Source organism: Hymenobacter psychrophilus (genome assembly GCF_900107135.1).
GTDB lineage: Bacteria > Bacteroidota > Bacteroidia > Cytophagales > Hymenobacteraceae > Hymenobacter > Hymenobacter psychrophilus.
Genome location: NZ_FNOV01000011.1, coordinates 114,355 through 172,025, shown reverse-complemented (window position 1 = coordinate 172,025; position 57,671 = coordinate 114,355). Strand labels below are relative to the sequence as shown.

The 57,671-nt window shown below is 61.3% G+C and carries 47 protein-coding genes and 1 pseudogene (1 of these 48 running past the window's edge); 23 read left to right on the top strand and 25 right to left on the bottom strand.

Features of this window, described 5'->3' with window-relative positions:
* Positions 1 to 99: 99 nt before the first annotated feature.
* The 5 genes from BLW21_RS16695 to BLW21_RS16675 all read left to right on the top strand — a co-directional run bounded on the left by BLW21_RS16695 (position 100) and on the right by BLW21_RS16675 (position 9,560).
* On the top strand, positions 100 to 2,895 hold the full coding sequence (locus BLW21_RS16695; protein WP_092742114.1) for a type I restriction endonuclease subunit R: 2,796 nt from the start codon (positions 100 to 102) through the stop codon (positions 2,893 to 2,895).
* Positions 2,896 to 2,969: 74 nt separating this feature from the next.
* The gene (locus BLW21_RS16690) at positions 2,970 to 4,499 is read left to right on the top strand and encodes an AAA family ATPase (protein ID WP_092742112.1); all 1,530 of its coding nucleotides are present in this window, start codon (positions 2,970 to 2,972) and stop codon (positions 4,497 to 4,499) included.
* Positions 4,500 to 4,599: 100 nt separating this feature from the next.
* Positions 4,600 to 6,192, top strand: coding sequence for a restriction endonuclease subunit S (locus BLW21_RS16685; RefSeq protein ID WP_217633882.1), 1,593 nt, complete (start codon positions 4,600 to 4,602; stop codon positions 6,190 to 6,192).
* Positions 6,193 to 6,204: 12 nt separating this feature from the next.
* Complete coding sequence (locus BLW21_RS16680) at positions 6,205 to 7,857, top strand: ATP-binding protein (RefSeq protein ID WP_092742108.1); 1,653 nt, start codon at positions 6,205 to 6,207, stop codon at positions 7,855 to 7,857.
* 239 nt (positions 7,858 to 8,096) lie between these two features.
* Complete coding sequence (locus BLW21_RS16675; RefSeq protein ID WP_092742106.1) at positions 8,097 to 9,560, top strand: type I restriction-modification system subunit M; 1,464 nt, start codon at positions 8,097 to 8,099, stop codon at positions 9,558 to 9,560.
* Between the two features lie 36 nt (positions 9,561 to 9,596).
* On the opposite strand, the gene BLW21_RS16670 is transcribed toward BLW21_RS16675, so the two are convergent.
* The 13 genes from BLW21_RS16670 to BLW21_RS16615 all read right to left on the bottom strand — a co-directional run bounded on the left by BLW21_RS16670 (position 9,597) and on the right by BLW21_RS16615 (position 19,203).
* A complete protein-coding gene (locus tag BLW21_RS16670; protein ID WP_139255265.1) occupies positions 9,597 to 11,402 on the bottom strand; it encodes a DUF5723 family protein in 1,806 nt (601 codons plus the stop codon).
* Positions 11,403 to 11,519: 117 nt separating this feature from the next.
* Positions 11,520 to 11,951, bottom strand: coding sequence for a hypothetical protein (locus BLW21_RS16665; protein ID WP_092742102.1), 432 nt, complete (start codon positions 11,949 to 11,951; stop codon positions 11,520 to 11,522).
* Between the two features lie 421 nt (positions 11,952 to 12,372).
* Positions 12,373 to 13,338, bottom strand: a complete 966-nt coding sequence (locus tag BLW21_RS16660; protein WP_092742100.1) for an Lcl C-terminal domain-containing protein — start codon at positions 13,336 to 13,338, stop codon at positions 12,373 to 12,375.
* A gap of 5 nt (positions 13,339 to 13,343) precedes the next feature.
* A complete protein-coding gene (locus tag BLW21_RS16655; protein ID WP_175471016.1) occupies positions 13,344 to 13,529 on the bottom strand; it encodes a T9SS type A sorting domain-containing protein in 186 nt (61 codons plus the stop codon).
* A 137-nt stretch (positions 13,530 to 13,666) separates the two neighbouring features.
* The gene (locus BLW21_RS16650) at positions 13,667 to 14,674 is read right to left on the bottom strand and encodes a hypothetical protein (RefSeq protein ID WP_092742096.1); all 1,008 of its coding nucleotides are present in this window, start codon (positions 14,672 to 14,674) and stop codon (positions 13,667 to 13,669) included.
* A 5-nt stretch (positions 14,675 to 14,679) separates the two neighbouring features.
* Positions 14,680 to 15,165, bottom strand: coding sequence for a T9SS type A sorting domain-containing protein (locus tag BLW21_RS16645; RefSeq protein WP_092742094.1), 486 nt, complete (start codon positions 15,163 to 15,165; stop codon positions 14,680 to 14,682).
* Positions 15,166 to 15,706: 541 nt separating this feature from the next.
* On the bottom strand, positions 15,707 to 16,264 hold the full coding sequence (locus BLW21_RS16640; RefSeq protein WP_245711937.1) for a hypothetical protein: 558 nt from the start codon (positions 16,262 to 16,264) through the stop codon (positions 15,707 to 15,709).
* Positions 16,261 to 16,455, bottom strand: coding sequence for a hypothetical protein (locus tag BLW21_RS21885; RefSeq protein ID WP_245711936.1), 195 nt, complete (start codon positions 16,453 to 16,455; stop codon positions 16,261 to 16,263). Before BLW21_RS21885 ends, BLW21_RS16640 begins: the two co-directional genes overlap by 4 nt.
* On the bottom strand, positions 16,448 to 17,599 hold the full coding sequence (locus BLW21_RS16635; RefSeq protein WP_092742092.1) for a hypothetical protein: 1,152 nt from the start codon (positions 17,597 to 17,599) through the stop codon (positions 16,448 to 16,450). The genes BLW21_RS21885 and BLW21_RS16635 overlap by 8 nt, the downstream gene beginning before the upstream one ends.
* On the bottom strand, positions 17,596 to 18,210 hold the full coding sequence (locus BLW21_RS16630) for a hypothetical protein (RefSeq protein ID WP_092742090.1): 615 nt from the start codon (positions 18,208 to 18,210) through the stop codon (positions 17,596 to 17,598). Before BLW21_RS16630 ends, BLW21_RS16635 begins: the two co-directional genes overlap by 4 nt.
* Positions 18,211 to 18,239: 29 nt before the next feature.
* A complete protein-coding gene (locus BLW21_RS16625; protein ID WP_092742088.1) occupies positions 18,240 to 18,542 on the bottom strand; it encodes a DNA-binding protein in 303 nt (100 codons plus the stop codon).
* 65 nt (positions 18,543 to 18,607) lie between these two features.
* On the bottom strand, positions 18,608 to 18,829 hold the full coding sequence (locus tag BLW21_RS16620) for a helix-turn-helix domain-containing protein (protein WP_245711935.1): 222 nt from the start codon (positions 18,827 to 18,829) through the stop codon (positions 18,608 to 18,610).
* A gap of 116 nt (positions 18,830 to 18,945) precedes the next feature.
* Positions 18,946 to 19,203, bottom strand: coding sequence for a hypothetical protein (locus tag BLW21_RS16615; RefSeq protein WP_139255264.1), 258 nt, complete (start codon positions 19,201 to 19,203; stop codon positions 18,946 to 18,948).
* 108 nt (positions 19,204 to 19,311) lie between these two features.
* Here BLW21_RS16615 and BLW21_RS16610 point away from each other — a divergent pair, with 108 nt between their 5' ends.
* The gene (locus BLW21_RS16610) at positions 19,312 to 20,178 is read left to right on the top strand and encodes a S24 family peptidase (protein WP_092742082.1); all 867 of its coding nucleotides are present in this window, start codon (positions 19,312 to 19,314) and stop codon (positions 20,176 to 20,178) included.
* A 226-nt stretch (positions 20,179 to 20,404) separates the two neighbouring features.
* Complete coding sequence (locus BLW21_RS16605) at positions 20,405 to 20,920, top strand: hypothetical protein (RefSeq protein WP_175471015.1); 516 nt, start codon at positions 20,405 to 20,407, stop codon at positions 20,918 to 20,920.
* Positions 20,921 to 21,348: 428 nt separating this feature from the next.
* On the opposite strand, the gene BLW21_RS16600 is transcribed toward BLW21_RS16605, so the two are convergent.
* The 4 genes and pseudogenes from BLW21_RS16600 to katG form a co-directional block, all read right to left on the bottom strand.
* Positions 21,349 to 21,708, bottom strand: coding sequence for a hypothetical protein (locus BLW21_RS16600; protein ID WP_092742080.1), 360 nt, complete (start codon positions 21,706 to 21,708; stop codon positions 21,349 to 21,351).
* 82 nt (positions 21,709 to 21,790) lie between these two features.
* Positions 21,791 to 22,080: pseudogene (locus BLW21_RS16595) on the bottom strand (pyridoxamine 5'-phosphate oxidase family protein).
* 198 nt (positions 22,081 to 22,278) lie between these two features.
* Complete coding sequence (locus BLW21_RS16590) at positions 22,279 to 24,849, bottom strand: TonB-dependent receptor domain-containing protein (protein ID WP_245711934.1); 2,571 nt, start codon at positions 24,847 to 24,849, stop codon at positions 22,279 to 22,281.
* Between the two features lie 799 nt (positions 24,850 to 25,648).
* Positions 25,649 to 27,955 carry a catalase/peroxidase HPI gene (gene katG / locus BLW21_RS16585; protein WP_245711933.1) on the bottom strand — a complete coding sequence of 769 codons (2,307 nt, stop codon included), beginning with the start codon at positions 27,953 to 27,955 and terminating at the stop codon, positions 25,649 to 25,651.
* A 526-nt stretch (positions 27,956 to 28,481) separates the two neighbouring features.
* On the opposite strand from katG, the gene BLW21_RS16580 reads away from it, so the two are divergent.
* On the top strand, positions 28,482 to 31,079 hold the full coding sequence (locus tag BLW21_RS16580; RefSeq protein WP_092742076.1) for an AsmA family protein: 2,598 nt from the start codon (positions 28,482 to 28,484) through the stop codon (positions 31,077 to 31,079).
* 322 nt (positions 31,080 to 31,401) lie between these two features.
* Positions 31,402 to 31,680, top strand: coding sequence for a hypothetical protein (locus tag BLW21_RS16575; protein ID WP_092742074.1), 279 nt, complete (start codon positions 31,402 to 31,404; stop codon positions 31,678 to 31,680).
* 151 nt (positions 31,681 to 31,831) lie between these two features.
* Here BLW21_RS16575 and BLW21_RS16570 read toward each other — a convergent pair whose 3' ends face one another.
* The 3 genes from BLW21_RS16570 to BLW21_RS16560 form a co-directional block, all read right to left on the bottom strand.
* The gene (locus BLW21_RS16570; protein ID WP_092742072.1) at positions 31,832 to 34,261 is read right to left on the bottom strand and encodes a multicopper oxidase domain-containing protein; all 2,430 of its coding nucleotides are present in this window, start codon (positions 34,259 to 34,261) and stop codon (positions 31,832 to 31,834) included.
* A gap of 140 nt (positions 34,262 to 34,401) precedes the next feature.
* Complete coding sequence (locus BLW21_RS16565; RefSeq protein ID WP_092742070.1) at positions 34,402 to 34,872, bottom strand: DUF305 domain-containing protein; 471 nt, start codon at positions 34,870 to 34,872, stop codon at positions 34,402 to 34,404.
* Positions 34,873 to 35,219: 347 nt separating this feature from the next.
* On the bottom strand, positions 35,220 to 35,429 hold the full coding sequence (locus tag BLW21_RS16560; protein ID WP_092742068.1) for a heavy-metal-associated domain-containing protein: 210 nt from the start codon (positions 35,427 to 35,429) through the stop codon (positions 35,220 to 35,222).
* Between the two features lie 481 nt (positions 35,430 to 35,910).
* Here BLW21_RS16560 and BLW21_RS16555 point away from each other — a divergent pair, with 481 nt between their 5' ends.
* The 11 genes from BLW21_RS16555 to BLW21_RS21590 all read left to right on the top strand — a co-directional run bounded on the left by BLW21_RS16555 (position 35,911) and on the right by BLW21_RS21590 (position 46,780).
* Positions 35,911 to 38,175 carry a heavy metal translocating P-type ATPase gene (locus tag BLW21_RS16555; protein WP_092742066.1) on the top strand — a complete coding sequence of 755 codons (2,265 nt, stop codon included), beginning with the start codon at positions 35,911 to 35,913 and terminating at the stop codon, positions 38,173 to 38,175.
* A 12-nt stretch (positions 38,176 to 38,187) separates the two neighbouring features.
* On the top strand, positions 38,188 to 38,565 hold the full coding sequence (locus BLW21_RS16550) for a cupredoxin domain-containing protein (protein ID WP_092742064.1): 378 nt from the start codon (positions 38,188 to 38,190) through the stop codon (positions 38,563 to 38,565).
* Positions 38,566 to 38,576: 11 nt separating this feature from the next.
* Positions 38,577 to 39,200 carry a helix-turn-helix domain-containing protein gene (locus BLW21_RS16545; RefSeq protein ID WP_175471014.1) on the top strand — a complete coding sequence of 208 codons (624 nt, stop codon included), beginning with the start codon at positions 38,577 to 38,579 and terminating at the stop codon, positions 39,198 to 39,200.
* Positions 39,201 to 39,354: 154 nt separating this feature from the next.
* Positions 39,355 to 41,424, top strand: a complete 2,070-nt coding sequence (locus tag BLW21_RS16540) for a HelD family protein (RefSeq protein WP_092742145.1) — start codon at positions 39,355 to 39,357, stop codon at positions 41,422 to 41,424.
* A 371-nt stretch (positions 41,425 to 41,795) separates the two neighbouring features.
* Complete coding sequence (locus BLW21_RS16535) at positions 41,796 to 42,164, top strand: hypothetical protein (protein ID WP_139255263.1); 369 nt, start codon at positions 41,796 to 41,798, stop codon at positions 42,162 to 42,164.
* Positions 42,165 to 42,595: 431 nt separating this feature from the next.
* Entirely contained in the window at positions 42,596 to 43,198 is a 603-nt protein-coding gene (locus BLW21_RS16530) for a TlpA family protein disulfide reductase (protein ID WP_245711932.1), read from the top strand.
* 338 nt (positions 43,199 to 43,536) lie between these two features.
* Entirely contained in the window at positions 43,537 to 43,962 is a 426-nt protein-coding gene (locus BLW21_RS16525; RefSeq protein WP_092742060.1) for a hypothetical protein, read from the top strand.
* Positions 43,963 to 44,172: 210 nt separating this feature from the next.
* Positions 44,173 to 44,961, top strand: a complete 789-nt coding sequence (locus tag BLW21_RS16520; RefSeq protein ID WP_092742059.1) for an MBL fold metallo-hydrolase — start codon at positions 44,173 to 44,175, stop codon at positions 44,959 to 44,961.
* A gap of 297 nt (positions 44,962 to 45,258) precedes the next feature.
* A complete protein-coding gene (locus BLW21_RS16515; RefSeq protein WP_092742058.1) occupies positions 45,259 to 46,002 on the top strand; it encodes a hypothetical protein in 744 nt (247 codons plus the stop codon).
* Between the two features lie 40 nt (positions 46,003 to 46,042).
* Entirely contained in the window at positions 46,043 to 46,459 is a 417-nt protein-coding gene (locus tag BLW21_RS16510) for a SpoIIAA family protein (protein ID WP_092742056.1), read from the top strand.
* Between the two features lie 162 nt (positions 46,460 to 46,621).
* A complete protein-coding gene (locus BLW21_RS21590; protein ID WP_175471013.1) occupies positions 46,622 to 46,780 on the top strand; it encodes a hypothetical protein in 159 nt (52 codons plus the stop codon).
* Here BLW21_RS21590 and BLW21_RS16505 read toward each other — a convergent pair.
* The 4 genes from BLW21_RS16505 to BLW21_RS16490 all read right to left on the bottom strand — a co-directional run bounded on the left by BLW21_RS16505 (position 46,777) and on the right by BLW21_RS16490 (position 52,349).
* The gene (locus BLW21_RS16505) at positions 46,777 to 47,637 is read right to left on the bottom strand and encodes a ZIP family metal transporter (protein ID WP_245711931.1); all 861 of its coding nucleotides are present in this window, start codon (positions 47,635 to 47,637) and stop codon (positions 46,777 to 46,779) included. The two genes, BLW21_RS21590 and BLW21_RS16505, sit on opposite strands and share 4 nt — an antisense overlap.
* Entirely contained in the window at positions 47,630 to 49,738 is a 2,109-nt protein-coding gene (locus tag BLW21_RS16500) for a heavy metal translocating P-type ATPase (protein WP_092742054.1), read from the bottom strand. The genes BLW21_RS16505 and BLW21_RS16500 overlap by 8 nt, the downstream gene beginning before the upstream one ends.
* 99 nt (positions 49,739 to 49,837) lie before the next feature.
* Positions 49,838 to 50,044, bottom strand: a complete 207-nt coding sequence (locus BLW21_RS16495; RefSeq protein ID WP_092742052.1) for a heavy-metal-associated domain-containing protein — start codon at positions 50,042 to 50,044, stop codon at positions 49,838 to 49,840.
* 166 nt (positions 50,045 to 50,210) lie between these two features.
* The gene (locus BLW21_RS16490) at positions 50,211 to 52,349 is read right to left on the bottom strand and encodes a molybdopterin-dependent oxidoreductase (RefSeq protein WP_092742050.1); all 2,139 of its coding nucleotides are present in this window, start codon (positions 52,347 to 52,349) and stop codon (positions 50,211 to 50,213) included.
* 172 nt (positions 52,350 to 52,521) lie between these two features.
* Here BLW21_RS16490 and BLW21_RS16485 point away from each other — a divergent pair, with 172 nt between their 5' ends.
* Together BLW21_RS16485 and BLW21_RS16480 are read left to right on the top strand one after the other, a co-directional pair.
* Positions 52,522 to 53,070 (top strand): TlpA family protein disulfide reductase, encoded by a 549-nt coding sequence (locus tag BLW21_RS16485; RefSeq protein WP_092742048.1) that lies wholly within the window; start codon positions 52,522 to 52,524, stop codon positions 53,068 to 53,070.
* Positions 53,071 to 53,232: 162 nt separating this feature from the next.
* A complete protein-coding gene (locus tag BLW21_RS16480; RefSeq protein WP_092742046.1) occupies positions 53,233 to 55,287 on the top strand; it encodes a tetratricopeptide repeat-containing sensor histidine kinase in 2,055 nt (684 codons plus the stop codon).
* A gap of 31 nt (positions 55,288 to 55,318) precedes the next feature.
* Here BLW21_RS16480 and BLW21_RS16475 read toward each other — a convergent pair whose 3' ends face one another.
* On the bottom strand, positions 55,319 to 56,314 hold the full coding sequence (locus tag BLW21_RS16475; RefSeq protein ID WP_175471012.1) for a chemotaxis protein CheB: 996 nt from the start codon (positions 56,312 to 56,314) through the stop codon (positions 55,319 to 55,321).
* Between the two features lie 223 nt (positions 56,315 to 56,537).
* Between BLW21_RS16475 and BLW21_RS16470 the strand changes: the two genes are divergently transcribed.
* Positions 56,538 to 57,671: the beginning of a CheR family methyltransferase gene (locus BLW21_RS16470; RefSeq protein WP_092742042.1), read on the top strand. It continues 1,893 nt past the right edge of the window; only the first 1,134 of its 3,027 coding nucleotides appear in the window; its start codon is at positions 56,538 to 56,540; its stop codon lies off the right edge, out of view.

Genomic DNA, 57,671 nt, shown 5'->3' with positions numbered 1-57,671 from the left:
TTCGGTAAATTTGCTCTTCTGGCCTTTAGCCAAGGCAGCCTGTTACGGGGCGGCCTGCTTATTCTGCCCTATCCTTTATCCCCCTATCCTACCCCGCCTATGCTGACGCCCGAACAGAAAGCCCGTGAACTGATTGATGCGCAGCTGATGGCGGCGGGCTGGGTGCTGCAGGACCGGGACCAGCTGAACCGCACGGCCGCGCTGGGGGTGGCGGTGCGGGAGTTTCCGACGGCTTCGGGGCCGGCCGACTATGCGCTGCTGGTGGAGGGGCGGCTGGTGGGCGTGGTGGAAGCCAAGAAGGAAGGCACCTCGCTGACGGCCGTGGCCGAGCAGACGGCCCGTTACCTGACCAGCGCCACCAAGCACGTGCCGCGCACGGCCGAGGAGCTGCCCTTTGGCTACGAGGCCAACGGCCACGAAATCCGGTTTCTGGACCGGCGCGACCCGGAGCCCCGCTCCCGGCCCGAGTTCTGGTTTCACCGGCCCGAGACGCTGCGCGACTGGGCGCGGCAGACGGCCACGCTGCGGGCCCGGCTGCAGGAGCTGCCCGCCGTGGAACCCGCGGGCCTGCGGGCCTGCCAGGTGGAGGCTATCCGCAACCTGGACGTGAGTTTGAAGCACGACCGGCCGCGGGCGTTGATTCAGATGGCCACGGGCTCGGGCAAGACGTTTACGGCCGTGACGGCGGCCTACCGGCTGATAAAGTTTGCCGGGGCCAAGCGCATTCTGTTTCTGGTGGACCGGGGCAACCTGGGCCGGCAGACGCTGCAGGAGTTTCAGGCTTACACTACCCCCGACGACGGGCGCAAGTTCACGGAGCTCTACAACGTGCAGCACCTGACCAGCAACCACCTCGACGACGTGAACAAGGTGACCATTACCACCATTCAGCGGCTGTACTCGATGCTGCGGGGGGAGGCCGAGTTTGAGGAGGGCAACGAGGAACGCTCGGGCTTCGAGCTGCCGGCCGACGCGGTGAGCAAGCGGCCCCGGGAGGTGGCCTACAACGCGGCGCTGCCGCCGGAGACCTACGACTTCATCATTATTGACGAGTGCCACCGCTCCATTTACAACGTGTGGCAGCAGGTGCTGGAGTACTTCGATGCCCATTTGATTGGGCTGACGGCCACGCCTTCGAAGCAGACGTTCGGCTTTTTCAACCAGAACCTGGTGATGGAGTACAGCCACGAGCGGGCCGTGGTGGACGGGGTGAACGTGGGCTTCGACGTGTACCGGATTGAGACGGAAATAACGGCCGCCGGGGCGCGGGTGGAGAAGGGCAGCTCGGTGAAGCTGATGGAGCGCCAGACCCGCCGCCGCCGCTGGGAAACGCTCGACGATGATTTGGTGTACACGGGCAACCAGCTGGACCGCTCGGTGACGACGCCCGACCAGATCCGGACGGTGCTGACCAAGTTCCGCGACGAGCTGCCCCAGCTGTTTCCCGGGCGCACCCACGTTCCCAAGACGCTGATTTTCGCCAAGACCGACCACCACGCCGACGAGATTGTGGACTTGGTGCGGGAGGTGTTCGGTAAGAGCAACGACTTCTGCAAGAAGATAACCTACGGCACGACCGAGGGCAAGCCCGACGAGCTGATTAAGCGCTTCCGCAACGAGTTTAACCCCCGGGTGGCCGTGACGGTGGACATGATTTCGACGGGCACCGACATTCGGCCCCTGGAGTGTTTGATATTCCTGCGGGACGTGCGCAGCCGGGTGTACTACGACCAGATGAAGGGCCGGGGCACGCGCACGATTAGCCTGGACGATTTGCGGCTGGTGGCCGACCAGGACGTGGAGGCTAAAACCCGCTTCGTAATCGTGGACGCGGTGGGCGTGACGGAAAGCGAGAAAACCGAAACCACCCGCACGGAGCGCACCGGGGGCATCAGCTTTGAGAAGCTGCTGGAAGCGGTGGCGCTGGGCAGCGAGGAGCCCGCGCACCTGCGCGGGCTGGCCACCCGCCTGGCCCGGCTGGACCGGCAGCTGACCGACGAGGACCGCGCCACCGTGGCCGCCCACGGTGGCAGCGGCGGCCCCAGCGTGCAGCAGCTGGCCGGCCGCCTGTTTGATGCCGTGGACCCCGTACGCCAGGAAACGGCCGCCCTGGCCCTGGCCGGGCAGGCGGGCGCAGCCGAGCCCACCGAGGCGCACTGGCAGCAGGCCCAGCAGCAGCTCACGGCCACGGCCACGGTGGCCCTCAACGACCCGGCGTTGCGCACGCTGCTCACCAAGCTGCACGCCCAGAAGGATATGGTGATTGATTTGGTGAGCAAGGACCGGGTGATTAACGGCGGGTTCACGACCCGGCACTCGGCGGAGGAAGCGGCGCGGCGGCTGGCCCAGACGCAGGTGGATAGCTTCACGGCTTTTATTGCCGAGCACCGCGACGAGATAACGGCCCTGCAGGTGCTGCACAACCAGCCCTACCAGCGCCGGGCCCTCACGTACCGCGAGATAAAGCAGCTGGCCGAGGCCCTGAAGCTGGAGAGCCCGCCGCTGCTGCCCGAGCACCTGTGGGCGGCCTACGAGCAGCTGGAGCAGAGCAGGGTGCGCGGGGCGGGCCCCAAAACCCTGCTCACCAACCTCATTAGCCTGGTGCGCTTTGCGACCCAGCAAACGGAAGTGTTGGAGGCCTACCCGCTCACGGTGGAGCAGCGCTACCAGCACTGGCTGGGCCGGCAGCAACTGGCCGGGCGGCTGTTTACGGAGGACCAGCTGGGCTGGCTGCACATGATGAAGGACCGCATTGCCACCTCCCTGAGCGTGAGTGCCGACTCGTTCACGCTGCCGCCCTTCATCGACCAGGGCGGCTACGGCCGGGCCCGGGCGCTGTTCGGCGACGCGCTGCCGGCGGTTATCGAGGAATTAAACGACGAATTGGCTGCATAGCCTATATGCTATCCTTGCAAGCAATGAGCTATTAAGCCACCAATTTTGACAATCTTAAACTGTAGTACGCTCTCATGAAAATTACTAATCTCTACATTGAACACTTCCGACACATACGCAAAATAAATATTCCTATAGGTAAAGTGCTAACAGTAATTGCGGGAAGTAATGGAACGGGAAAAACGTCACTTCTGGGAATGATTGGACACATATTTAAATACGATCCAAGTTCACTCACTCTATTTCGGGGACCATTTGAAACCAAATATTCTAATGTATTCCAACTATCTGAAAAGCACGATATTTCTGGAGGATATGAGTATCGGATAGATTTCGAAAAGGATAGCAGAAAAGCCGAACTTAGGGTAACTAATGAAGCTAAGAAAGTTAGACATCGGATCGACGTAGGTGGACGGCAACGTGGAGCTGGAAAAATAAAGCTTCCAGTTATTTTTTTAAGTTTAAGACGTCTTATCCCATTAGCGGGAGAAAGTCAACGCACTATTTCAATTAGTGACAATCCGTTATCGCCAGCCCTAACATCCGAATACAACTCTATTTATAACACTGTTTTTGCTACAAATACAGCCCTTACGCCAACAGCAACCGAATCAGGGAATAAGCGTTCAATTGTGCCCACTACCGCGCAATTCGACGCCTACGGCATCTCGGCTGGGCAAGACAATATTGGGTACATTATTCTGTCTCTACTTTCTTTCCAACAACTGAAAGAACAAGACCCTAGTAGCTATAAGGGCGGCCTGCTATTGATTGACGAGTTAGATGCGACTCTATATCCGGCCGCTCAAAAAAACCTACTAGGAGTCTTGCTAAAAAAAGGGCAGGAACTAGGATTGCAAATTGTTTTCACTACACACTCGTCTGACCTACTGAATCACTTAGCTTCCCACCATGCAGGTACATTCAAAAACTCAACATCTTTTGTCGGCTTGTCGGGCGCCCAAGGGGCATTGAAGGTAGTTGAGGGGTTTACTTCCCTAAAAGCAGTACTTGCTGAACTCAACCATGACGTATTGCAGGCCAGTAAGCCCACTAAAATCAACGTGTATTCCGAAGATGCGGAGGCAGTTGTTTTTTATAAAGGGATTCTCAAAGACCAGAGTATTTACGGTAACGTAGATTTTGCTTACAAGCCTACTAGCGTTGGTTGCTCTATTTATATTTCCCTTATAAAGGATGGATTTGAAGAGTTTGACCGAAGCATTATGCTGCTTGATGGGGACTCTAGAAAAGATGTGGAAGCAACAGGAGAAAATGCAATTGTTTTTCTACCCGGTAGAGTCAGACCAGAAGACGTCATCAATAATTTCTTAAAAGACCTACCCGCTGACGATGAGTTCTGGACTAACCCAATCAACTACACAAAACCCGTTTACATTCAAGGTGCTCAGGACTTAAGAGACAACCGTGAAGTAATGAAAAAGTGGTGGAAGGCGGAACTTAATAAATGGGGCCCCGATGGGGAGCATGTGTTTAAACGCTGGCGAGAGTTGAATCCACAAGAAGCCCAGCAAGTTGTTGATCGGACCAGAGCTGTGGTACGCAGGATATTAGACAACTATTTTAAACCAAAGTCAAGTTAAGACTTGTACAGGCTGAACGCGATATTTATTTGAATTTGAAATAATGATTTTGCTAGCCTTCCACTAACATGAGTAAGCCAATGCCTGCCAGATGAATCGAATGAACGAAGAACAGGAATTGCCGAAGGGCTGGGAGTGGACGACTTTACCCGTATTATCGGATAATTTGGATAGCCGGCGGGTGCCGATAAATAATAGTGAACGGAACGAGCGTATTGCTGGCAAAGTAGAAAAGGAGCTAGTGCCTTATTATGGTGCTACTGGCCAAGTTGGCTACATAGACAAGCCTCTTTTCGACGAAGAATTATTACTTCTAGGTGAGGATGCAGCCCCATTTTATGATCCTGCGAAACCTGTTGCCTATTTGATTCAGGGAAAATCCTGGGTTAATAACCATGCCCACATACTGCGAGCAAAGCCAGCAACAACTAACAGGTTTCTTCTTCACTATCTGAATAGTTTTGACTACCACGGTTACGTAACGGGTACTACTCGGCTGAAACTCACTCAGCAGAGTATGAATACAATACCGCTCCCTCTCCCTCCCCTAGCCGAGCAGGGGCGGATTGTGGCGAAGCTGGAGGAGCTGTTTAGCCGGCTGGATGCGGGCGTGGCGGCGGTGCGCCAGAGCCAGCAGCTGCTCAAGCGCTACCGGCAGTCGGTGCTGCACGCGGCCGTGACGGGGGCGCTGACCAGCGCCTGGCGCACGGCCCACCCCGCGCCCGCCGAAACCGGGGCGGCGCTGCTGGCCCGCATCCGGGCCGAAAAAGAGCACCTAGTTAAAGCAGGGAAACTTCGCAAAGAGAAACAACTTCCTGACGTTGACGATAATGAAAAGCCTTTCCCACTTCCTGACGGATGGTCTTGGTTTAGAATGGGAAATATACTCCTGAAATTAACAGATGGCACACATCATTCTCCCATTAATACAGAGAAAGGTGATTTCAAATATATTACCGCAAAAAATATCAAACAAAGCGGGATAAAATTATCGAAACTTACTTTTGTTAATAAGGAAACTCATGATGAGATTTATAGCCGATGCAATCCTGAATTAGGTGATGTACTTTATATTAAAGACGGAGCTACAACTGGAATTGCTGCAATAAATATGCTTGCCGAACCATTTAGCATGTTATCAAGTGTGGCATTATTGAAATGTTCAAAAGAGATTATCAACAAATATTTACACTCTGTTTTAAGCTCGTCTTACTTTTACAATGTGATGCGTGACGATATGTCTGGCGTAGCAATCACACGTGTAACATTAAAGAAATTAGCTAATGCATTGGTACAACTCCCACCCTTGGCCGAGCAAGCCGAAATCGTAGCGGAAGTAGAGCGGCGGCTCTCCACCATTGACGCGCTTGAGCAGACGCTGGCGGCGGAGTTGAAGCGGGCCGAGCGACTGCGCCAGAGCCTGCTGCACCGGGCCTTTACCGGGCGGCTGGTGCCCCAGGATGCGACGGATGAGCCGGCCGGGGAGCTGCTGGCGCGGTTGCGGGAGGCGGCGGCCCCCGGTCCGGCCAAAGCCAAGGCCAGTCGGGCTAAAGCCGCTGCCGCCCCGGTGGCCGGGGATGCCGGGGAGGGCAAGCGGCGCGGGCGGCCCCGGAAGGGGGTGGCGGATGGGGCCGTAGCGGAAGTAGCGGAAACACCGCTGCCGGTGGGCACGCAAACTACTTTGGGCTTCTAAACCGACTGCCCCATGAGCGAAACGCACGTATTCGAGAAGAAGAGCTACCGCAAGGCATTCGGCCCGAGCCCCGACCTCAACGACCTGGCCAAAACCTGCGTGTGCCTGGCCAACGCCCAGGGCGGCAGCCTGCTGGTGGGCATCGAGGACCAGGAAGAGGACCCGCCGGCCGGGCAGCAGATACCGCAGCGCGAGGTGAACGAGCTGGTGAAAAAGCTCAGCAGCCGGGCCGTGAACGTGAGCATAGCGGCTCCCGAGCTGCTGACGGCCGCCAACGGCGGGCAGTACCTGCGCCTGACGGTGCAGCCCTCCCTGCACGTAGTGGCCACTACTTCCGACGGCAAAACCTACGCCCGCCTCAGCGACCAGTGCCAGCCCGTGACGGGGGAAGACCTGCACCGGCTGGTGTACGAGAAAACGGGGCTGCAATGGGAAATCAGGGTGGTGCCCGACGTGACGCTGGCCGATTTGCCGGCGGAGGAAATCCGCTTCTTCGCGGAACGGGTGCGGGCGGCCGGAACGGTCAGTGCCTTTGTGCTGGGCAAGTCGGACCAGGAGCTGCTGGAATACTTCAACCTGCTAACGGCCACCGGGCAGGCCACCCACCTGGGGGTGCTGTGGCTGGGCACGCCCGCGCAGCGCGCCCGGCTCAGCTACGGCCTGCAGGTGCAGTACGTGGTGTATGACGAGTTGGAGCGGAAGGTGCGCAAGGAAATCTGGCTGGACCACCACCTGAACCCGGCGCGCCTGCTCGACGACCTGCTGGCGCGGGCCGTGGAGCTGCGCTACGCCCACGAAATTCCGATGGGCAGCACCCGCCGCCAGGTGCGCAACTACCCCGAGGCCGTGCTGCGCGAGCTGCTGGTGAATGCCTTTGCCCACCGCCTCTACACCACCGCCGCCGACGTGTTTGTGGGCGCGTACACTGACCGGCTGGAGATTACCAGCCCGGGCGGCCTGCCGCTGGGCGTGACGCCCACCACCATTCTGCACGCGCAGAAGCGGCGCAACCCCCACCTGATGGCTACCTTCCAGGCCACCGGCATGATGGAAGGCGAAGGCTCGGGCTACGACCTGATTTATGAGCAGCTGAGCCGGGAAGCCAAGCCGCTGCCGGAAGTGGATGACAGCGGCCAGTCCCTGCGCGTAACGGTGCAGTCGCAGCTGCCGGATGCGGCCACCCTGCGCCTGCTCGATTACCTGGCCGGACAATACACGTTCAGCCAGAAGGAAATGATTGCGCTGGGCCAGCTGGCGCAACACCGGCGCCTGAGCGCCCTGGCCCTGGCCGCTCGGCTGCAGCTGCCCCAGACGGAGCGGCTGCGGCCCTGGCTGGCCCGGCTGGTAGAGCAGAAGCTGGTGCTGACGCAGGGCGCTACCAAGGGCACCTACTACGCCCTAAGCCCCACGCTGTACCAGGCGGCCCGGCTGGATGAGCGCCCCACGCTCCGCCCCCTGGACCCGGTACTGCTACGCGCCCGGATTCTGGAAGACGTGCGCAGCCACCCGCAGTCGGCCCTGGCCGACATTGTGGGGCGGGTTGGCTCAGACACGGCAACCAGTACCGTACAGCGGGCCGTGTACGCGCTGGTAAAAAGCGGGGAGCTGTTGGCCAGCGGCGGGCGCCAGCAGCGGCGCTATTCTATTAGCCAAATAAACGAATGAATTCATTCGCATGACGAATGAATAGCTGGCCGGCTTCCCGCTTTTTCCGGCCTTTCCGGGTAATTTTGGCGGTTTTTATCCATTACGAACGATTACGAACGATTACGAATGAAGCCGGATGCAGTGAAGCAGCAGAGATGCTTCGACAAGCTCAGCATGACAGGTTCTTTTTCAGCATGACCCGGTTTTTACCTTCTTCCTCTTCCATCTCCCCATCAACCAACATGGCTCAACCTACTTTGAATACCACTGCTCAGGCCCTCGTCCAGCGCGTCTGGAACTATGCTACCGTGCTGCGCGACGACGGCGTAGGCTATGGCGACTACGTGGAGCAGATTACCTATCTGCTGTTTCTAAAGATGGCCGACGAGCAGGCCGGCGCCCCCAACGCGCCCACCGTGCCGGAAGCCCTGAGCTGGGCCAGCCTGCGGGAGTTGGAAGGCGACGCGCTGGAAACCCAGTACCGTCACATCCTCACCGACCTGGCCAAGGAGCCGGGGATGCTGGGCGTGATCTTCAAGAAAGCCCAGAACAAGATCCAGAACCCGGCCCGGCTCAAGCACCTGCTGGTGCTGATTGACCGGGAGAACTGGTCGGGCATGGGCTTCGATGTAAAGGGCGAGATTTACGAGGGCCTGCTGCAGCGCAACGCCGAAGACGTGAAGGGCGGCGCCGGCCAGTACTTCACGCCCCGCCCCCTGATTCAGGCCATTGTGGATGCCGTGGCGCCAAAGCCCGGCCAGACCATCTGCGACCCGGCCTGCGGCACGGCCGGCTTCCTGCTGGTAGCCCGCGACTACCTGGTGGAGCGCTACAGCGCGGAGCTGGACGAGGACGAGCTGCGTTTCCTGCGCGACGGCACCTTCCACGGCTTCGACATCGTGGACTCGGTGGTGCGGCTGGCGGCCATGAACCTGTACCTGCACGGCATTGGCGGGCTGGAAAGCCCGGTGCGCAACCAGGATTCGCTGATCGGCGACCCGGGCACGCGCTACGACCTGATTCTGGCCAACCCGCCCTTCGGCAAGAAAAGCAGCATCACGGTGATGAGCGAGGAAGGCCAGGCCGGCAAGGACACGCTCAGCTACGAGCGGCCCGATTTCGTGGCCACGACCAGCAACAAGCAGCTCAACTTTTTGCAGCACATCTACACCATTCTGAAGGTGAACGGCACGGCGGCCGTGGTGCTGCCCGACAACGTGCTGTTTGAGGGCGGGGCGGGCGAAACCATCCGCCGCAAGCTGCTCCAGGACTGCGACGTGCACACGCTGCTACGCCTGCCCACGGGCATTTTCTACGCCCAGGGCGTGAAGGCCAACGTGCTGTTCTTCGACAAGAAAACCAGCGGCGAAACCGCCCGCACCAGCAAGCTGTGGGTGTACGATTTGCGCACCAACCAGCACTTCACGCTGAAGACCCGCCCCCTGAGCGACGCGCACCTGCAGGACTTTGTGCAGTGCTACGGCCAGCCCGGCGAGCGGGGCCAGCGGCAGGAAACGGAGCAGTTCCGCCCCTTCGGGCTGGAGGAGCTGCTGGCCCGCGACAAGGTGAATCTGGATATCTTCTGGCTGAAGGATGACACGTTGGAGGACAGCGCCTCGCTGCCTGCCCCCGACGTGCTGGCCCAGGAAATAGCCGAGAACCTGCGGGCCGCGCTGGCCGAGTTCGGCAGTATTGCCGAGGAGCTGGAGGAGGTGGAGTAACTGAGGGCTGATACTGCAAACGCCAGTGGGTGAGTCTTACTTAACAGGCTCGGGCGATGCCGTTGGCGCGGAAGTAGGTTCAGGCGTCGGCGTCGGTACGGACGTGGGCTTGGGTGTGGGTTCGGGAGTGGGTATGGGCTCGGACGTGGGTATGGGCGCGGACGTCGGCGCGGGTTCAGGCGTGGGCTCAGGCGTCGGTATAGGTTCAGGCGTCGGTACAGGCTCGGACGTGGGCGTGGGCTCGGGCGTCGGTACAGGCTCGGACGTGGACGTGGGCGTGGGCTCGGGCGTAGGCACAGGCGCGGGCGTGGGTTCGGGGGAAAGTGTGGGGTCGGGGGAAAGTGTGGGGTCGGAAGTGGGTACAGTAGTAGGCGCCGACGTCTTCTTTCCCTTCGCGGCTTTGTTTTTGCGTTTTGAATGGGCCCAGGCCAAGAGCGAGAGTTCGGCGTATACATTGGCCCCGTAAGGCTCACTGGATTCAAACAGGGCGGCTATGTTATTTGAGCCGACCACCAGGGGGCCAAAGCGCACCATGGCTCCGTAGGCCAGCGTCTGGTAGTTATTGCTCAACGATATGGGGGTAGCCAGCTCCAGCCAGCGGGTTTCCATCCGGGGGGTGAATGCCGCGTATGAAAAGTGCCGCATGCCCGGCGCAAAGCGGGTGCGCAGCCCGTGGCTTACGGCTACGTTTGCGTACAATACGCCCTTTAGCTTATAGTCAACATCTATATTCAGAGCCGTAGGTAGTCCTGCTCTAAACCGATTTTCGCGGTCGAACTTTTGCGTGCGCAGAATATGATTGATTTTAGTGTCTAGGTTATCTGCATCAAGGCCGCTGAGGTCAGATTCGCTCACCCCTACGTTACGTAGGTTTATGTTCTGGAAGGCCACGGCCTGTTCGCGGTAGAGAATCGAGCCGATGTCGGTTACGGCGACCGAAAGCCGGTACTTATACTTATTTCGTCCCCGATCAGCGCCCCCACTGCCCTGCATACCCAGGCCGCCCGACTGCCCGGCGTCGGGGCGGTATTCGTAGACCACCCCTAGGTCGGCACCCCAGCCGGAACCGGGGGAACCACCCGAAGTGAGCCACTTGGCGGCCTTCTGCACATCTATATCGGTGAAAGCGTTGGGATTGGAGTAGGCAAACGAGCCCGTGTACGAGTTGAGCCGAACGATGGTATCACCGATCTGGGCCGCTTCCGGCACCACTTCGATATCCGCGTTCCTTGCCTGCAGGTGGGCAGAACCGATGCCTCTTAGCAGTTTAACCGTTACGCCGCCTTTAAGAAAGTGCTGCTCCTTATCAAGGAGCACCCGGCCGTAGGTGGCATCCCACTCGGCAAATCCATTCAGGTTCAGGTTGAAGGAATTATCCTTCAATCGGTTGGGCAGTTCGAATTCATCCACTGCCGCCTGCAGAAAATCACCGGCGATGTTATTGCCCTGCAGGGCCGTTCTCACCCGGGTGCTCAGCGCTAGCCCCTGCTTTGGCCCCAGGCTAAGCAGCATGCCCGGTCCCCGCACGGCAATTCCCGTGCTGAAGAGCTTCGGCCGGCTGCTATCCGAATTGCCTTGCAGATTGGCACTGGAAAAATCGATGGAGCCGGGCGAAAGTACACTGCCGGGCCCGGAGTAGCGGTAAGCGGTGTTGGTACCATGGAAATCGACGGCCAGCAACTGCACCTGGAACCGGTAGCGGTTATCGGCCACGGTAGCCGGATTCCAGGCCGTGCCGGTCAGGCCGGAAAAATTGCCGTGGCCAGGGTTAAATAACTGCTGGGCCATTGTTTGGCCAGCTGTAGCAGCCAGTAGCAAACTGCAGAGGTAGCGTGATTTCATGCGGCAGGGGTTTAGAGATGGCATAAGTGCTCGTGATCTGGCATTATATGGTCCCTATCAAAAGCTCGTTAGCGGGCGCGGCCGGACCAGCCGGCCGCCGCGTAGTTCCGCCGCAGCTTAGCGCCTGGTGAAGGATAGGACATACAGCTTACCAGCACTGGTATAGCTGAGGGAGAGCCTGCTTTCGGTTAGCTCCGTTATCTGCCGCTCTCCCCGCAGGCCACTGCCGATATCAATGTTCAGCAACCGGCCTTCTTCTGCCAGAAACCAGGTTCCCTCTAAAGTCTGGGGCGTGGCCGGATTGCAGCGCGAGAGCCCTTCGTCATAAAGCAGCCGGTCGGCTTCCTCAAAACGCAGAAAATCATCCTGGTCACAGGGGCTCAGATCAGCATACACATCCTTCACGGTACCGTTGCTGGTTATCGTGCCGCCGCTGCGCATCCAATCCTTGCCAATAAGCAAGTTGCGGTCGTCTGGTGGGGTATCCTGCTTGGTACAGGCTCCCAGCAGGGCAATAGCCGCCAGACGGAGTAGTAGCGTTGGTTTCATGTTGGGAGAGAAAAGGGGATGTGAAATCAACTACACCGGGCATGACAATGGCCCTGGCGTAGTCGCGCCAGCCTGGCCTCAGCATGGCTCCTAAGTTGATTGAAGCTATTCCAGTGGTCGTCTGGCAAGCGCCCTTTCAGAAGGGAAAGCGCGGTTTCATAGCAGAGGCATGCGGGTAAGAATCGCCCGGCATTACCGGCCAAAGGCATGCGGGAGCTGAATTGCAGCAAGGCGCCGGAGCTTCTGGTTTCAGAGGAGCCCGCGAAGCCTGAACATCTCTACTCGGCACCAGTGGCCTACAAGAGAGGCGGTATTCTACTGATTTGCCGGCCGGCTTTATTTGTTGGGAGCATTGGTAGGTTGAGGAAGCTGGTATCTGGCCTCCTTTGCCCGTGTTGCCTCACGATTTCCTGATGCACGGCTAGAAACGGCGGATGGCCCGTACTTTAATTACAAATGAATGCCCCTTATCCGCAAATTCTGGAGGGCCACTGTCAGCAGTATAGAACAGAACCAATGCGCGACCATCTCTCTTTTCCAGGTTGGTAGAGCTCCAATATGCTGGACCGGTAAAACCGTACGAATCAGGGTTATTGTCATTTTTCAGTACCAGGTCAATTAGTGGTGCTTGACTGTAGAGCATATTTAGCTCCGCTACTGAAGGCAGGTACCAGTCACTATAGGGTGGCTGATTTCCATTCAGCACTACATAAGAATCGCATAGTCCCGCTGCGTTGCCAAGTCCCCTAAGCCCTACGATAGCAGCCGTGTTAGCTTGCCCATCAGTGACGCTTATAGCGGTGCCAGCATCCAAGTCAGGCGTTGCCCACTCGGCGGAACCCACGTCCTTTAGCGAAGCTATCAGGCCATGTTGCACGCCTTTCTGGTCGCGCCACAGCGAAAAGATGATGCCCCCGCCATATAAATCGCCCATCTGGTGCCCTCCGGCCGATTCGGCGTAGGTCGCGATTCGGGTGGAGTCAGAACGCCGGGCGTAATTGGCATAAGGTACCGACAGCAGACGGCTGGTGGCCGTGATAATCGTATTGACGTTGTCGTTAGCATCCGGGTCAATCTCCGTTTTCAGGAAGAAACGCCCCACCGGCCACTCAATCTTGGCGAACACACCACTTACTACCGTGCCCCCACCGATTATCAGCGTAATCAGGCCGTTATCGTTGGTAGTGGGCCTGTGCGTTTCCTCGTACACGGGCGTGCCCGTCTCGGAGCCTTGCAGGATGCTGACCTTGATGGCCACGTCCTTCCTGGCAACTACGCTGTTCAGCTTATCGCGGATAACGGCCTGATAGCTGAACTGTGACGGCGCCTGCGCCAGCGACTGCAGCGCCACTAGCAGCAGGGTCAAAAGAGTGAAAAAGTGTTTCATACCGCTCAGTGTTTGATGAGTTTGAACGTCTTGACTTGCTGGTCTTTCCCCCGCACGCTGAGCAGGTACATGCCAGCCGACAAGCCCTGCAGGGAAATGTTGGTCTGGGCCGCCTGCACCCGCTTGCTTTGCAGCGGCCGGCCACTCGCATCCTGCAGATACCAGCTCAGCCCCGCGTACTTGCCTTCCAAAAGCAGCGTTAGGCCATGCTGCACCCTTTGAATCTTTACTTCTGGTATCCAACGCTCCTCATCACGTGGCACAACGTCCGGACCCAACCGACCAGAGTCACGGCTAAACGCACCGTGCCGAGACCTTCCACGCGGGGTTAAAAACGCCTAATGGCTCGAACGGCGACGTCGTTGTCGTCTTGGCCGGCGGGCTTGACAGCAGGAAATTCTTCGTTGTCGATTGTGCGTAACCGAAACGCGTTCGTTTCGATGCGGCCGCCGCTGGTTATCTCGTCTTCTGCTATGGTCGAACTCCAGTACGCTTCGTACATCAACCCCGTGGTGAGCGGGTCGTTGTCCCTCTCCAGGATGGCGTTAATAGCTACCGATTGGTCGTAGAGCAGCCGCAATTCGAGACTGGAGGGCAAGTACCAATCCCTGACCATGCCCCCAGCGTAGGCTGCCGCAACGCCCGCCGCAGAATTGGCGCCCGCCTGGGCGATGATGGCCTTTGTGTTGGCCGCGCCGTCTACGTGGCTCTCGGCAGCGCGTAAGGTTTGAATCTGCGGAGTGGCCCATGTTCGGATGCCCACGTCCTTTAGCGAAGCTATCAGGCCATGTTGCACGCCTTTCTGGTCGCGCCACAGCGAAAAGATGATGCCGCCGCCATACAAATCGCCAATCTGGTGCCCTCTTACCGCGTCGGCATAGGTCGCGAATCGGGTGGAGTCGGAACGCTGGGCGTAACGGCTGGAGTCGGAACGCTGGGCGTAAATGGCGTAGGGCACCGTAAGCAGTCGGCTGGTGGCCCTGATGACATTGCTGCTGGGGTTGCCGTTGCCATTCGGGTCAATCTCCGTTTTCAGAAAGAAAGAATCCTCCGGCCACTCAATTTTGGTGAAGACGCCGCTCACCACCGTGCCCCCGCCAATGGCTAGCGTAACCAAGCCGTTTTCGTTGGTGGTGGGCCTGTGCGTTTCCTCGTACACGGGCATGCCCGTCTCGGAGCCTTGCAGGATGCTGACCTTGATGGCCACCTCCCGCCGGTCTACAACCCGGTTCCGATCATCGCGAATGACCGCCTGATAGCTGAACTGCGACGGCGCCTGTGCCCGGGACTGCAGTGCTAATAGCAGCAGGGTCAAAAGAGCGAAAAAGTGTTTCATACCGCTCAGTGTTTGATGAGTTTGAACGTCTTGACTTGCTGGTCTTTCCCCCGCACGCTGAGCAGGTACATGCCAGCCGACAAGCCCTGCAGGGAAATGTTGGTCTGGGCCGCCTGCACCCGCTTGCTTTGCAGCGGCCGGCCACTCGCATCCTGCAGATACCAGCTCAGCCCCGCGTACTTGCCGTCCAGAAGCAGCGTTAGGCCGTCAGTCGTGGGGTTAGGATATACCAGGGCCGCAACCTTCAGTTGGGCTCCGTGGGTAGCCGTGACAACATAAATTTCCAGCGGCTGCTGATTGCCGGGGCTGCTGGTACCGGCCGGACTCCGGCCCTCTGCGGTAGTGAGTTGCCCCACCGAGTAGCTGACCGACCCTGCCGGACTGCTAGCGGAGCCTCCCGCACTGATAATCCCCGATTGGGCGCAGGCCGGCGTCGCGCCGGCGCTTACAACCACCAGCCCACCGATGAGTAACAAGTAGTGGAAAATCATGAGCAGCAGTCTTTGAAGTGGAAGTATGCGTAGGCCACGGTGGCTATTACTGTTCTTGGCTCCCTGCGGGCATTGCCGAGGATGATTCAGCCATTAATTGAAATGCACAAAATGAAGGGCCAACTCCAGTGAATAAATCCTATTATTTATTGCAAAGGTTATTCTTTGCCAACTACTCCGCAATACCTGGAAGTAGGTATTTTTGGCCAATGGTCCTTCCTTACTCTTTCCTTGGCACAGTACTCCGGCAGCTTCTGAGTAAGGAGCAGAAACTAATGGATTAGCACGGGCACGGCATTTTGGCCGATACAAGTGACCTTGCGGCGGCTACGGTGAGTTCTTTAGCATAGAATGGTTAGCACGTGCCGGCTAGCAAAACCTGAGATTTGCTGCGACAGGGCGTATGGGAAGGCCCACACTTGCTGACGCGTAGTAGAGTCCGCTGATATTTTGACTCTATCCTAATCCTACTGCTGATTCAATCATATTCTCACAAATACAATATTCTTATAATAAGCAACTTAAGGCATGAATATAACGGTCAGGCGGCGGAGTCAGGGCGGTAGCGGTCGGCAAGGTGGCTGTCTTCGGCGCGGTGGCGGCGGTCAATCTCCTTTTGGGCCTCGGGGCTGGGTTGCCAGTCGGGACGGGGGTTGCGCTGGGTGAGCAGTTGCAGCTGGTGGCGCTGCTGCTCAGCTTCGGCGGCGGGGAGCAGGCCGTGCTTTTGGCGCTGGTTGATGAGGGTGAGGCGCTGGCGCAGGTGCTCGGCGTTGGGGTGGTCGGGCGGGATGCGGCGGCCGATGGAGGCCACCAGCTGGGGGGCGGCTTGCTGGAGCTGGGTGAGCGTGGCGGTGGCCTCGCCGGCAGACTGGGCTTTGCGGTCGAGGTGCTGGGTCTCGAGGTAGGTGGCTTTGCGCTGGAAGTACTCGGCTAACAGGGCGTAGATGCGCGAGACGTCGAGCGAGGCGAAGAACTTGTGGCCGCGGGTGCGGGCTTCTTTCAGGGCCAGGATGATGTCTTTGACGCTCTCGTGGGTGTAGGTGTGGGTGAGCGTGTCGGCCAGTTCGAGGACGTCGGCCGCGTCGGGCTTGTCTGTCACGCGCAGCGAGTCGAGGAAGGCGCGCAGGATAGGATGATGATGAGCAGCTTGACGAGCACGGTTTCGCCGAGCTGGCGGCGCAGCTGGAACAGCTTGGGCGCGGCGGCGGCCTGGGCCATCGTGAGGCCCACCAACAGCTCGGCCAGCAGGGCGCGGGCCTCGGGGTTGGGCGTGGCGGCCAGCTCACGCATCGTACTTGGAGCGGAAGCCAGTGCGAGCAAAGAGTGTTCCGGGGCCAGCGGTATTGTTGGCGTGCGGGTTGGGGGCGAGCTTGAGACGGTTATCGTGCGCATCGTTGAGCATGAATTGGGTGGCGGTTGCTTTCCAGTCGCGGCGGCGGGGCGGCTCGCCGTTCTTGCGCCAGTTGGCAACCTGGGCGTGGTAGAAGCGCAGGTCGGCCAGTTCGTAATCGGTGCCTGCGAAGGCGGCGGCAAAGTTCTCGTAGCTGGCCAGCGCGGACTCGGCGAAGGGGACTTCGGGGCGGTGGGGCTGGCCGCGTTTGGGGGGCGGGTTGGCGGCGGCTGTCTGGGCTTGGGCGGCGTCCCGGGTGGTGGCCCCTCCTACCCCCTTTTTCTTTCGCGCGCCCCGCTCTATTCGCGGCGTCTTTTTGGGGGCTGCCGTCTGGGCCTGGTCTGCGCCGTTTGGTGGGTTGGGCTCGTCGAGCAATTCCGCACTTGAAAGCCCTTCGCCTTCGAGCACTTCTAATTTTTTTTTTGCGCCACCACCACTCCCGTTTACTACTACACTGTTTAAACCTTTTGTTTTACTATATAAGGTGTCTTCGGGCACAAGTGCCCCCGATGAAGGCAGCATCGGGGGCACTTGTGCCTGAAGTGCTTGGGGCAGAACTGCCCCCGATGCGCCTTTTTCATGGCGGGCACTTGTGCCCCCGGTGGACGGGTTTATGGGGGGCAATTCTGCCTCCGATGGCAGGGCTTCATCGGGGGCACTTGTGCCCGTGGTGCCGGGGGGCATCGGGGGCACAAGTGCCGCTGGTGCGACAGGTTCATCGGGGGCAGAAGTGCCGGCGATGGCGGGCAACGACTGGGATAGGTCGGTGAGGAAGCAGCGGCTGCGGCCGTAGCGCGACTGGCTGGGCTGGTAGGCCAGCAGCTTCCAGGTGTCGAGGTCGTAAAGGGCAGCGCGGTAGGTGCGCTCGTTGCCGATGCGCGCAGCGCGCATGGTGGCGGGGTGGTACAGGTCGAGGCTGGCCGGGAAGCGGGCGGCATTCCAATCGAAGAACAGGGCCCAATACAGACTGACATGGTGGGGCCGGGCCTGAGCCTGGCGGCTCAGGTGCTCGTGGGCGGCGCGGGTGTGGGCCACGTAGTTCATGCATGCGCCGGCATAGGAATCAGCGGAACAAAGGGCTCGTCGATGGCCGTGAAGCCGGCGGCGGGCTCGAACAGGTCGAGTTGGCTGTCGGCAGTGCACTTGCCGCGCAGGGCCTCCTCCACTTCGGCCACAGCGGCCTGGACGGCCGTTTCGAGCAGGCCGGCGTAGGCGTAGGGCTCGAGCTCCTGGTCGAAGGCCACGTAGGGGCTGGTCAGGTTGAGCAGCTTGCCGCCGGCGAGCTGGCGCTGGCCGAGGAGCGTAACCCCGCTCCCACCGCCACCGAGGGTGAAGCCGGTGACAGTGAAGGGCGCGAGGTGGTCGGGCAGTGGGCTGGTGTCGTCGTCGGGCCAGAAGTCGGGCGTTTCGCGCAGCTGCTCGCAGAGCAAACACAGGTGGGGCACGAGCTGGGCCAAGCGGGCGAGCAGGTCGGGGTGCACGAGCTCCTGGCAGGTCAGGGCGAAGATGCGGGTCGGGGCTTGGTCGGTACGCTGTTCGGTGAATTCGCACTGCAGCTGCTGGTGCTTGACGCGTGCTTTTTGGATGCGTAGAATGGAGCGCGGGGCGGGCTCGTAGGCGGCCGGGCCGACCAGCGCGTGGTGGGGAGTGGGCATGGGATAAGGGAATTGAGGGCCGGGGTGGACTAAATGGAATAGTTGAAAGGGGACGGACGGTGGTAGCGCAGCGGATAGGCGTCGAGTACGGAGCGGCGGTAACCCCAATCCTTCTCGTTAAGGCGCACGCCCTGAATGCGGCCCACGCGCCGGGCGCGCCGGAGCGATTCGGCGCACAACCCGATATAGGCGGCGGCCTGCTCGGTGGGCAGGATTCGGTCGGGCGCGGCCGGAGCCGGCTGCAGGAGTTGGGTAACCTGTTGGGCCAGCTGCGCTACTTCGGCACGCAGTGCCAGCCACTCGGATTCGGAGATGAGCAGAACCGTTTGCATGGAGATGGGGATGAAAGGTGAAACCATCTCCGGCTAACGTTCAGGGGGCAGGCAAGCGCCTGGGCTCAGGCCGCCTCGCGGCTGGCCACGGGGGGCGGGTGGCGGGCAGGGCCGGCCGGTACCATCAGGCGGTGGTAGCGGCGCGGGTAGGCATCGAGCACGGAGCGGCGGAAGCCCCAATCCTTCTCGTTGAGGCGCACGCCCTGCAGGCGGCCGGCGCGGCGGGCCCGCAGCAGGGCATCAACCGACAGGCCGATGTAGACGGAGGCCTGGGCGGTGGTCAGCACTTCGTCGGGCGGCGACGGTGGGGCCTGGCGGGCGGCTTCGGCCTTTTCGAGCTTGTCGAGGCGGGCCAGGTGCTGCCGCCACTCCGTTTCGGGAATGATGATGACGGCTTGTATGGCTATTCGCTTAAAGCCTGACGGCGGGCATCAAGGTCGGCCCGCTGTTTTTTCTCGGCCGCCACGGCATCCAGCAGCGCGGCCTCGATGACGGCGTTATTGGCGCCGTTGCGCTGAATGGTGCTGTAGATGGTGCTGCGGGCAAAGGTGTGGCCCTGATCGACCAGAATCTGCTGGGCCTTGCCGACGATATCGGTCTTGTTGCCCAGCGACCTTATCAGGCCCTGGAGGGTGGGCGTTTCTGAAAAAGAATTCGGCATGTTTTCCATTATCTTACGCGTTTAGTACATTTGTATACATTACTATCGTAATTATCACATAAAGCGGTAATTATTCCGCGAAATGTGTAGCAATAAAGGCGCACAATAATGGAAACGACTGAGAATCAGAAGAAAAAACTTCCGGCCGGCGTGGATGGAGACACGGGTGCGCGCATCAAGCAACTCTTTGAGCATCACGGTATCACTACCTATGAGGCCAACCAGCGCATGGGCTACACGCGCACCAGCAAGCTCTACAAGGTGCTTTCCGGCGACGTGCGTCCCTCCTACGAAACGCTGGTCGATATCCTGTCTGAGTTTCCGGAAGTGTCGCCCGACTGGCTGCTAATGGGCAAGGGAGAAATGCAGCGGGCCCAGGTTGCCAAGCCGGCGGTCGGGCCAACGGGCGACAATACCCAGGTGCTGACGCTGACCATGGGCCTGGACGGAAAGCCTAATATTGAGCTGGTGCCTATTCTGGCCCAGGCGGGCTACTCGCTCCAGCACAACGAGGCAGTGTACTTGGAGGACCTGCCCAAGTACCGGATTCCGGGCTTTGAGCACGGCACGTTCCGGGCCTTCGAGGTGGCGGGCGATTCCATGGAGCCCACCATTCGCCACGCCGACGTGGTGCTGGTGTCGTGGGTGGAAAACCCGCGGCTGCTGGAACTGGGTGAGGTGTACGTGGTCGTGACGGATGAGAGCGTGATGCTCAAACGCATCAAGCAGCGCATCACCAGCGGGACGAAGGAAGTGATGCTGTTCTCAGACAATCCGCACCGCACGGCCTACGATATGGACGTGGCCGATATCCGCCAGTTGTGGCGGGTGCGCGGGTATGTGTCGCGCTATATCCCGAGCGCGCCGGACCTGACGGTTGAGCGGCTATGGAATATTATCGACGCGCTGGGCATTGACCGCAGCAAGGTGCAGCGGCATCTGGACGAAGATGCTACCTCTGACGCTACCCTATAAAATGAACAGCCGGCTACATAGCTGTAACCGGCTGTAAAGCAGATACTTGCCTGGCGTTCCGCGCCGTGCAATGAGCCCCGACAGGAGGCTCATGCTTGCACACCCGGAACGCCCGGAAACTTGCTTCTCGCACCGCGAAGGCATGTTTCCGGGTTTTTTGCGTTCGGTCTAATCCCGCTATAAGTCGCTGTAATCCCTGCTGCACGTCCCAGTAAATTCACTTCTTATGACCATTCAATTCCAGCACCAAACCGAGAACACCAATGAGGAAGGGAGTGCCGTCATCTACCCGGTGGCTCACTTTAACCAGAAACGCCTGCGCCTGAGTACGGGCGAAAAATGTCTGCCGGCGCAGTGGGGCGACCGGCGCCAGCAGTTCCGCCGCTCCTACCCTGGCTACCAGGAAGCCAATGAGCTGCTGGCGGCGCTGGCGCCCCGGTTGACGGAAGCCCACCGCCGGCAGCGGGCGGATGGCCTTACGCCCACCCCGGCCAGTCTGAAGGCGGCGCTAGCCCCGGCGGCGGCGCCTGTGGTGCGCGAGCACAACCTGATGGTGCTGATGAATGACTTTCGGGAGGTGCTGCGCGGGCGCGGGTACATGCGCGACACGCTGCGCCACTACCTGGTGGTAGGCAACTGGCTGCGCGACTTCGAGCAGCACCGGCGCCGGCCGCTGCTGCTCGAATCGTACTCGCTGGTGGAACACGACGCGCTGCTGCACTACCTGACGCTGACGCGGTGAACCACTGCCACGTTTAAGAGCCGGATTGGCATTATTTACGGATTTAACCTGGCGGGCACGGCCTATACATCCGACAAGCCCACGAGCCAGTTTAACAGCCTCTCGATGCTACAGCAGGATACGTCCTATATTCTCGACGCCCGGCTTTAAGCTACCGGGGGCTACGCTTGGTGGCCGCGGCCTTGTCTGCCCTTACCAATCCTCAGAGCCAATCAGTGGGTTTACGGTAACCGGAACAGCCCGGGCAGACGTACCTGCAGCTGCACGTGGTGCGCAACGAGGTGCCGGTTGCGGATGCCTGGCCGGACGGTTGGTATAGCTTGAAACCCATGATTCTGAGAGAGCCCGACCTTCTTGTGAGGGGTCGGGCTCTCTGCGTTCTTGGCGTAGGCGTATTACGACTGGCGGTATTAGGGGGCAGGTAGGCGTTAGTATCGGGCCGGCGTCCAATGGATGAGCTGCCCTTCAAATAGCGGACCGTAGTGGTAGTGAAACCAGTTCAGCAGCGCTTCCGAGTTGGGAAAGCCGTCGTGCTGGGCCAGCTGCTCTAACTCGGCCCCGAGGATGGGACGCTCGTCGATGAACAGGTGCTGGCCGTGGAGGATGCGCAGGTGCTGGATGCTGCTCACCGTATTGTCGGGATGAAATGTTTGTCCGGTGGCTTGGTCCGCGTTGAGGCAGAAGCTGATGAGTTGACCCGCCTGCCAGCGGTAGCCCCGGCGGATGGTGTGAATCTTGGTGCCGGCCTGAATCGGGGCCGCAAATGCGGGGTCGAAACCTAGTATCATTTGAGTGGCGGATTTTTGGCAAAACGCCTACCTACGGATGTTGGGCAGGCGTTGGCAAGGTACCACACCTGAAAATAGCAGCCTATACGCTCGGAGTATCTTCAATAGAATCATCCAGTGTCTGGCCAATGGCCGCGCCAAACGCCGTTTTTACGAAGGCAATGGCGTTGCCATGCTTGTTGTTCCAGCAGTAGCCGTCCTGGGGTGTTACCTCCACTACCGTAATGCGCGGGTCGTCTTCCCCCTCCGTGAACCATGCTTTCAAGATGGGAGCCAGAGCTCTTTGATACGGGCGCGGTCGGTGGAAATGGCAACCGTACCCACGACGCTCAGAAAATCGGAGTGCGCCGAACCCTGAAAGAGGAGCTGCACCCGAGGGTCTCGCTGAATATGCTGGTTCCTGTGGCTATCATTGGCGCTTATAGCGGTTTCGTGAACGGTGCAACCCGGCTAATGTAGAGATGCATATTTGCGACTTGTTGGCCGTACCGCCTGCACGATTTCGTTCAACGATGAGACGCGAATACGCGGCTCTACATACGGCCATGCTTTTCGCTCGTGAACAACCAACTACTTGGCTGGACTAGCCGCTGGAACTACAGCCGCCGGTACTTTGGCAGGAGCTGGCCGGGTGGCATCGGGCGTAGTGCCAGTACCCTGGCTGCCGCCGCCGTTCTCGTCGGTTTTCAGGTCGTTGTTCTGTACGCCCTTGTGAGAGCGGGGCTGCACGGTGAGCTTGCCGATACGGTAGCTGAAGTAGACTTTGAAGCTGGTCAGGTGCTGCACGCTGGTGCTGCGTTGGGTGAGCAAGGGGCTGGTAATCTCACTGCGAAGCGTGTTGCGGGGCGAAAAGAAGTTCTCGGCTCCCAGGCCCAGGCTGCCTTTCTTCTGGGCGAACTCATGCTTGAGGCTGAAGCTATAGAGCGCAAAGTTATTTTGGGACCCTTGCAGCTGCAGCTGCTGCCCCCGGTAAAAGCCAAATACCTGTAGTCCCCAGTTCCTGGGCAGGGCATAACTGCCATACAGCCGTCCGCCTACTACCAGGCCCGCGTTGCGGGCGCTATAAGCGGGGTCAGTTACTCGGTTGCGCAGCACGGCGTAGTACGCATCTACCCCGCCGTTAAGGCTGAACTTGCTCCCCACATCGAGGCTGACGAACGCGCTGCCGCCGTAGGCGCTTTCCTGCCCGATGTTGGCGTAGCTGACCAGGACCGCGCCGGGGTAGTTGACGTCCCCGAGCGGCGTCCGTACCGACTGAATGGAGCCGCTGGTCGTGCGCCCGAACGCGCTGAAGTTCAGGTTGGCCTGCTTCAATAAGGTGCTATACCCCAGCTCGTAGTTATTGGTGAACTCGGGGTGCAGCAGCGGGTTGCCCTGGGTCTGAATCAGCGGGTTGGCGGCCTGCAGATTGGGATTCAGGAACTGGAGCGACGGGCGCTGAATGCGCCGGTTATAAGCCAGGCGCAACGCATTGCCATTGGCCAGTTTGTAGAGCAGACTCCCACTGGGCACGAGGATGCCGTAGTTGGGAATGTCGCCGACCGGGCCGCTGCCGTAATCGGCCGTGATGCTGGTATACTCGTAGCGCAGGCCCGGTTTGAGGGTGAAATTTTTGGCCAGCGCCACGGTGTAGGCCAGGTAGGAGGATGCCACGTTTTGGTCATAGCGGAAAGAGTTGTCGGCCTGGGTGCGGGCCAGTTGGCCGTAATAGCTGTAGTCGCTACGCACGGTTCGCTTGATTTCTTTCACGCCCACTTCCAGCAGTTGATTCTCGCCGGTCGGGGTTTGATAGTCGGCCTGGACGGTTACTTCCTGGTTCGCACTCGGGTTATTGTTGCCCGCACTACCGATGGTGGTGGCGTCGCTGGCGGCGTAGATGTCGTTGTTGAAGTTGTAGGTGCGGTCGTTGAGGCTAAACAGGGCCAGGACGCTCAGCTCACGTTGGGCCCGTTCGTAGGTGTGGGTGTAGCTGAGGCTGGCGTCTACCGTGCCCGATTCGTCCGTCGTTTTCACGTTACGCTCGGAAGTGGCGGTACTCCCGGTTGTCAGGGGCGTGGTACCCGTGGCCAGCGCGTCCTGGTAGGTCGTGGCATTGCGCGTGCCGTAGGCCAGCGAAGCCGCCAGGAAATGGCGCGGGTTCAGCTCGTAGTCCCAGCCCAGGGTGTAGCGGCCAAAGAGTTGGTTCTGGCGCGTAGCCGCCGTTTGGGTGGTGCGGGTTTGCCGACCGGTCACCGGGTTGGTCGTTACCTGGTCGTTGGTGAAGCTACCCGGCGTATTATAGCCCGCCCGGCCAAAGCCCCCCAGCGCGAAGCCCATCTTGCCCGTGCGGTAGCCCCCGTTCAGATTCAACGTACCCGAGCGGGTCCCCCCACTACCGTCCAGGCTCAAACTGCCGCCGCGCAGCGTGTTCGTTTTGGTGACGATGTTAATGATACCGCCCGAGCCCTCGGCGTCATACTTGGCCGACGGCGACGTAATGACTTCCACCGCCTTAATCTGGTCGGCTGGAATCTGGCGCAGGCCATCGGCAATGCTGTTGGCGGTAATAGTGGAGGGCTTGTTGTTGATGAGCACCTTGATATTCTGGCTGCCCCGCACGCTCACGTTGCCATCGAGGTCCACGCTGAGCAACGGGACGCGCCGGAGAACATCCGTGGCATCGCCCCCGCGCGTTGTCTGGTCTTGCTCCGCATTATAAACGGTGCGGTCTACTTTTTCTTCAATCAAGGGTCGGCGGGCCGTCACTACCACTTCGCCCAGCGCTTGTGGGGCGGGTACCAGTGAGAGTGTGCCAAGCGCCACGGTGCCGCCGGCGGCAGGGATTACCAGTCCCGGCCGGACCAAATCCTGGTAACCCAGAAAACTAACGCGGAGCGTGTAAGTACCCGGTGCCAAGCCTGGCAGCACAAACTGCCCATCGTCGCCGCAAGTGCTGCCAGTGCCGGGGGCACCGGCTTCGGTGAGAACCGCGACGGAGGCGTAGGCCACGGCCTGGCCGGTAGCGCGATTAGTCACCGTGCCGGTTAGGCGGCCGGCCAGGTAGGCCGGCGCCTCCGTTAGAGCAGTCGTGCGGGCGGGCGCTTGCTGGCCGTGAGCAAGGGAAGTAGCACTACCCAAAGCCGTCGCGAGTATGGTGGCCACTGTGGTAGGATATAGGGTCATCGTAAGGCATCGGCTCCTAAGAGCGCAGGAAGCTATTGGAGGCTGTTGCTGGGTTGTTTCGGACTACTTTTTTACCGAGTTCAGCCCTGGCGCTATGTCCCACCGAGTGATGCTAAAGCCCTGCTGCAATAGGTTGAGCGCCCATAATCAGGGTAAGCAGTGAGCAGATGGATTCAGCAGCCCAAAGCAGGTACCGAAAGGAGATGGAGGCGCAACGCAGACGGGAAGAAGTAAAAAGCTGCCTTTAGGCAAGGAGGAAGGCATTTTACTCAACCTTACTCGCCATATGATCCAAACCTACTTGTTTTGAATTAGCGCGAAAACATTATTATACCAACGACGCATTTATCAACACCAACTTGCGTCTGGGACGAACAGCACCCCACGCACTCAGACTCTATTGAGCCGCTCAGAGCGCGGCCGGGGCCTTGTAAATACCTATTGGAGCCATTGATCAGGCAGCTACCTAAACCTGCTGCTGAGCAAAGCACCGGAGCAGCCGCCGGTACTTCTTACGGCCCTGGGTCATGGGGTGGGCATCGGCCGCTACCTCCGTGAGTCAGATGTCGTTGGGTACCCGTTTCTGCACGCCCCAGGCTTCCAGTGCCCGGTGGTTGAGGTGGGCCCAGACAATCAGTTCGTCGCACATGGCCCGAACTTCGGCTTCCCCGAAAGCATCAGCCCCTATTACCCGGCGGCAGGCCGGGTAATAGGGGCTGATATAGCCTGGCTGGCGCAGCGTGGTCTGCCGGCACGGCAGAGCTCCGCTGCAGCGGCCTCAGACTTTCACATCGTACCGGTCGAGCATCATCACCTTGTCCCACACCTTCACAAAGGCTTTCACAAAGCGCTTGTGGCCGTCGCTGCCGGCGTACACCTCCGCAACTGCTCGTAGCTGGCTGTTGGAGCCGAAGATCAGGTCTGAACGCGTTGCCGTAAAGCGCTGCTTGCCCGTCGTGCGGTCGTCGAGCGAGAAGCGCATGCCCTTCGCGTCCGTCTTCTTCCACTCAAAGTCCATGCTCGTAAGCACCGTGAAAAAGTCGTTGGTCAGCACGCCCACACGGTCGGTGAAAATGCCGTGCGCGGAGCCATCGTGGTTGGCATTCATGGCTTTCAGCCCCCCCATAAGCGCCACCCATTCCGGGGCGGTAAGCGAGAGAAGCTGCGCCTTATCGAGGAACAGATCCTCCGGCGCCGCGCCTTGCGCAATAGTGTCGAAATCCTTGTCGAGGTAGTTGCGGAACCCATCGGCCACCGGCTTCAACCACGTAAACATCTCAATGTCGGTCAGCTCCTGGGTCGTATCGCGGCGGCCCGGCGTAAACGGAACGGCCGTGGTGAAGCCCGCATCAGCCGCGGCCTTTTCGAGCGCGGCGCAACCGCCCAGCACAATCAGGTCGGCCAGCGACACCTTTTTGTCTGCTTTTTGCTCGTCGTTGAATTTGTCCATCACCGAGCGCAGGGCGGCAACCACTGGCACCGTACGGCGGTTAATCGCCCAGTCCTTCTGCGGGGCCAGCGCGAGGCGGCCCCCGTTGGCGCCGCCGCGCTTGTCGCTGCTGCGGTGCGTAACGGCCGCCGAAAAGGCGGTGTACACCAAGTCAGAAACCGACATGTCGGTTGCCATAATAGACTCCTTGAGGGCCGTGATATCGGCCGCGTCAATCATTTTATAGTCGGCCAGCGGGATGGGATCCTGCCAGAGCAAATCGTTTTCATTTACCTTCTCGGGGCCGAGGTACCGCTCCCGGGGGCCCATGTCGCGGTGGGTTAGCTTGTACCAGGCCTTGGAAAAGGCCTGAGTGAAGGCATCGAAATCACCCAGAAACTTCTCGCAGACCTTGCGGTATTCGGGGTCTACCTTCAGGGCAATATCGGTGGTCATCATCATCAGCGCGTTCATCTGGCCTTCGATGTGGGCGTCGGGCGTCTTGGGGGCGTTCGGGTCGGTCGGGGTCCATTGCAGCGCGCCGGCCGGGCTCTTGGTCTGCTCCCATTCAAATTTGAACAGGTTGGTCAGGTAGTCGTTGTCCCACTGGGTGGGGTTGGGTGTCCAGCTGCCCTCAATGCCGTTGGTCATGGTGTCCTCGGCGTTGCCTTTGCCTCTGGGGTTGTGCCAGCCAAAGCCCATAGCTTCCATGGGCGCAATTTCGGGCGGCATGCCAATTTCGGCTGCCGGCACCATGCCGTGGCTCTTACCGAAGGCGTGGCCGCCGGCAATCAGGGCCACGGTTTCCTCGTTGTTCATGGCCATGCGGGTGAAGGTCACGCGAATGTCGCGCGCCGAGCCCATCGGGTCGCCGTTGGCGTAGGGGCCTTCGGGGTTCACATAAATAAGGGCCTGGTGTGAGGCCGCCAGCGGGTTTTCGAGGTCGTAGTCCGCATCACCGTTTTGGCCGCGCCACCGCTTATCACGGTTCACCATGCTATCGGGCGAGTCCGCTTTCTGGAGGTCGTGCACCACCTCGGGCCCCCAGTACGTGCTGTTGTCCACTTCCCAGGCATCGTGGCGGCCACCGGCAAAACCATAGGTGGGGAAGCCCATAATTTCCAGGGCGCAGTTGCCGGTCAGCACAATAAGGTCGGCCCAGGAAAGGGAGCTGCCATACTTCTGCTTGATGGGCCAGATGAGCCGGCGCGACTTGTCGGTGTTGCCGTTGTCCCACCAGCTGTCGATGGGGGCAAAGCGCTGCAGCGCCTCGCCGGCACCCCCGCGGCCGTCGGCAATGCGGTAGGTACCGGCCGAGTGCCAGGACATCCGGATCATCTGCGGGCCATAGTTGTTGTAGTCGGAAGGCCACCACGCCACCGAAGTGGTCAGAAAGGTCTTGATTTCCTGCTTCAGCGCCTCCAGATCGAGGGCATTGAACGCTTCGGCATAGTTGAAATCTTCGCCCAGCGGATTAGCGCTCGGGCCGTTTTGGTGCAGCTGCTCCACTTTCAGCCGGTTGGGATACCAATCGGAGAGAGCGGGCGGCGTACCTACCGCACCGCCAATCCGGTCGCCACCGAAGGGGCATTTGCCGGTCATTTCGAACGTGTCGGTGTTGGTCTTGTCGTTGCCCTTGTCGTGCATGTCTTTCATATGATCTATGGTAGGGTAGTTTTGCCTGAATTTTTTGGACTTGGATAAACTGCCGGGTGCTTGCACTTACCCGTCGTGCGGCAAACATAGCCGCCCTGAAAGAGTGCGTGTACGCAGTATGTGCGGGATAAGATTGAAGTTGCTCGCAAGAGGCCTCCTGCCCTACTCCCCCAGGGCTGGATAGCGCGCGCGGCTTTCAGTGTACTGTTGTAAAGTGCCCGAGTTGTATACTAACCCGATAGCAGGCAACTGGTTCATTATTTATGCGCTCGTCTATCAGTAGTCAACTGGCCCTCCCACCTGTCTGGCATCGGGTTGAAGGCTGCGCACTGCCTGCCCGGGCGTTTTCCGCCACGTAAACAAGCGCCGCATAACCTTGGTTGGTCCTTTTGCCGTTATGCCAGCATTGCTGAATATTCCCGTGCCCGAAACACTTGAAACTGCCAGTTCTTCCGCTAACCCTGCCATTCCCCGGGGAAAGCCAGCGCCGCCGTCCCGCCATTGGGGCCGCTGGTTGTTGCTGGCTATGCTGGCTCTGCTGGTGGCATTGGTGTTCATGGCCCCGCATTACCTCGACCCCTGGCTGCACAAAAAGCTGGAACAGCAGGTAACGGCCCAAACCCACGGCCAGTATCGGCTGCAGGTGGGCGAGCTGCGCACCAACCTATGGCAGCGTGCGGTCCGGCTCACTCGCCTGCGCCTGCGCCCCGCTGCCACGCTGGCCGACACGCTGCCCCGCGTGCGCGTCGACGTAGCCCAGCTCAACGTCACTGGTATCGGGCTGCTGGCCCTGCTGCGCAAAGGCGTGGTGCCCATCGACAGCATTGTAGTCCAATCGGCCCATATTGAGGTGCTGGCGCTGGCGAAGAGGCCTGGCAGAAACGCCAATAAACCGTTGCACGAGCGGTTGCCACTCCGCCTCGAAGGCTTTGCGATTGAGTATCTGGGGCTGCGGCATACGCGGGGTACTTACCTGCCTGGCAAGGAGCTGGCCGCCCGCTTTAAGCGGGCCGACCTCAGCGCGCACCAACTGCTTGTCAGCCCGGCCGGGGCCACCGATACCCAGCGTCTTGGCTACGCCGCCGCCTGGAGCCTGCACTTGCAGCAGGCCCAAGCCCAGGCGATGGGCCACCATTTGGCCCTGGCCGGCGCCCGCCTTGCAACTACCGGTAAGCTGCTACAACTCGACTCGCTTCACATTCAGCCCCAGGGGCCGCGCCAGGCAGACCAGGCGCAAGTTGAGCTGGCGCTGCAACGCGTACGCCTGACTGGCTTCGATGCGGCGGCTGTATGGCACCGGCACCACTTCCGGGCCGACTCGTTGCGCCTGCAAACCCCAACGCTCACGGCTCAGCTTCCGAATCAGGCATCCGCAACTGCCCCGCCCCCCGCCCTGGCTTACCTGCGCAGGCTGGATCTGGCGCACCTGCAAGTTGATAATGGTGCTGTGCGCATATCCGGAAAGGCGCAGGCGTTGGAAATCAATGAAATAGTGCTGGCCGGTACGCGCCTGCAGTACGATTCGGCCGCGGCCCCGGATGGCCGCCAGGTACTGTTTGCCAAAAGCTGGGACGTGGCCCTGGGCCGGAGCCGGGCCACCGTGGCCGCTCATGCGCTGAGCCTGGCCAGTTTACGGCTCTCGACGCAGGCCAGAACGTTGGCCCTGCGTTCGGTGCAGATTCGGCCGCCGGCACCTGGGCAGGGTAAGCGCGGCGCGGTACGCGTCGGGCTGACTATGCCCAGCCTGGCCATTGCCGGCCTCGATGCGGCGGCGCTGCAGCACCAGCGGCGTTTTCAGGCCGGCACCGTAACCATTCGCGATACCAAGCTCAACTTTACCCCGCCCACCCAGCCGCCGCCGCCGGTCTGGAAGCTGCTGTCGGGGTTGGTGCGGCGTTCCGACCTGAACCGGTTGGTAGTGAAAAACGCCGACCTGCAGATTGGGGGCCTGCGCCATTCACCACAGATTTACGGTCTTAACCTCATCGGCTCCTCGATCCGCATCGACTCGCTGGCCGCCCAAACGCCCGCCCGAATTGCCTACGCCAGATCGTGGCGGGCCAACTCCGGCTTGGTCACGGCGCCCTTCGACCCGCCCTACTACCGGGCCGCCAGCCAAAACATGCGCCTCGATACCGATGCCCGGACCCTGGTTTTCACCGGCCTGTCGCTCACGCCTGCTTACTCTCCGGTGGGCATGAACCGGCACAAAGGCTATCAGGCACCGGCTATTTCCATCAAGCTCCGCTCGCTAACAGCCAGCGGCCTCGACTTTAGCGCCCTGGTGCGCCGCACCGATTTCCGCATCGCCCGCATCACGCTGCAGAGCCCGGTTGTGCGCATCGCCTCGGACGGCCGCGGGCCGATCAACCCAAACTACTCGAAGATTTCGCCCGAAGAGATGCGCAAACTGCCCGTGCTCGTTGATGTCCGGCAGCTGGACATCAGGAATGGCAACCTGTATTCGAGCTACCGCAGCCCGCTCACGCCCATCATCGGAACGATGAGCATCAACCGCTTCGATGGCCGCTTTTACAACCTGAGCAACGACCCCAGGCGCCAGACTGCCGCCACCCCGCTCACCGGCAAAGCCACGACTTACCTCCAAAACCGCTGCCGGCTCGACGCGCAGGTTTCCATGTACCTGCTCGACCCCCTGGGCCGCCATCGGGTATGGGGCGCGTTTGGCCCCGGCCCGTTCGCCATGCTCAATGCCATGACGGTGCCCACCCGGCTGGTCAAGTTCAAGCGCGGCAACGTGCGCCGCCTGCGTTTCGACCTGCACGCGGACCGCCAACGCGTGGGCGGCACGACCTGGACCGAATACTCGGGCCTGCAGATGACGCTGCTCAGGTTTGATAAAGAAGAAGCTGAAATTGAAAAGTCGCTGCTCACCCGCGTTAAATCCAAGCTGGCGAACTTTGTGGTTGTGCGCGACCAGAACCCCCGGAAACGGGGAAAGCTCCAGACCGGCGACATGAGCTCTACCCGCGAGCCGCGCTTTTCTGTGTTCACGCTATGGCGCCAGGGCATGGTGAGCGGCCTGTTCAACAATGTGGGTGTTCCCCAGAAACTGGCGCAAAAGCTCAGCGAGAGTCAAGACGAAGCCCCGCTCCCCCAATAGCCTGCTGCGGTACGTGCTTTTCGTTTTATTGCCAGGGAAGTTTAACCGCCTCGTCAACTGCCTGACTTTCAACTTGGCATGACCTATCCGGTGCGCACCCACCGGCCGTTCGAACGCCTCAACCGGGCGCTAACTGCAGCCAACGGCGGGCGGCACGTCTGCTTGCCGCAAGTACCCAAAAGCCCCGCGCGCTTGCTTAAGGCAGTTTCCTGGTCGCACTTTATGCGCCGGCTTTAGCATCGGTTCCTAACCTGCACTCCCCTCATGCCGTAGTAAAGTATGGCAGGTGGCCGTTTACATCCCGGTCGGCCTGCTGATACTTATGAGCGATACTCCCAATAAAGACAAGCAGAACAACGAGCCCAATAAAATAGCCGTGCCAAAGGAAGGTGACCCGCTTTTCACGCTGCACCACGCCCAGGCCGAAGCGGCCGTTGCCGCAAAAAACAACGATGATACCAGCTCCGTTACCAACGAGTACATGACGGAGGAGCAGCAGCAAAACGTAGACGAAGCCATGGTGCCGCGCGACAGCCAGGGCTTTATCCGGGGTGTGAATGAGCCCGGTATCATCGGCTCCAATGCCGGTGACCATAATTAATTCCGCTGGGCCTGCCATATAAGCAGCAGGTTTTCAGTAAAAACAGCGGCCTGCCTGATAGCGAAAAAGCTATTGGGCAGGCCGCTGTTTTTACTGAAAATCCACCTCGGACACCAAATATCAGCGACAAAAAAACCAACTTGGAGTACCGCTAAAAACGCACCGACAGGCCGCCGCCACCGCCGAAGCGGTTGTCGTAGCTGCCCATAAGCGAGAAGTTGCGGGAGAGCATATACTCCAGCCCAGTGTTCCAAACCACTTCCCTGGTAAAGCTGCGGTTGTTTTCCAGCTTGTTTACCCAGCCAAAATCAGCTTGGTACTCATAGTAGCCAAACGCCAGCAGGCGCGGGAAAATCATGACCTGGCGGCCCAGGCTCAGGCGGGGGCGCAGCTTATTATCTATGCGGGCGTCGAGGTTGAACAGGTAGGGCGTGAGGAAGCGCAGGCCGGCAACGGCCGTAGTAGAGGTTTCGGTCCTCATTCTGCCGGGGCCCTGCTCGTTGGGCGCCGGTGCGGCCCGGCGGCGCGTGTTCTCCACGTTCACGCCCCCAAACACGCGCAGGTAGTCGTAGAGGTAACGCTCGTAGGTGGCCTCGGTTTCCATGTTGCGGTTCCAGCCGTACTCCACGCTCAGGTTGAACTGGTTGCGGATGTCGGACGATACCAGGTTCAGGCTGCTCATATGCGAGGCCACGCCGAGCCGGCCCCAGGTGTAGTAGCGGTTGGTTTCGGCCAGCAGATTGCTCACCGGATAGCCTTTCAGGCGTGGGTCGCGCGGGGTGTCGTAGCTCACAATGCGGGCCATACCGCCCATCATGTGGTACAGGATGTGGCAGTGCAGAAACCAGTCGCCGTACTCGTTGCCCAGTACCTCAATCGTGACCTGCTGCATGGGCGGCACGTTCACGGTGTGCTTGAGGGGGGAGTACGCGCCGTTTTCGTTGATGACGCGAAAGAAATGCCCGTGCAGGTGCATGGGGTGGTGCATCATCGTCAGGTTGTTGTAGGTGATGCGCGTAACCTGGTTGCTGCGAATCGGGATTTTATCGGCCGACGACAACGGCACGCCGTTCATGCTCCAGATGTAGCGCTGCATGTTGCCGGTGAGGTTGAGCAGGATTTCGCGCACGGGCAGACTGTCGGCGTAGGCCGTTTTCTGCGGAGCGCGCAGGTAATCGTAACCGTACTCCGAAAACATATCCATGCCGCCCGTGTCCATGCCAGCCATCGACTTACCGTCGGCCATCTGCATGCCGTTCATGGGCGTTCTGTGCCCGGCGTGGGCCGTATCGGCGGGCATTTTCATCCCCTCCACCCTCTTGGTATCCTTCAACTGCATACCGGCCATATCGGGCTTGGGCTGCGCGGGCTGGCCGTTCATCTTTGTGCCGTCCATCGTGTTGCTGGCCCCCATCTGCCTACCGCTCATTTTGCCGTCTTTTCCCTGCTTCTCCATCGGCATACCCCAGTTGGCTTTCATCTGCTGAGGATCGACGTGGTTGGGGCGGAACTTAAGGGCGGGGGCGCCCATGCGCATGTCCATTCTGGCCATTTGCTGCATGAGCCCGATTTTGTCGGGCCGGGGCAGCACCGGGGCGGCCAGTACCGGGCCCGTGCCCAGGTAGGCCGAGGTGGTGCCGGAGCCGTCCTGGGCCATGGCCCGGAATTCCAGCTGCCCGTTGGCCGGCACGGTCACCAGGAAATCGTAGGTTTCGGCTACCGCAATAAAGGTTTTGTTGTGCTTCACCGGCACTACGTCCTGGCCGTCGGCGGCCACCAGCAGCGGATTCTCCCCCCCGAACGTCATCCAGAACTGGGAGGAAGCCGAGCCGTTGATGATGCGCAGCCGGACCCGCTCGCCGGCCTTGAAATCGGGGTAGCGCTGCACCGCCTGCCCGTTCACCAGGAAAGCGTCGTAGTAGATATCGGCAATATCGAAGCCTTCCATGCGCTGCTTCCAGAAGTTGAGCTGCGCCCCGAAGGCCCCGCGGGCCACCACGCGGTTGAGTGGCGTGGCCGTACCCTTGCGGATGTTGTACCACTCGGTGCCCCGCTTGAGGAAGCGCAGCACGTTTTCAGGCTTCTGGTTGGTCCAGTCCGAGAGCACCAGCACCAGGTCCTTATCGTAGGGCAGGCGCTCCTTTTGGGGCTCGATAACAATGGCGCCATACACGCCGCTCTGCTCCTGCAGCATGGTGTGCGAGTGGTACCAATAGGTGCCCGATTGCTTGAGCGGAAACGCGTATTTCTGCGTCTGGCCCGGCCTGATGGGGGGCGTAGTCAGGTAGGGCACACCGTCGTAGAAGTTGGGCAGCAGCAGCCCGTGCCAGTGCACCGACGTTTCCACGTCCATCTCATTCTTCACGTAAATCACGGCGTAACCGCCCTCCTTAAAGCGGATGCTGGGGCCGGGAATACCGCCGTTTACAGTCATGCCCACCACGGTTTTGCCCGCCTTGCTCACCGGCCCCTGCCGAATAGTGAGGTTGTACACGGTCGTATCGGTCTGGGCCCGGGCCGGCTGGCCAACCAGGAGCCACAGACCTATTAACGCCAGTATTTTACGTAAAGTAGAAGTCATTTTGAAAGTGGTAGGATTAGCAGGAAAGCGCGCTGTGTACTGAGCCGATGGCGGCCCGGCAACGTGGTTGCGCACCACGGTAAGCCGCTCACCAGGTTGCCGGGCCCGACGAACCAGTTGTCGTACAGCAAGGCGGCTGGTTACTGTGCCGCCCGCTCCTGTTTCAGCCGCGCCAGCATCTGCTGCATCTGCTTGATTTCGCGCTCCTGCGCCTCGATAATATCATCAGCCAACTGGCGAACTTCGGGGTCTTGGATATCCGCGCGCTTGCTGACCATGATGGCAATGGAATGGTGCGGAATCATGGCTTTCATCCACAGAGTGTCGCCGATAAAGGTTTGGGAGCGCACCATAACGGTAACCACCACAAACACCACCAGACTGCCGCCCATAATCAGGGCATTCCGGCGCTTGTCGGGGTACATGCTCCACATGAAGCCCATCATAATCAGGGTCATCGGCACCAGCATCAGCAGGGCCATGTACAGGCGGGTCATGCTGAAGTAGACGTGGTCCAACTCGTACACGTTCAGGTACATGACCACATACATGGCGACCAGGGAGACGGCCATCATCAGAAAAAAGCGGGAGTAGGGGTTTTTGTGCTCCATAAAGGGAAGTAGATTAGGGGGAAAAAGAGGCAAAAAATGAAAGCGGCGCCCTGCTTAACAGCATGCTCCGCGGCGTGGCCATGCTCCAGGGTCAGGGTGTAGCCAAGAAACTGGCTGAGCAGGCAGGCTCAGGTAACGGTAAGCCCCACCACAACAGTAAATTCTGACGGGTGGTATTCATACGAGCGAACGAGGGGATACATCTATTTAACGGCTCTGTCGAGGCATGGATTGGTCATTATTTCCGCTGGCTGTTGCATAATTTTGGGCCCGCTTCAACGCACCTGACCCGGGCTGTAAACGAGAAACGCCCGGTAGTGCCGGGCGTTTCTGGTGCGTTGGGCAGGCTAAGCCGCCTGAATTCGGAAGCCGGCTTCTTCCACGATTCGCACTATCTGCCCGGCCGTGAGCTGGGCAGAGTTGACGGTGAGAATCTTGTCGGGGTTGGCAGTATCTACCTGCCAGTTACCGGCTCCGGCTTCCTGGTTGAGCATGGGCGTAACGGCCTTGATGCAGCCGCCGCAGTTGATGTTAGTTTTGAATTGCAGGGTTTTCATGACGAATAAAGCAAGGAGGACCAACAGTGACCCGTGTAAATAGAACAAGCAACGCCCCAACTGGGTGCTACTAAAAAGTGTAGTATTGTGCTGCTGGCTTGCATAATTTCCGTGTCGGACACCTCATGTCCTGCCATCCTGTTTTAAGGTGTTTGCCCGGCAGCTGGCACTACTTGGGCCTCCGGGCTCCGGGCGGCTCCTGCAGCGGTGGAAAGCAGCCGCTGTTGGTAAACTGGTGGAGCCCGCAGCAGGAGCCGCCGGAACTGCCCGGCAAAGAACGCAGCGAGTAGCGTCGGGCAGATGGAAGAGGGCGGCCATTGTGGCCAGAGCTCGACGCACAGGGCGGGTGTCAAATTATGCAACTCTGCGGCCGGATTCGGCAACAACTTCGGCTGCAGTAAGCCGTTTCTTTGTAAGAGTGGTAGTAACTCCTGGCCAAACGGCTAACAAGGCTACTAACCTGCATTTAACATTATTGCTCATGGAACCCGCCACCAAAACTGAAACCCTCGACATCGAAGGCATGACCTGCGCCTCCTGCGCGTCGGCCGTGGAAAAGTCGCTGAGCCGGGCCCCGGGCGTACAGAGCGCCATGGTCAATTTCGCCACCGAGAAAGCCACCGTACACTACCTGCCCGGCCAGGCCAGCCCCGCCACCCTCAAGGAAGCCGTGGTGAATGCCGGCTACAGCGTAATGGAGCGCGCGCCCGATACCAGTGCCGCCGAGCGCAGCGACGAAATCGACCGCCAGAAGGCCCTGGCTTACCAGAAGCTCAAGCGCCGCTTCTGGGTGGCGGCGGGCCTGGCCCTCATTATTATGCCGCTGAGTATGCTCATGCTCTGGCCGGCCCTGATGGCGCGGGTGAATATGCCCCTGCTCAATTACGCCCTACTGCTGCTCACGCTGCCCGTGCTGGCTTACAGCGGGCGGGAATTCTACGTGTCGGCCTGGAATGGCTTCAAGCACCGGTCGGCCAACATGGACACGCTCATTGCCGTGGGCACCGGCGCGGCGTTTCTTTACAGCCTGGCGGCTACCGTGGTGCCGGATTTCTTCACCAGCCGAGGCCTGATGCCGGAGGTGTACTACGACACCACGGCCACCATCATCGCCCTGATTCTGCTGGGCAAGGTGCTGGAGCTGCGCGCCAAAACCCAAACCTCGGCCGCCATGCGCAGCCTGATTGGCTTGCAGGCCAAAACAGCCCGCGTGGTGCGCCCCGACGGCCAGGAAGTGGATGTGCCCATCGCGCAGGTGCAGCTCGGCGACATTGTGCTGGTGCGCCCCGGCGAAAAAGTGGCCACCGACGGCCGCATCACCGCCGGGCAGTCGGCCGTGGATGAAGCCATGCTCACCGGCGAAAGCCTGCCCGTGGAGAAAAAAACCGGCGACCCCGTATTCGGGGCCACGCTCAACAAAACCGGCTCCTTCCGCTTCGAAGTAACCAAAGTGGGGGCCGACACCATGCTGTCGCAGATTGTGAAGCTGGTGGAAGACGCCCAGGGCAGCCGCGCCCCCATTCAGCGGCTGGCCGACAAGGTCAGCGCCATCTTCGTGCCCACGGTGGTGGTTATTGCCATTCTCACGTTCGTGCTCTGGTTTGATCTGGCCCCGGCTGATACGCGCCTACCGCTGGCGCTGGTCAACTTCGTGGCCGTGCTCATCATTGCCTGCCCCTGTGCGCTGGGGCTGGCCACGCCCACGGCCATTATGGTCAGTACCGGCAAGGGTGCCGAGCATGGGGTATTGATTCGCAACGCCGAAGCATTGGAAAAAGCCTACCAGGTAAACACTGTGCTACTGGATAAAACCGGCACCATTACCAAGGGCGAGCCGGCCGTGACGGACTTTCTGGCCCCCGGCCAGGACGGCCCGCGCCTGCTGCAGCTGGTAGCCGCCCTGGAGCGCCAGAGCGAGCACCCGCTGGCCGAGGCCGTAGTGCGCCACGCCGACGCCCAGGGCAGCAGCAGCCTGACCGCCACCGGCTTCCGGGCCGTGGAGGGCAAAGGCGCCGCCGCCACCGTCGAGGGCCAGGCCGTACTCATCGGCAACCGCCGCCTGCTCAGTGACGCGGGCATCGACCTTTCGCCCGAGCTAACGGCGCAGGCCGAAGAGCTGCTGGGCCAGGCCAAAACCGTGCTCTACGTGGCCGTGGCCGGGCAAGCCGTAGCCCTGCTGGGCGTGGCCGATACGGTGCGCGATACCTCCGTGGCCGCCATTAAAGAGTTACAGGCCCTGGGCATTGAGGTGGTGATGATGACCGGCGACAACCCCCAGACCGCCGCCCAAGTGGCCGGGCAGGTAGGCATCACGCGCTACTTTGCCGAGGTGTTGCCGGCCGATAAGGCCGGCAAGGTGAAGGAGTTGCAGGCCGAGGGCCGCATCGTGGCCATGGTCGGCGACGGCATCAACGATGCGCCCGCGCTGGCCCAGGCCGATATCGGCCTGGCTATTGGCTCGGGTACCGATGTGGCAATGGAAGCGGCCGGCATTACGCTCATGCGCTCCGACCTGCACGGTGTGGTTACGGCCATCGAGCTGAGCCGTCAGACCATCCGCACCATCAAGCAGAACCTGTTTTTCGCCTTCGTCTATAACTCGCTGGGCATTCCCGTGGCGGCCGGGCTGCTCTATCCCTTCTTCGGCATCCTGCTCTCGCCCATGCTGGCCGCCGCCGCCATGGCCCTCAGTTCGGTTTCGGTGCTCACTAATTCGTTGCGCCTGCGCTCTTTCAACAACCACTAGCCCTCACCTATCATGGATACTTCTCAAATCATCGTTACCATCGTGGGCCTGGGCCTGGCGGCTTTTGTTGTGTGGTACTTCTTCTTCTCGGCCCGCCAGACGGCCAGCGCCGTTTCTTCATCAAGCGGCGTGCAGGAAGTGGATATCACCGTGAAAGGCGGCTACTCGCCCGACATCATCGAGGTGGAACGCGGCAAACCCGTGCAGCTGAGCTTCTACCGCGACGAGGAAAACAGCTGCTCGGAAGAGCTGCTGATGCCTGATTTCAGCATCCGCCGCGACCTGCCGGCTTTCAAAACGACACTGGTGGAGCTGCTGCCCGAAAAGGCGGGCACGTTTACGTTCACCTGCGGCATGGGCATGCTGCGCGGCAGTCTGGTAGTGAAATAATGATGCGCCCGATGAAAGCCGACCTCAGCATTGCCCATGTGCTGCCGCCGCCCGGCGCGCACCGGCTGCTGATCAAAAATATAGTCTGCCCCCAGTGCATCCGGGTGGTAGGCGAAGAGTTGGCGGCTCTGGGCCTGCAGGTGCATCGCGTGGCCCTGGGCGAAGCCGACGTATCGGTGCCCGCCGGCGCGGCCCCCGACTGGGCCGCCATCCGGAGCCGCCTGCAGGATGCGGGCTTCGAGCTGCTGGAAGACCCGCGCGACCAGCTGGTGGACCGCATCAAAACGCTGCTGGTGGCCCTGATTCACTACCCGCCGCCCGGCCCGCGCCTGCTCAACTACTCCGATTATCTGGTCGAGCACCTGGAGAAGGACTACCACTATCTTTCCCACTTGTTCTCCGCTTCCGAAGGCCTGACGATTGAGAAATTCACCATCCGCCAGAAAGTGGAGCGGGCCAAGGAACTGATTGGTTACGGCGAGCTGAACATCGCCCAGGTGGCCCAGCAGCTGGGCTACAGCAGCCCGGCGCACCTCTCGCGGCAGTTCCGGCAGGTAACGGGCCTCACGCCTACCGGTTTTCAGCGGCTCGGCCCGGCCTCCAATGCCCGCCGCAGCCTGGATTCGCTGATTTAAAGGCGCTTTGGGGAATCAGAAGTGGTAAAGTAGCGCCGTTTTTAAGGTCAGGCAGTTACCTTGTCGGCTGCCTTCTCCAGCAGATTCCCCGCCAATAGCTTCCATGGGCCGGAATTTGCGCTGACCTTTGTGCCTCATTTTCCAAGCGCCGGCCGTGACGAATGCAACCCTGCAAGAAGAGAAGGAATACCTCGAAGAAATAAAGCTGCAGCTGACGCTGGCCGTCCGGCGGGTCGATAACTCCGTCAAGCAGTTTTCCGAGGAGCTCCGGGAGAAAAAGGAGTACATCCACGAGCACCAGTCGGGCATGGATGAGGCCGATATGGTAGCGGCCGGCCAGTCCATCAACCGCATGGCCTTTACGGGCGAGGCCGCCGTTACCCGCAAGCGCAAGCTGCTCAAGCTGGCGCAGTCGCCGTACTTTGGTCGCCTCGATTTTGCCCTGCCCGGCAAAGCGGCCGCGCCGTTTTACATCGGCATCTATTCCTTCTACGACGAGCAGCGGCGCGCCAACCTGATCTACGACTGGCGCGCCCCCGTCTCGTCCATGTTCTATGATTTTGAGTTGGGGGAGGCCTTTTATGCAACGCCCTCGGGCAAAGTGCGCGGCACCATCGGGCTCAAGCGCCAGTACCGCATCCGCGACGGCCGCCTGGAGTTTATGCTCGACAGCGACATCAACATCCACGACGATGTGCTGCAGCGCGAGCTGGCCAAATCGTCCGACGACAAGCTCAAAAACATTGTCGCCACTATTCAGCGCGACCAGAACGCGGTTATCCGCAACGAGGATGCCTCGGTCATGGTCATTCAGGGCGTGGCCGGCTCGGGCAAAACCTCGATTGCCCTGCACCGTATCGCCTTCCTGCTCTACCGCTACCGCGAAACCATTTCGGCCAACGACATCCTGATCATCTCGCCCAACAAGGTTTTTGCCGACTACATTTCCAACGTGTTGCCCGAGCTGGGGGAAGAGCATATTCCGGAGCTGGTGATGGAGGAGCTGGCGGCCGATCTGCTCGGAAATCAGTTTCAGTTCCAGACCTTTTTTGAGCAGGTATCGGCCCTGCTGGACCGACACGAACCGGCCTTTATTGAGCGCATCCGCTTCAAATCGTCGTTTGATTTCCTGAGTCAGCTCAACCAGTACCTGCTGCACATCGAGAACAGCTACCTCACCTTTAAAGAGTTACGGGTGGGCAGTATCGTGGTTCCGCCGGCCGTTATCGAGCAGAAGTTCCGGGCTTACCACCGGGTTCCGCTGCTCAAGCGCTTTGATTTGGTTGCGCAGGATGTGCGCGACTACGTGCGCCACGCCGCCGGCCGCAAGCTCAGCGGGCGCGAGAAATCCACGATCAGCGAGGCCATGGGCCGGCTGTTCCGGCTCCGCAGCGTGCTCGACATCTACCGCGACTTTTACCGCTGGATTGGCCGGCCCGAGCTGCTGCGGCTGGAACAGGGCGCGAAACTGGAGTACGCTGATGTGTTTGCCCTGATTTACCTGCGCATCCGGCTGGAGGGCGTGAGTGCCTACGCGCACGTAAAGCACCTGCTGGTAGATGAAATGCAGGACTATACGCCCGTACAGTATGCCGTGCTCTCGCGCCTGTTTTCCTGCCGCAAAACCATTCTGGGCGATGTGAGCCAGACGGTGAACCCCTACAGCGCCTCCTCGGCCGAAACGATTGAGCGGGTTTTCCCCCAGGCCGACGTGGTGCGGCTCTACCGCAGCTACCGCTCGACAGTGGAGATTACCGCCTTTACGCAGCGCATCACGCCCAATCCCCACATCATTCCGCTCGAACGGCACGGGCCACCACCGGCCATCGTGCGCTGCAACGGTCTCGAGGAGGAGTTGGAAACGGTTCGGCAGCTAACCAGCGCCTTCCGAAGCTCGGGCAATCATTCGCTGGGCATCATCTGCAAAACCCAGCGGCAGGCCGAGCAGGCCTTTGAGGCGCTCCAGGCCCCCGATGTTTACCTGCTCACCGACGAGTCCTCGTCCTTCAAGGAAGGTATTATTATCACTACGGCCCATCTGGCCAAAGGCCTCGAGTTTGATGAAGTGCTGGTGCCCTTCGCCAGCACCCGCACCTACAAAACGGAAGTTGATAAGAGCATGCTGTACGTAGCCTGCACCCGGGCCATGCACCAGCTCACACTCACGCATACGGGCGAACTGACCGGTTTTTTATCACAGCAAAACGTAGCTGAGCCGGCTTGATATAGCTCAGCAAGCCAACGCGGTCCTATCCCGTCGAACCCAACTCACCACTTCTCCCCTACCCTACTGAGCGTTTAGCGGCTCTTCACCCGCCCCCAGACTATCCGGCCACGGCAGCCGGTAACTGGTTTTCAGCAGCACCTGTGATGCCGCCGCCTGCGAGCTAAATGCTGGCCAGATCGGAAACTGATGAAAATATGAGCATTAATCCCCTCGTCAATCCGTCGAGCACAAGGGCTAAGCCAACCTTCTACCTTTTATGTTACCCGAAGCCATTGTCGGCAACTCCTGCCGTCATTTGGGGCTTTTGACCAAAAGACACTCACCTGGCCCGAAAATTGGTCGCACCTTTGCGCTTCGTTCTGCTGTTTATGCCTCGTTTGCTGGCCCATTTGCTGTTGCTGCTTTATGCCGGAGTTTTCCTGCATTGCCAGCCGCTGCCCACCCGGGCCGCTGCAACCGCAACCCGTTACGGCACCCAGCAGCAATCTTCGCGTAACGGGCTCTGCAAAAAGAAGCTGCAGTTGGTACAGGCCAACCCGCAGGCCAACTACGGCCAGGCAGCCAAAGTGAAGCTGCCGCTGGATTTACCTTTCGAGGGCAACTTCGCGGCCGTGTATTTCGGGCTACTGCTCCCGGCCGACGAACTCACCACTGCTCCCGCCTGGGGCCCCAATGCCGGCCCCGAGCAGGTTTTTGTCAACCACCCCAACAAGGCTCCGCCCCTCCGCTTTTCTTAGGAAAAAGCGACGTGGAGCCGGGTATTATTCCCGGTTAGCCGCCCCCACTTGTTGGGTGCAGTAGCCGGTTTTTTTATGCCCAGGCAGCCGTAGCCCAACCAGAGCAGGCCCATGGTGCCTGGCTAGCTGGCAGCCGTAGCCCCGATTTTTCCCGAGAACTCCACCCGGTCAACCTATCGGCCGGTCGGCCTTGCCTGTGCGCGTCCGGCCCGAATTGCTGCTTCGGCTTCTCGGAATCCACAATCTCTTCCTGTCCATCTGATCTGTGGGCTGGTGCTGCCGGGGCGCGGGCTACTGGCCGCAACGTTGCTACTCCCCGACCCGGGCAGCCAGCGCAAAAGCTACCGGAGTATGATGTATGAATGTTTTTTCATTTGTTTGTTGTTGTTGTTGTTGTTGTTGTTGTTGTTGTGCTATTAAGTCTCCTGAATATGAATCGTAAAAACCTCCTGCAGTGGTTGCCACTGGCCCTGTTTGCTCTCGTCCTGTTCACCCCGCTGCGCACAACAGTGCTGGGGGGGCTGCAGCGCGGGCTGTTGGCTACGGGCCTTTGGAATGCCAATGCGCCGACCCCGCTGGCGGCTCCCCAGCCCCACCCGCCCGTGGTGCCGGCGGGTGGGGCGGCCTACCCGCACAATCTGCCCCTGCGCACGCTCGATGGCAGACAGGTTAACCTAAGCGACCTGAAAGGCAAAGCGGTGTTTGTGAACCTGTGGGCCAGCTGGTGCCCGCCCTGCGTGGCCGAAATGCCCGGTATTCATGCGCTGTACAAGAAAATGGACCCCCAAAAAGTGGCCTTCGTGATGATTTCGCTGGACGAGAACCCAGCCAAGGCCCAGGCCATGCTCAAGCGCCAGGGCTTTACCTTCCCGGTGTATTTCCCCACGGGCCCGCTGGCCCCGCCTTTCAACTCAAACTCCATTCCTTCCACCGTAATTCTGGGCCCCAACGGGGAGGTAGCGGCCCGCCACGATGGCATGGCGGAGTACGATACGCCCCAGTTCAAGGCGGCACTCGAAAACCTGGTTCGCTGAATTTAACTCACCGATGGATTTTCGGTAAAGCCCTGGCTTGATTAAGTCAGGGCTTTTGATTTACCCCGGCAACAGGTCATGCAATGCCGTAGCCCAATAGTGGGTTTGCTTATGATGAGGCGCCAAAACGCTGCCAAAGGAGTGTAGCAGAAAGCGCGGGGCACAACCATTCCGAGTTATGGTGCTAACGGCTTCACTTTTGGCGGGCCCGCCCAGAATGCAGCGCCCCATGCTTTTCGGTGCGCTCCGTGTAACTTGGTAAACGCTGAAGTAGCAAACCTGCTGCTACCCGCCTGGTCGGTACCAGCGGCAGCCACTCCAAAAATCACCCCCCAAACATGAGCCATACCTTTATCCGCAACGGATTTATCGCCTCCGGGCTGGTAAATATCCTGGCTGTGCTGCTCTTGTCGCGCGGCTTTACGAATACAGTCATTCCCGAAACCGATCCGGTGGTTATGTCCAATTTCGGCTTGCTGATGATTGCCGTGTGGGGGCTGGTTTTTCTGGCGGTTGCCCCCCGCTACTGGCACGTGAAGTGGGTGGTGGGCGCTTTTGTGGTCGAAAAGTTGATTTACGCGGTGGTCTGGTTTCGTTGGATTACGACCCACGAGGTGGCCGCCGTGTACGCCCGGGACTTATTTGCCGGCGTTTTTTATTCGGTTTACGGCCTCAACGACTTTCTCTTTTTCCTCTTCTTTACGGCGGTGTTTTACCAGCTCCACACCCGGGGCACAAAGCCCCTTAGCAGTGAATTGGGTTAATTCTCAGTGGTCGATAGACAGCGGCTGATATGCACTATGAAGTCTATTGGCCCTGCACCGAAGTGACGGGCCCCGCAGGGCCTGGCTGTTATCCGGTCTAAACTTGTGCGAAATGACAAGGTTATGTTCCCGGTTTTCGGTAGCAGTTGCTCCTTAGGAGACCTGCTGCAAGCACCCGGTAATAACGCTCAAACAATAGATAGAAAACTGATGAAATCCACCTTCCTGCTCACGGCCACGCTGGCTGCTTTCGCTGTTCAGACACAGGCTCAAACCACCACCACGGCGCCTACACTGCGGGCACCCGCCGATCAGATTGCCACCAAAAAAGGCCCACTCACGGTGCAGCCCATCACGCACGGTAGCGTGGTATTTACCTGGAACGGCAAAACCATTTACGTGGACCCCTACGGCGGTGCGGAAGCTTATGCCGGACTGGCCGCGCCCGATGTTATCCTGATCACCGACATTCACGGCGACCACCTCGACCCGAAGACGCTGGCGAGCCTCTCCGTTGGCAAGGCCCTGATGGTGGTACCGAAGGCGGTGGCCGATAAGCTGCCGGCCGAGTACCAAGCGCAGGTGCGGATTTTGGGCAACAGACAGCAGCTCGACACGCTGGGCATGAAGGTTTCGGCCATTGCCATGTACAACCTGCCCGAAGCGGCTGACGCCATGCACACCAAAGGCCGCGGAAACGGCTACGTGCTGAACCTGGGTGGCAAAAACGTTTACCTGTCCGGCGACACCGAAGACATTGCGGAGATGCGTGCCCTTAAGGGTATTGATGTGGCGTTTGTGTGCATGAATCTGCCCTACACCATGGATGTGAACCAGGCCGCGCAGGGCGTATTGGCCTTTAAGCCGGGCATTGTGTACCCCTACCACTACCGTGGTCAGAGTGGCCTGAGCGACGTAGATGCCTTTAAGAAAAGCGTGAATATAGCCAACAAGAAGATTGAGGTTCGGCTGCGCAACTGGTATCCGGCGGCTAAGTAAGCTACCTTAAACAGGTAAGCCGATGCGAACCGGTTACGGCTGTTGCCGGTGCCCCCCAACCAGCTGCTGAAGAAGTACCTGGAGCGCATGATCCGGCTGGCCGGCCTGATCAGGTCCGCCAGCCGGGCTGGTGGAGTATCGGTAACGGAAATTTATCAGGCGACTGGCCAAGCGGTTCCGACTTGCTTTTGGCTCCGGCCCGGTCCGCTCGCCTGGCGGCCGTGCCCAAGACTACAATGAGGTAAAGTAGCGCGTCGGCGAAGGCCGCCGGCGACTGTACTTTACCTCATTTAGCAAATGCTTACCCAAAAAATTGCGGTTCATCGGCTCAACTCCCAGGAGCGCCAAACCCTCAGCCAGCAGATGTATCCGCTGCAGGCGCAACTCTTTACCGGCGTTGACAGCGAAGCCTTCCGCCGCTACGTGGTGGATTCAAGCGCCTGGCGCACATGGATTTATCTGCAGCGTTCGGAGCAGGGCGAACTAGTGGGCTACCTGGCCCTACATACGTTCCGGCGAGTAATCCACGGCAAGCGCCGCCAAATCTTTCGCATGGAAACCGGCAAGCTGCCCGCTTTTCGGGGCCGGGACCTGACTATACTGCGGGCGCTGGGCCGCATGCTGCTTCATAACCTCTCCGGGCTGCGCTACGAAAGTTTCTTCTTCGCTTCCATGGTGTACCCGGCGTCCTATGCTATGGCAGCCAAGTATGCGCCGCGGATCTGGCCCACGCTACGGCAACCCACACCGGCCGACAAGCAGGCGCTAATTTTCGAACTGGCCGCCAGTTTCCACCTGGAGCCCGTCAGCCCCGAGGCGCCATACGTGCGGCACGTCGGCTGGATCACGCGGGAAAGCGGGAAACAACCCCGGTGGAGTAGGGTTGTTAATCCCCATGCGGTGTATTTCATCGAGGAAAACCCCACCTTTACTCAGGGCCACGGCCTACTAACGCTTATGCCGGCCTCCTTGGTCGATATTTGCCGGGCCGTAGCACGCCTGCTCATCGGCCGCAGCAAGCTACTACGGCCTCGCCGCTAGGGCCCCCTCCTACTTCCTCGCTGCTGTTTCCTGCTTTTTCATGCTGTGCTTTGAAAACCCTGCCGGCCGTATTCTGCTCCATTCCACGTTTGTTCGGGTGGTCTGGAATATCGGTGAGCGCCAGGATGCCTGCGTGATGGAGCTGATGGACCGCTTACTGGCTATTGGCCGGCAGCACAACCTGAGCCGCCTGCTGGTAGACCAGGGCCTGATGGACTCCTGCTCCGTGGAGGTGGAAGTCTGGTTTAAGTACGACTGGCTGACGCGGGCCCGCCTGCAGTTCGATTTCGGGGCGGCCGCAATTCTGAGCGGCCGTAATATACTCGTGCGCATGGCCACCCTCGGGATGCTACGGCACCTGCTGGGCTGGACCGGCACCTTCCAGATTCGGGTTTTTGCCAGCGGGCAAACGCAGGAAGCAATAGAATGGCTCAGCCAACCATCCCCCCGGGCATAACACCCGGGGGGATGCTGCGGGCCGCACAAGGCAAAGAAAGCCGCATTATAGCCAAAAATACCGCCGGCTTCGGAGCTGTTCATCCAGATAGAGTGGTAATCAGCAACAACCGAACGTCTGATCCGAATCTTTTGCAGAGAAGACTCCTACGCGGCCCTACCAATGGCTAACAGCCTACAGCCCGGCCAGCTGACTCAGGAGGACGAGGACACCCAGGGCCAGGTAAATACCGAAGCGCTGGAGCTGCTGTTTGGGTCGATGATGTACACACATGCCTGCTTAACACCGGCGCGCTGCTTTCTGGTTCGCTGGGCGGCTTAGGCTACCATGCCCAGCAGCAGAAACAGCAGGAAGCCCACGAAAAAGGCTAGCGTCATGAGCGGGGTTTCGGGGCCTTCGTGGGCCTCCGTAAGCAGCTCTTCGGTTACCAGAAACAGCAGCGCCGCCAACCCAAACGACAGCACGATTTCGAGCACCGCGCCGGTGGCTCCTTGTAGCACCGTAAGGCCCACGCCGGCCCCGGCCAGCAGCAGCAGCGACAGGCCCGCCACAATACCCACGGCCCGGCTACGGCCGTGCCCGTCGCGGCGTAGCTCCACGGCCGTAGCCAGGCCCAGCGACAGCAACTCGATGGTGAGAGCCACGGCCAGCAGCGTGCCCTCCTTCGCCCCGGCCGCAAAACCAATACCCAGCAGCAGCCCGTCAATCAGAATATCAATACCCACGGCCAGCAAAAGCCCCCAGGGCAGCGCCGGTGCGGCGGCCGCCAGCAGCGCCCCGGCTGATGCCGGGCCGGCCGGCGCCGTGCTGCCCGCCGGCCCGGCATCAGCCGGCTGCTCCAGGCGGCCGGTGAGGTAGCGCAGGCCCAGCATCACGGCCACGCCCAACCCAAAACCCAGCGCCACCTGATAGGGCGCGCGGCGCGCCACAATGTCGGGCAGCAGCTCCACGGCCACCACCGAAAACACCACGCCGGCCGCGAAGTGCAGGATGCTGCCCCGCAGCCGCGGCCCCGGCGTCCGCCACATGGCCAGCCCCGCGCCCAGCACCATCACAACGGCCGGCAGCAGGGCGAAACCCACCAGCGTCGGCCAGCCCGGCGAGGTGGTGGGCGCGCCGCCGGGCAGGGCCGCCAGCAGCAGCGAGTAGTCGGGCGGCAGTAGCAGCAGCTTACTCATCGGGCTGGTTGAAATCCATGCGCTGAATCCGCACTGCGTTCAGGATAGCCAGCAGCGCCACGCCCACATCGGCGAAAACGGCCTCCCACATGGTGGCCAGCCCGCCTGCGCCCAGTGCCAGCACCACACCCTTCACAATAAAGGCCAGCCAGATATTCTGCCACACTACCGAGTGGGTGGCGCGGGCAATGCGGCGGGCGGTGGCAATTTTGCTCGGGTGGTCGGTCTGGATAACTACGTCGGCCGTTTCAATAGTAGCGTCGGAGCCCAGGCCGCCCATGGCAATGCCCACATCGGCCAGGGCCACCACCGGGGCGTCGTTCACGCCGTCGCCCACGAAGGCCAGCTTGCGGCCTTCGTCCAGGTACTGCTGCACGTAGCGGGCCTTGTCTTCGGGCAGCAGGCCGCCGTGGGCCTCGGTAATGCCCAGCTCGGCGGCCACTCGCTGCACAATGCTGTCTTTGTCGCCCGAGAGCATGACGAGCTTGCTGATGCCGTCGGCCCGCAGCTCGCGCACGGCCTGGGCGGCATCGGCTTTGGGCGCATCGGCCACGGTAAGGTGGCCGGCGTACTGGCCGTCCACGGCCACCACCACCAGGCTGTCCACGACCTCATCTACCTCGGCCGGATAAGGCACCTCGAACTTGCGCAGCAGCCTGGTGTTGCCGGCCAGCACAGTGCGGCCATCTACCTGACCGCGCAGGCCATGGCCGGCAATTTCCTCCACGCTTTCCACCGCCGCCGTATCAGCCTCGGCCGGCCTGGCGTGCTGCACCACCGCCTTGGCAATGGGGTGGGTTGATTTGGTTTCGAGCGCGCCCACCAGCCGCAGCAGTTCGGCCTGGTGGGTGCCGGGCGCGGCCACTACTTCGCGCACGGCAAATATGCCCTCGGTGAGCGTGCCGGTTTTGTCCATCACCACGGTATCAATCTCGCGCAGCACATCCAAAAAGTTGGAGCCCTTGAACAGGATGCCGTTTTTAGACGCCGCCCCAATACCGCCGAAGTAGCCCAGCGGAATACTGATGACCAGCGCGCAGGGGCAGGAAATGACCAGAAATACCAGCGCCCGGTACAGCCAGTCTCGGAACACATAATCATCGACCACAAGAAACGGCACCAGCACCAGCAGCACGGCCAGCGCCACCACAATGGGCGTATAGATGCGGGCAAAGCGAGTGATGAACTGCTGGGTTTTGGCCTTGCGCCCCACCGCGTCCTGCACCATGGCCAGGATGCGGCTCAGCTTGGTATCGGCGAAGGCGGCCGTTACGCTGACCTGCACCAGCGTTTCGAGGTTGATCATGCCGGCCAGCACCATTTCACCCGCCTGCTTGGTCTGGGGGGCCGATTCGCCGGTGAGGGCGGCCGTGTTGAACGAGGCCGGGCCGGCCAGCAGCGTGCCATCGAGGGCAACTTTCTCGCCCGGGCGCACCTCCATCTGGTCGCCGAGCTGCACTTCTTGGGGGTCGATAACCAGCGGGCGGCCGTCGCGCACCACGGTTACCTCGGTAGCCTGAATTTCGAGCAAAGCCCGGATGCTGCGCTTGGCCCGGTTCACGGCCGCATCCTGAAACAGCTCGCCCACGGTGTAGAACAGCATCACGGCCACACCCTCGGGATACTCGCCGATGGCGAAGGCCCCGACCGTGGCCAGGCTCATCAGTAGAAACTCGTTGAACACGTTGCCCGTCGGCAGGCTGAGCGCGGCCGCCCGCAGCACCTTCCAGCCCACCAGCAGAAACGCCACCCCGTACCACAACGGCCGCACCAGCCCCACAAAAAACGGCACATCGAAGTAATCCAGCGCAATACCGGCCAGCAGCAGCCCCAAACTCACGCCGGGCCACAGGTAGGGCCGCTCCCCGGCCGGACCGTGGCCGTGCCCATCGTCGGGGCCGTCGTGCGAGTGGCCGGCGTGCTTGGCGACCGATTCGCCCTGGTGGTCAGCCGTATCGGTGGGCGCGTGATCCTGGCCGCGCGGGGCGGTGGCGGCGGCGGGCGTGAGCTGCTCGCGGCTGAGCGCCCCCACATTGGCCAGGTTTACCTGCTTGGCGGTATGGAGGTTTTCGTGGAGGTTGTCGGAATGCGGGTCGGGCATTGGGCGGGGGTAGGAAGGCGAATGGCTGGTCAGCGACTATCAAAACGGCCAACCGCCCTTGGGGTTACCCTGGCCAGCCGCCTTGGCCGCCGCCTGCCCCTACGCGGGCCGGGCTTCGAAGCCGGCCTCTTCCACCAAAGCCACCACCTGCTCAGCCGAAAGGTCACCACTGACGGTCAGCACTTTATTCGAATTCCCGGTATCCACCTGCCAGCTACTGATGGCCTTTTCGCCGTTGAGCACGGGGGTGATGGCGCGCACGCAGTTGGCGCAGTTGATGGTAGTGTTGAAACGAAGCGTGTTCATAATGGAAGCAGTTGAATACGAAACCCACCGGGAAAACCGGCTGGTAGTTTCCGCAAAAATACGATCTTAAAAGGCAGGCGGCAGTACAGAATTGCCTCGCAAACCACGCAAACCCCGGCCCCGGCTTTGGGCCTGTGCAGGCGTAGAAACGTAACATCATGCGGCTCTACGCCAACTCAGCCGCTGCTTCTACCCACACGGGCACGGCCGAGAGGGCGGCGTTGCCGGTCAGGGCATCGAGGCGGGTTTCGTCGGTGAGGTCGTTGAGGCTGGCTCCGGGGTGGGCGCGGGCCACGGCCAGCCGGGTGCCGGGGCGTTGGTGGCCGTAGCCGTGGGGCAGGCTGGCCACGCCCGGCATCAGGGCCGCGGTAATTTCAACGGGCACCGCTACCTCCCCCACCCGGCTGCGGACGCGCACCAGCTGGCCCTCCACCAGGCCCCGGGCGGTGGCATCGAGGGGGTGCAGCTGCAGGGTGCAGCGGTTGCGGCCCTTTATCAGGCGGGGCAGGTTGTGCATCCAGGAGTTGTTGGAGCGCAGCTCGCGCCGCCCGATGAGCAGCAGCTGGTTGGGGGCGGCGGGCGGGCCGGCGGCCAGCACCTGCCGGACCCGGGCAAGATCGGCCAGAAATAGCGGGGCCGCCAGGTTGATGCGCTGGTTTGCGGTGCGCAGCGCGGCCGGTAGCCGGGCCTGCAACGGGCCCAGGTCAACGCCGTGGGGGTTCTCGCGCAGCACATCGAGGCTTAAACCGCCGCGTTCGGGCCGGCCATAGGGGCCGTAGCGCAGGCCCAAGTCGATTTTGGCGGCGGGGTCTTCGGGCGGGCCGGCCGTGGCGGGGTCGTAGGCGGGGCCGGCTTCGAGGCGCTGGCGCAGGCCCTCAAAAATCTGCCAGTCGTAGCGGGCCTCGGGGTCCTTCTCAAACAACGGCTCGGCGTAGCGGCTGGTGTTGCGGATGGCCAGGGCGTGGAACGAGACATCGTAGTGGGCCGTTTCGAGGCCCGTGGCGGGCGGCAGAATGTAGTGGGCGTGGCGGGTGGTTTCGTTGCGGTAGATATCGAGGCTCACCATGAACTCCAGCCCGGCCAGCGCGGTATCGAGCTGGCGGCCGTTGGGCGTGCTCAGCACCGGATTGCCGCAGCTCGTTACCAGGGCCCGCAGCTGGCCTTCGCCGGGCGTCAGCATTTCCTCGGCCAGCGCTGCCACCGGCAGCTCGCCCATAAACTCGGCCAGGCCCCGCACCCGGCTCCGGTAGCGGTTGTGGCGGGTGTAGGGGCCGGGCTTGCCCAGCACGTCGAGGGCGGGCGTGGCCAGCATGTAGCCGCCCGGCTCGTCGAGGTGGCCCGTAAGCAGGTTGAGCGCGTTTATCAGCCACAAGCACAGCCCCCCGAACTCCTGGGTGGAAACGCCCAGCCGGCCGTACACCACGCCCCGCTCAGCCGCGGCCAGCGCCCGCGCCAGCTGCCGGATGGCGGCCGGCGCCAAGCCCGTCACGGCGGCCACGCTTTCGGGCGTGAACCCGACCACGGCCGCCCCCAGCTCGGCTAGGCCGTCGGTAAACGCGCCCACCCGGCCGGGGTTCACCAGGTTTTCGGCGTAGAGGACTTGCGCCATTGCCAGCAGCAGAAACACGTCGGTACCGGGCCGGATGAAGTGGTGCTCGTCGGCGCGGGCGGCAGTTTCGGTGCGGCGCGGATCCACCACGATTACCCGTCCGCCCCGCTCCTGAATGGCTCGCAGCCGTTTCGCCACGTCGGGGGCACTCATCAGGCTGCCGTTTGATACGAGCGGGTTGCCGCCCAGAATCAGCCAGAAATCGGTGTGGTCGAGGTCGGGCACGGGCAGCAGCAGCGGATGGCCGTAGAGTTGCCAGGCGGCAAAATGGTGGGGCAGCTGATCGACGGAAGAAGCCGAAAATAGGCTGCGCGAGCCCAGGGCCCGCAGAAAGCCGGGCGCCGCCAACTGGGTGCCCGAGTTGTGCACGCTGGGGTTGCCCGCGTACCAGGCCACGGCGTGGGCACCGTGGCGGGCCTGCACCCGGCGCAGGCCGGCGGCCACCTCATCGAGGGCCTGCTCCCAGCCGATTTCCTCCCAGCCCCCGGCCGCCGTGCGCCGCTGGGGCCGCCGCAGCCGGTCGGGGTCTTCGTACACATCCTGCAAACCCAGGGCTTTGGGGCAGATGTGACCCCGGCTGAAGGGGTCCTGCGCGTCGCCGGCAATACGCAGCACCCGGCCGTTTTCATGCTCAATTTCGAGGCCGCAGATGGCTTCGCAGAGGTTGCAGGCGCGGTAGTGGAGCTGGGGGGGCATGGGCGGCGGGCAGTTGGGGGTACGGTGGCCCAAGATAGCCTCCGTTTCGGAAGTTGCCAACGCCGCCGGCCGTACCTTTGTGCTGCCGGCCGGACCGTTACACTGCCCGTAAAGTGGCCCGCGCAGCAGGGGCCGTATGAACGGCCGGATTTACCCGCCGCACTTCTCTTCCATGATCCGCAAAACCCTGCTCAACTGGCTGCCGCTGGCAGTTTTCGGCCTGATCCTCTGCACCGCCCTGCGGCCCGCAGTGCTCGGCGCAGCCCGTCGCCCGGCCACGCCGGCTGGGGTCCTGGGCCCCGTGGCGGCAGCGGGTAGCCTGCAGCTGGTAACGGCCGACGGGCGGCCGCTCGACCTGAACCGGTTCCGGGGCAAGGCCGTGCTGGTGAACCTGTGGGCCAGCTGGTGCGCGCCCTGCCGGGCCGAAATGCCCGGTATGGAGGCCCTGGCCGCGCGGATAGATACCAGCAAAGTGGCTTTCGTGCTGATTTCGCTGGATAAAAACCCGGCCAAGGCCTTGCGGTTCGTACAGCGCCAGAACCTGCGGCTGCCGGTGTACTTCCCGGCCGCGCCCCTGCCCCCACCCTTCAACTCGCCCATCATCCCGACGACCATTATCCTGAGCCCCGACGGCTACGTGGCGGCCCGCTACGAAGGCCTGGTCGATTACGACACCCCCCAATTCCGGCAGGCGCTGGAGCGGCTGGCGGCGCGGCAGTAGCGCGTGCTCGCGCGGCCGGCCCGGCTTTCAGGGCGCGGCGGGGCCGGAGCAGCTGTTGTGCATCCAGCTCACAATCAAAAACTTACTACTCCCGACTTTATTAACGTAGTGGATGACCGGGTCTGCATTGGGATCATATCGGCAGGAGACCTACCTTTCCTAATGCTTCGTTTCATCCTGTGGTTTTTTGCGGCGGCGAGCCTGCTGCTGCTGCTGCCGGGAGCGGCGCGGGCCCAAAGCCCCCAGAGCCGGCCCCTGCAGCTGGCCCTGGCCCGCACCACCACCGATACGGCCCGGGTGCTGCTACTGGCCGATCTGGCCGCCACGTACCGCTACTCGCGCTTCGACTCGGTGAGCTACTACGCCCACCAGGGCCTGCGCCTGGCCCGGCGCATCGGCTATGTGCAGGGCGAGGGGCGCTGCCTGTCGCGGCTGGCCATTCTGCCTGGCGAGCGGGGCAACCTGCCCCAGGCCCTGCGCCTGAACCTGGCCGCCCTGCGCCTCAACGAGGAAAGCCAGGACCTGGAAGCGACGGCCCGCACGCTCAACCAGACCGGGCTGCTGTACTTCGCCCTCGACGACTACCGCCCGGCGCTACGGTATTCGTTCCGGGCGCTGCGCCTCTACCAGCAGGCCGGCACCACCGACACCTCGCAGCTCATCAGTGTAATTGCCAACCTGGGCGCTAACTATGAGGGCCTGCGCCGCTACGATTCGGCCGCCTTCTACCTCAACCAGGCCTGGCAGCTGACCAGCCACCACCGCCCCCGCGCCTGGAGCTGCTGGGGCAACCCCGCTCCCTACGTACTGCGCGAGCTGGGTTTGCTGCAGCTGGTGCAGGGCCAGCCGCGGGCCGCCCTGAAATACTACCGGCGCAGCGCCCGGGCCGCCGAGCCCGAAAATGACCAGCGCAGCGCCAGCCGGGCCTACCAGTACCTGGCCGAGCTGTACGCCCGGCAGGGCCAGTCCGACTCCAGCATCTGGTACGCCCGGCACGCCCTGTACCTGGCCGCCAACCTGCCCTACGTGGTGGGCGTGGTGCGCAACAGCGCCCTGCTGATGGAGGCCTACGAAGCCCGCCAGCGGCCCGACAGCGCCCTGTATTATACCCATGTGCTGCTGGCGGCTCAGGACAGCCTTTTCAACCCGCGCCGCATCAAGCAGCTCGACCTTATTGCCTTCAATGAGCACACCCGGTTGCTGGAGCTGGAGGCTGAGCGCGCCAAGCTGCTGGCCCGCGTGCGCACCGCCGCGCTGCTGATGGGGGCCGCGCTGCTGCTGCTGGCCCTGCTGCTGCTGTGGCGGCGCAACCGCCAGCAGCGGCACGCCAACCACAGCCTTGGGGTGCTGCACGAGCAGCTCGGCCAGCAGGCCCGCGAGCTGACCACCCAGCGCGACGACCTGGTGCAGACGCTGAAAGAGCTGAAAATAACCCAGGGCCAGCTGGTACTGCGCGAGAAAATGGCCTCCCTGGGCGAGCTGATGGCCGGCGTAGCCCACGAAATTCAGCGCCCCGTGAGCCTGCTGCGGCGCTATGCGGCGGCCAGCACGGAGATTTGCAACGAGATGCGCCACCACATCGGCCAGCTGCAGTTGCCCCTGCACCAGCAGGAACTGGCCGACAAGCTGCTCGATACCATGCACCAGAACCAGACCCACATTGTGCAGTATGGGCAGCGGGCCGACTCGGTGGTGCGCGGCATGCTGGAGTACTCGCAGGGCGGCGGCGGGGCCCGGCAGTCCACCGACCTCAACGCGCTGGCCGAGGAATTCCTGCGGCTGGTGTACCACGATTTGCGGGCCAAGAACCGCTACTTCAGCGCGGCCCTGCTGCTGCGCCCTGACCCCACGCTGGAACGCGTGATGGTGGTACGCCAGGATGTGGGGCGGGCGCTGGTGGGCGTGTTTAGTGCCGCCCTACAGGCCGTGGCCCAGCGCCAGCGCCAGCCTGACGAAGACTACGTGCCCCAGGTGGAACTGACCACCCGCCGCACGGCGGCCAGCGTCGAAATCCGGGTACGCGACAACGGCGAGGGCCTGCCGCCCGAAATGCTACTCACCGTATTTCAGCGCTTCCCGGCCGGCGCCGAAACCGGCCTGAGCCTGGCCCTGAGCCACGACCTGATTACCCGCGGCCACGGCGGCACGCTCAGCGTCAGTAGCCAGCCTGGCCGCGGCACCGAATACTGCATTGTGCTACCGCTACCCTCTGCTTGAGCAGTTAGCTGCATCAACGAGAGCGAACTGCTCAAGCAGAGGAAAGGCCGTTGAGCAGAAACTCGCGGAGGCGTTCAACGTGGTGCTTAAGTTCGATGATGCGTTCGAGCTGGAACTCATTGCCGGCGGTAGCGGAGCCCGCCCGGTTGGCTAGGTTGAGGAGCAGGTTTTTGCGTTCTTCCATCATGCGCAGGGCCACCCACAGCGTTTCTTCCAGGCCCTGGCGCGAGTTGTCGAGCAGCGTGCCCAGGGTGTATGCGTGGCCCGTGTGGCAGCGGAAACGCGTTACGTTGCCTTCGTTGAGTTGCCAGAGGTTGCCCCCGCAGCCGGGGCAGGTAAGCGGGGCGAGGGTGCCGAGTTGAGCCGCCTGTTCGGTGGTGCCCACTATTCTTTCCGCAATGGCGGCCTCCAGCTTAATGTCTTCGGGAATGAGCCCAACCGGACGCGGCGGTTGACTGACGAGGCGGGTCAGCAGGCCGCCCATTTCGGCCAGCGAGGCTACGTAATCGACCTCGACGTTGCTCAGGGCGCTTTCGGGCATGCTCGGAAACTCGGCCTCCAGCGGGTCCTGCACCACGGCCTGCCCCCCTGCCCGCTTAATTTGCTCCAGCCCGGCCGTGCCATCGTGGAGCAGGCCGGTGAGCACAACGCCCACTACCGCCGTCCCATGGTGGGCCGCCGCCGAGCGGAACAGCGCATCAACGGCGGGGCGAAAGTTGTTTTCGCGCGGCCCCTTAGTTACCAGTAGGTGCCCGTCGCGGATGAGCAGGTGCCGGTCGGGGGGAGCCAGGTAGAGGTGGCCGGCTTCGAGGGGCTGGTCAGTGGTCGCCAGCGAGCAGCGCAGGCCCGTGACGGCCGCCAGCCGCTCTACCAAGTGCGGGCCCGAGGAGGTAGCGGCCAGATGCTGCACCACCAGCACGGCCGCCGACAGCCCGGCCGGCAGCTGGCCGGCCAGCCGTACCAGGGCCGGCATACCGCCTGCCGAAGCACCAATAACAATCAGATAAGCAGGGTTTTCCGAAGCCATATCAACTACTAAAACAAGACAAAATAAGGCGGGTGCAGGCTGGTACGCCGGTTTTTGCATACGTATTCCCCGGTCTGCTTTGTTATGGTGGCGCTTGCCAACGGCGGCTGGTTGCGCGATTCAGAATCCGGCATTCAAGCTCCTTGCTTCGACAATTCCTCCAGCGCCTGCTTAGCTTTGAGTAACGCCGGCGCATTCATCCTTGCCGGCCCCCATCTGCCCCATGCCCGATTTCAACCCTGCTACCTACACCGAAGACCGTGAAAACCAGGACCCGGCCGGCCCCATCGGCGTGGAGGCGGTGCCCGTGGAGCAACGCGTGAGCCCCAGCCAGCTGCGCGTGGCCCAGCGCCAGGAAAACGCGGCCGATAAGTTTCCGATTGTGGGACTGGGCGGCTCGGCCGGGGCGCTGCAGGCCTTCGAGGAGTTCTTCCGGCAGCTGCCCGCCCGCCCCGGCATGGCCTTCGTGGTGGTCATGCACCTGGTGCCCGACCAGCCGGGCGAGCTGCCGGCCGTACTCCAGCGCTTCACCGCTATGCCCGTAGTCGAAGCCGCCGACGGCCTGAAAGTGCAGCCCAACCACGTGTACGTGATTCCGCCCGGCCGCGACCTGGGTATGCTGCACGGCACGCTGCTGCTGTTTCAGCCCACCCAGGCCCGGGGCCACCGCCTGCCCATCGACTTTTTCTTCCAGAGCCTGGCCAAGGATGCGCGCGAGCGGGCCATTTGCATTATCTGCTCGGGCATGGGCTCGGATGGGACCGTGGGGTTGAAAATGGTGATGGAAAACTTTGGGATGGTGATGGTACAGAGCCCCGAAACGGCCGAGTACGACTCGATGCCCCACTCGGCCGTGGCCACCGAATTTGTCGATTACGTGCTGCCCGCCGGCCAGCTGCCGGCCAAGCTGGTCGAGTACCTGCACAAGCCCCTGCTGGCCCGCCCCCGCCGCGAAACGGCCGAATCGGCCTCGCAGCCGGCCCACGCCCTGCAGAAAATATTCGTCCTGATTCGGGCCCAGACCGGCCACGATTTCAGCTTTTACAAGCGTAATACCGTGTTCCGGCGCATCGAGCGGCGCATGAATGCCCACCAGATTCCGGAGTTTACCCAGTACGTGCGCTACCTGCAGGAAAACCCGGCCGAGGTGGAAGCCCTGTTTCGGGAGCTGCTGATTGGGGTAACCAAGTTTTTTCGCGACCCCGACGCCTTCCAGGCCCTGCAGCGGCAGTTGCCGGCGCTGCTGCGCCAAAAGCCCACCGACAGCGTAGTGCGGGTCTGGACGCCGGGCTGCTCGACCGGCGAGGAGGCCTACTCGCTGGCCATGCTGCTACTCGAAGGCCTCGATTCCGTCGAC

Excerpts from the sequence above, each read along its gene's own strand:
- BLW21_RS16480 (WP_092742046.1), top strand. The coding sequence starts at position 53,233 with ATGCTTCGTTTCATCCTGTGGTTTTTTGCGGCGGCGAGCCTGCTGCTG.
- BLW21_RS16515 (WP_092742058.1), top strand. The coding sequence starts at position 45,259 with ATGCTTACCCAAAAAATTGCGGTTCATCGGCTCAACTCCCAGGAGCGC.
- BLW21_RS16615 (WP_139255264.1), bottom strand. The coding sequence starts at position 19,203 with ATGCCGAATTCTTTTTCAGAAACGCCCACCCTCCAGGGCCTGATAAGG.
- BLW21_RS16535 (WP_139255263.1), top strand. The coding sequence starts at position 41,796 with ATGCCTCGTTTGCTGGCCCATTTGCTGTTGCTGCTTTATGCCGGAGTT.
- BLW21_RS16695 (WP_092742114.1), top strand. The coding sequence starts at position 100 with ATGCTGACGCCCGAACAGAAAGCCCGTGAACTGATTGATGCGCAGCTG.
- BLW21_RS16680 (WP_092742108.1), top strand. The coding sequence starts at position 6,205 with ATGAGCGAAACGCACGTATTCGAGAAGAAGAGCTACCGCAAGGCATTC.
- BLW21_RS16630 (WP_092742090.1), bottom strand. The coding sequence starts at position 18,210 with ATGCCCACTCCCCACCACGCGCTGGTCGGCCCGGCCGCCTACGAGCCC.
- BLW21_RS16525 (WP_092742060.1), top strand. The coding sequence starts at position 43,537 with ATGAGCCATACCTTTATCCGCAACGGATTTATCGCCTCCGGGCTGGTA.
- BLW21_RS16560 (WP_092742068.1), bottom strand. The coding sequence starts at position 35,429 with ATGAAAACCCTGCAATTCAAAACTAACATCAACTGCGGCGGCTGCATC.
- katG (WP_245711933.1), bottom strand. The coding sequence starts at position 27,955 with ATGAAAGACATGCACGACAAGGGCAACGACAAGACCAACACCGACACG.
- BLW21_RS16545 (WP_175471014.1), top strand. The coding sequence starts at position 38,577 with ATGAAAGCCGACCTCAGCATTGCCCATGTGCTGCCGCCGCCCGGCGCG.
- BLW21_RS16570 (WP_092742072.1), bottom strand. The coding sequence starts at position 34,261 with ATGACTTCTACTTTACGTAAAATACTGGCGTTAATAGGTCTGTGGCTC.
- BLW21_RS16665 (WP_092742102.1), bottom strand. The coding sequence starts at position 11,951 with ATGAAACCAACGCTACTACTCCGTCTGGCGGCTATTGCCCTGCTGGGA.
- BLW21_RS21590 (WP_175471013.1), top strand. The coding sequence starts at position 46,622 with ATGGCTAACAGCCTACAGCCCGGCCAGCTGACTCAGGAGGACGAGGAC.
- BLW21_RS16575 (WP_092742074.1), top strand. The coding sequence starts at position 31,402 with ATGAGCGATACTCCCAATAAAGACAAGCAGAACAACGAGCCCAATAAA.
- BLW21_RS16550 (WP_092742064.1), top strand. The coding sequence starts at position 38,188 with ATGGATACTTCTCAAATCATCGTTACCATCGTGGGCCTGGGCCTGGCG.
- BLW21_RS16635 (WP_092742092.1), bottom strand. The coding sequence starts at position 17,599 with ATGAACTACGTGGCCCACACCCGCGCCGCCCACGAGCACCTGAGCCGC.
- BLW21_RS16660 (WP_092742100.1), bottom strand. The coding sequence starts at position 13,338 with ATGAAACACTTTTTCACTCTTTTGACCCTGCTGCTAGTGGCGCTGCAG.
- BLW21_RS16600 (WP_092742080.1), bottom strand. The coding sequence starts at position 21,708 with ATGATACTAGGTTTCGACCCCGCATTTGCGGCCCCGATTCAGGCCGGC.
- BLW21_RS16520 (WP_092742059.1), top strand. The coding sequence starts at position 44,173 with ATGAAATCCACCTTCCTGCTCACGGCCACGCTGGCTGCTTTCGCTGTT.
- BLW21_RS16530 (WP_245711932.1), top strand. The coding sequence starts at position 42,596 with ATGAATCGTAAAAACCTCCTGCAGTGGTTGCCACTGGCCCTGTTTGCT.
- BLW21_RS16555 (WP_092742066.1), top strand. The coding sequence starts at position 35,911 with ATGGAACCCGCCACCAAAACTGAAACCCTCGACATCGAAGGCATGACC.
- BLW21_RS16565 (WP_092742070.1), bottom strand. The coding sequence starts at position 34,872 with ATGGAGCACAAAAACCCCTACTCCCGCTTTTTTCTGATGATGGCCGTC.
- BLW21_RS16495 (WP_092742052.1), bottom strand. The coding sequence starts at position 50,044 with ATGAACACGCTTCGTTTCAACACTACCATCAACTGCGCCAACTGCGTG.
- BLW21_RS16670 (WP_139255265.1), bottom strand. The coding sequence starts at position 11,402 with ATGAAATCACGCTACCTCTGCAGTTTGCTACTGGCTGCTACAGCTGGC.
- BLW21_RS16510 (WP_092742056.1), top strand. The coding sequence starts at position 46,043 with ATGCTGTGCTTTGAAAACCCTGCCGGCCGTATTCTGCTCCATTCCACG.
- BLW21_RS16475 (WP_175471012.1), bottom strand. The coding sequence starts at position 56,314 with ATGGCTTCGGAAAACCCTGCTTATCTGATTGTTATTGGTGCTTCGGCA.
- BLW21_RS16645 (WP_092742094.1), bottom strand. The coding sequence starts at position 15,165 with ATGATTTTCCACTACTTGTTACTCATCGGTGGGCTGGTGGTTGTAAGC.
- BLW21_RS16610 (WP_092742082.1), top strand. The coding sequence starts at position 19,312 with ATGGAAACGACTGAGAATCAGAAGAAAAAACTTCCGGCCGGCGTGGAT.
- BLW21_RS16505 (WP_245711931.1), bottom strand. The coding sequence starts at position 47,637 with ATGAGTAAGCTGCTGCTACTGCCGCCCGACTACTCGCTGCTGCTGGCG.
- BLW21_RS16500 (WP_092742054.1), bottom strand. The coding sequence starts at position 49,738 with ATGCCCGACCCGCATTCCGACAACCTCCACGAAAACCTCCATACCGCC.
- BLW21_RS16690 (WP_092742112.1), top strand. The coding sequence starts at position 2,970 with ATGAAAATTACTAATCTCTACATTGAACACTTCCGACACATACGCAAA.
- BLW21_RS16650 (WP_092742096.1), bottom strand. The coding sequence starts at position 14,674 with ATGAAACACTTTTTCGCTCTTTTGACCCTGCTGCTATTAGCACTGCAG.
- BLW21_RS16685 (WP_217633882.1), top strand. The coding sequence starts at position 4,600 with ATGAACGAAGAACAGGAATTGCCGAAGGGCTGGGAGTGGACGACTTTA.
- BLW21_RS16580 (WP_092742076.1), top strand. The coding sequence starts at position 28,482 with ATGCTGGCTCTGCTGGTGGCATTGGTGTTCATGGCCCCGCATTACCTC.
- BLW21_RS21885 (WP_245711936.1), bottom strand. The coding sequence starts at position 16,455 with ATGCGTGAGCTGGCCGCCACGCCCAACCCCGAGGCCCGCGCCCTGCTG.
- BLW21_RS16625 (WP_092742088.1), bottom strand. The coding sequence starts at position 18,542 with ATGCAAACGGTTCTGCTCATCTCCGAATCCGAGTGGCTGGCACTGCGT.
- BLW21_RS16605 (WP_175471015.1), top strand. The coding sequence starts at position 20,405 with ATGACCATTCAATTCCAGCACCAAACCGAGAACACCAATGAGGAAGGG.
- BLW21_RS16490 (WP_092742050.1), bottom strand. The coding sequence starts at position 52,349 with ATGCCCCCCCAGCTCCACTACCGCGCCTGCAACCTCTGCGAAGCCATC.
- BLW21_RS16485 (WP_092742048.1), top strand. The coding sequence starts at position 52,522 with ATGATCCGCAAAACCCTGCTCAACTGGCTGCCGCTGGCAGTTTTCGGC.